The organism is Micromonospora sp. NRRL B-16802 (genome assembly GCF_001279555.1).
GTDB lineage: Bacteria > Actinomycetota > Actinomycetes > Mycobacteriales > Micromonosporaceae > Micromonospora > Micromonospora profundi.
In genome coordinates, this window is the sequence record NZ_LGEB01000046.1 from 56,647 (window position 1) to 111,004 (window position 54,358).

General features: G+C 71.0%; 60 protein-coding genes and 1 tRNA gene (2 of these 61 running past the window's edge). 27 read left to right on the top strand and 34 right to left on the bottom strand.

Annotated features, from left to right (window positions below; translation table 11 throughout):
• Positions 1–1,166, top strand: partial view of a transglycosylase domain-containing protein gene (locus tag ADK66_RS06685; RefSeq protein ID WP_053653021.1) — the 3' portion only. It extends 967 nt beyond the left edge of the window; only the last 1,166 of its 2,133 coding nucleotides appear in the window; its start codon lies beyond the left edge, outside the window; its stop codon occupies positions 1,164–1,166.
• An 81-nt stretch (positions 1,167–1,247) separates the two neighbouring features.
• On the opposite strand, the gene ADK66_RS06690 is transcribed toward ADK66_RS06685, so the two are convergent.
• Positions 1,248–2,651 (bottom strand): cobyrinate a,c-diamide synthase, encoded by a 1,404-nt coding sequence (locus ADK66_RS06690; protein WP_053653128.1) that lies wholly within the window; start codon positions 2,649–2,651, stop codon positions 1,248–1,250.
• A gap of 172 nt (positions 2,652–2,823) precedes the next feature.
• Between ADK66_RS06690 and ADK66_RS06695 the strand changes: the two genes are divergently transcribed.
• Positions 2,824–3,645 carry an SURF1 family protein gene (locus ADK66_RS06695; protein ID WP_053653022.1) on the top strand — a complete coding sequence of 274 codons (822 nt, stop codon included), beginning with the start codon at positions 2,824–2,826 and terminating at the stop codon, positions 3,643–3,645.
• 106 nt (positions 3,646–3,751) lie between these two features.
• On the top strand, positions 3,752–4,570 hold the full coding sequence (locus ADK66_RS06700; protein WP_053653023.1) for a hypothetical protein: 819 nt from the start codon (positions 3,752–3,754) through the stop codon (positions 4,568–4,570).
• Positions 4,571–4,663: 93 nt separating this feature from the next.
• On the opposite strand, the gene ADK66_RS06705 is transcribed toward ADK66_RS06700, so the two are convergent.
• From ADK66_RS06705 to ADK66_RS06725, 5 genes are all read right to left on the bottom strand, one after another.
• Positions 4,664–6,256 carry an ATP-dependent DNA ligase gene (locus ADK66_RS06705; RefSeq protein WP_231639935.1) on the bottom strand — a complete coding sequence of 531 codons (1,593 nt, stop codon included), beginning with the start codon at positions 6,254–6,256 and terminating at the stop codon, positions 4,664–4,666.
• 91 nt (positions 6,257–6,347) lie between these two features.
• Positions 6,348–6,554 carry a hypothetical protein gene (locus tag ADK66_RS06710; protein ID WP_030333429.1) on the bottom strand — a complete coding sequence of 69 codons (207 nt, stop codon included), beginning with the start codon at positions 6,552–6,554 and terminating at the stop codon, positions 6,348–6,350.
• Positions 6,555–6,631: 77 nt separating this feature from the next.
• The gene (locus tag ADK66_RS06715; protein ID WP_197281444.1) at positions 6,632–7,984 is read right to left on the bottom strand and encodes a dipeptidase; all 1,353 of its coding nucleotides are present in this window, start codon (positions 7,982–7,984) and stop codon (positions 6,632–6,634) included.
• Between the two features lie 36 nt (positions 7,985–8,020).
• Positions 8,021–9,166, bottom strand: a complete 1,146-nt coding sequence (locus ADK66_RS06720) for a M48 family metallopeptidase (protein WP_053653025.1) — start codon at positions 9,164–9,166, stop codon at positions 8,021–8,023.
• A 153-nt stretch (positions 9,167–9,319) separates the two neighbouring features.
• Positions 9,320–9,964, bottom strand: coding sequence for a uridine kinase (locus ADK66_RS06725; protein ID WP_053653130.1), 645 nt, complete (start codon positions 9,962–9,964; stop codon positions 9,320–9,322).
• Between the two features lie 220 nt (positions 9,965–10,184).
• Here ADK66_RS06725 and ADK66_RS06730 point away from each other — a divergent pair, with 220 nt between their 5' ends.
• Positions 10,185–10,586 carry a rhodanese-like domain-containing protein gene (locus ADK66_RS06730; protein ID WP_053653131.1) on the top strand — a complete coding sequence of 134 codons (402 nt, stop codon included), beginning with the start codon at positions 10,185–10,187 and terminating at the stop codon, positions 10,584–10,586.
• Positions 10,587–10,706: 120 nt separating this feature from the next.
• Here the strand turns inward: ADK66_RS06730 and ADK66_RS06735 are convergent, their stop codons facing one another.
• The 3 genes from ADK66_RS06735 to ADK66_RS06745 form a co-directional block, all read right to left on the bottom strand.
• Positions 10,707–12,248 carry a cobyric acid synthase gene (locus ADK66_RS06735; RefSeq protein WP_053653026.1) on the bottom strand — a complete coding sequence of 514 codons (1,542 nt, stop codon included), beginning with the start codon at positions 12,246–12,248 and terminating at the stop codon, positions 10,707–10,709.
• Entirely contained in the window at positions 12,245–13,309 is a 1,065-nt protein-coding gene (locus ADK66_RS06740) for a cobalamin biosynthesis protein (protein ID WP_082377286.1), read from the bottom strand. Before ADK66_RS06740 ends, ADK66_RS06735 begins: the two co-directional genes overlap by 4 nt.
• Positions 13,310–13,518: 209 nt before the next feature.
• Complete coding sequence (locus tag ADK66_RS06745) at positions 13,519–14,229, bottom strand: single-stranded DNA-binding protein (protein ID WP_053653132.1); 711 nt, start codon at positions 14,227–14,229, stop codon at positions 13,519–13,521.
• 343 nt (positions 14,230–14,572) lie between these two features.
• On the opposite strand from ADK66_RS06745, the gene ADK66_RS06750 reads away from it, so the two are divergent.
• Positions 14,573–15,010, top strand: a complete 438-nt coding sequence (locus tag ADK66_RS06750; RefSeq protein ID WP_053653027.1) for an HPF/RaiA family ribosome-associated protein — start codon at positions 14,573–14,575, stop codon at positions 15,008–15,010.
• A 140-nt stretch (positions 15,011–15,150) separates the two neighbouring features.
• Positions 15,151–16,203 (top strand): alpha/beta hydrolase, encoded by a 1,053-nt coding sequence (locus ADK66_RS06755; RefSeq protein WP_053653028.1) that lies wholly within the window; start codon positions 15,151–15,153, stop codon positions 16,201–16,203.
• Positions 16,204–16,226: 23 nt separating this feature from the next.
• On the opposite strand, the gene ADK66_RS06760 is transcribed toward ADK66_RS06755, so the two are convergent.
• Positions 16,227–16,934: a hypothetical protein gene (locus ADK66_RS06760; protein ID WP_053653133.1), complete on the bottom strand. Its 708-nt coding sequence runs from the start codon at positions 16,932–16,934 to the stop codon at positions 16,227–16,229.
• 158 nt (positions 16,935–17,092) lie between these two features.
• Here ADK66_RS06760 and ADK66_RS06765 point away from each other — a divergent pair.
• Positions 17,093–17,165: transfer RNA gene (locus tag ADK66_RS06765), tRNA-Arg, on the top strand.
• A 74-nt stretch (positions 17,166–17,239) separates the two neighbouring features.
• On the opposite strand, the gene ADK66_RS30600 is transcribed toward ADK66_RS06765, so the two are convergent.
• Genes ADK66_RS30600 through ADK66_RS06775 form a run of 3 tightly spaced genes read right to left on the bottom strand, consistent with a single transcriptional unit; the run spans position 17,240 to position 17,936 of the window.
• Positions 17,240–17,593, bottom strand: coding sequence for a hypothetical protein (locus ADK66_RS30600; protein ID WP_082377268.1), 354 nt, complete (start codon positions 17,591–17,593; stop codon positions 17,240–17,242).
• Positions 17,590–17,739, bottom strand: a complete 150-nt coding sequence (locus ADK66_RS31335; protein WP_157552299.1) for a hypothetical protein — start codon at positions 17,737–17,739, stop codon at positions 17,590–17,592. The genes ADK66_RS30600 and ADK66_RS31335 overlap by 4 nt, the downstream gene beginning before the upstream one ends.
• Positions 17,740–17,753: 14 nt before the next feature.
• On the bottom strand, positions 17,754–17,936 hold the full coding sequence (locus tag ADK66_RS06775) for a hypothetical protein (RefSeq protein ID WP_053653029.1): 183 nt from the start codon (positions 17,934–17,936) through the stop codon (positions 17,754–17,756).
• Between the two features lie 219 nt (positions 17,937–18,155).
• On the opposite strand from ADK66_RS06775, the gene ADK66_RS06780 reads away from it, so the two are divergent.
• From ADK66_RS06780 to ADK66_RS06795, 4 genes are all read left to right on the top strand, one after another.
• On the top strand, positions 18,156–18,380 hold the full coding sequence (locus ADK66_RS06780; protein ID WP_053653030.1) for a winged helix-turn-helix domain-containing protein: 225 nt from the start codon (positions 18,156–18,158) through the stop codon (positions 18,378–18,380).
• A gap of 10 nt (positions 18,381–18,390) precedes the next feature.
• Positions 18,391–19,107, top strand: coding sequence for a TIGR02391 family protein (locus ADK66_RS06785; RefSeq protein WP_082377270.1), 717 nt, complete (start codon positions 18,391–18,393; stop codon positions 19,105–19,107).
• 232 nt (positions 19,108–19,339) lie between these two features.
• Positions 19,340–19,822 carry a DUF4365 domain-containing protein gene (locus tag ADK66_RS06790; RefSeq protein ID WP_197281440.1) on the top strand — a complete coding sequence of 161 codons (483 nt, stop codon included), beginning with the start codon at positions 19,340–19,342 and terminating at the stop codon, positions 19,820–19,822.
• Positions 19,819–21,006 (top strand): hypothetical protein, encoded by a 1,188-nt coding sequence (locus ADK66_RS06795; protein WP_053653032.1) that lies wholly within the window; start codon positions 19,819–19,821, stop codon positions 21,004–21,006. The genes ADK66_RS06790 and ADK66_RS06795 overlap by 4 nt, the downstream gene beginning before the upstream one ends.
• 130 nt (positions 21,007–21,136) lie before the next feature.
• On the opposite strand, the gene ADK66_RS31340 is transcribed toward ADK66_RS06795, so the two are convergent.
• Positions 21,137–22,117 (bottom strand): hypothetical protein, encoded by a 981-nt coding sequence (locus tag ADK66_RS31340; RefSeq protein ID WP_157552301.1) that lies wholly within the window; start codon positions 22,115–22,117, stop codon positions 21,137–21,139.
• 1,160 nt (positions 22,118–23,277) lie between these two features.
• A complete protein-coding gene (locus ADK66_RS06800) occupies positions 23,278–23,805 on the bottom strand; it encodes a cupin domain-containing protein (protein WP_053653033.1) in 528 nt (175 codons plus the stop codon).
• A gap of 124 nt (positions 23,806–23,929) precedes the next feature.
• On the opposite strand from ADK66_RS06800, the gene ADK66_RS06805 reads away from it, so the two are divergent.
• Positions 23,930–24,796 carry an alpha/beta fold hydrolase gene (locus ADK66_RS06805; RefSeq protein WP_082377271.1) on the top strand — a complete coding sequence of 289 codons (867 nt, stop codon included), beginning with the start codon at positions 23,930–23,932 and terminating at the stop codon, positions 24,794–24,796.
• Positions 24,797–24,849: 53 nt separating this feature from the next.
• Here ADK66_RS06805 and ADK66_RS06810 read toward each other — a convergent pair whose 3' ends face one another.
• The gene (locus ADK66_RS06810) at positions 24,850–25,398 is read right to left on the bottom strand and encodes a TetR/AcrR family transcriptional regulator (RefSeq protein ID WP_053653034.1); all 549 of its coding nucleotides are present in this window, start codon (positions 25,396–25,398) and stop codon (positions 24,850–24,852) included.
• 366 nt (positions 25,399–25,764) lie between these two features.
• On the opposite strand from ADK66_RS06810, the gene ADK66_RS06815 reads away from it, so the two are divergent.
• The 3 genes from ADK66_RS06815 to ADK66_RS06825 all read left to right on the top strand — a co-directional run bounded on the left by ADK66_RS06815 (position 25,765) and on the right by ADK66_RS06825 (position 30,149).
• Positions 25,765–26,943, top strand: coding sequence for a hypothetical protein (locus ADK66_RS06815; protein WP_157552303.1), 1,179 nt, complete (start codon positions 25,765–25,767; stop codon positions 26,941–26,943).
• Positions 26,944–27,167: 224 nt separating this feature from the next.
• Positions 27,168–29,120 carry an AfsR/SARP family transcriptional regulator gene (locus tag ADK66_RS06820; protein ID WP_231639938.1) on the top strand — a complete coding sequence of 651 codons (1,953 nt, stop codon included), beginning with the start codon at positions 27,168–27,170 and terminating at the stop codon, positions 29,118–29,120.
• 30 nt (positions 29,121–29,150) lie between these two features.
• Positions 29,151–30,149 carry an alpha/beta hydrolase gene (locus ADK66_RS06825; protein WP_082377273.1) on the top strand — a complete coding sequence of 333 codons (999 nt, stop codon included), beginning with the start codon at positions 29,151–29,153 and terminating at the stop codon, positions 30,147–30,149.
• Here ADK66_RS06825 and ADK66_RS30605 read toward each other — a convergent pair.
• From ADK66_RS30605 to ADK66_RS06845, 3 genes are read right to left on the bottom strand one after another with little or no spacing between them, the layout of a single operon-like run.
• Complete coding sequence (locus tag ADK66_RS30605) at positions 30,055–30,753, bottom strand: NAD(P)-dependent oxidoreductase (protein WP_082377274.1); 699 nt, start codon at positions 30,751–30,753, stop codon at positions 30,055–30,057. The two genes, ADK66_RS06825 and ADK66_RS30605, sit on opposite strands and share 95 nt — an antisense overlap.
• 36 nt (positions 30,754–30,789) lie before the next feature.
• Positions 30,790–31,008, bottom strand: a complete 219-nt coding sequence (locus tag ADK66_RS06840) for a helix-turn-helix transcriptional regulator (protein WP_053653038.1) — start codon at positions 31,006–31,008, stop codon at positions 30,790–30,792.
• Entirely contained in the window at positions 31,001–31,474 is a 474-nt protein-coding gene (locus ADK66_RS06845; RefSeq protein ID WP_053653039.1) for a hypothetical protein, read from the bottom strand. The genes ADK66_RS06840 and ADK66_RS06845 overlap by 8 nt, the downstream gene beginning before the upstream one ends.
• A 304-nt stretch (positions 31,475–31,778) precedes the next feature.
• Here ADK66_RS06845 and ADK66_RS06850 point away from each other — a divergent pair, with 304 nt between their 5' ends.
• Positions 31,779–32,672 (top strand): septum formation family protein, encoded by an 894-nt coding sequence (locus tag ADK66_RS06850; protein WP_053653040.1) that lies wholly within the window; start codon positions 31,779–31,781, stop codon positions 32,670–32,672.
• A 38-nt stretch (positions 32,673–32,710) separates the two neighbouring features.
• On the opposite strand, the gene ADK66_RS06855 is transcribed toward ADK66_RS06850, so the two are convergent.
• Positions 32,711–33,715 carry a hypothetical protein gene (locus tag ADK66_RS06855; RefSeq protein WP_157552305.1) on the bottom strand — a complete coding sequence of 335 codons (1,005 nt, stop codon included), beginning with the start codon at positions 33,713–33,715 and terminating at the stop codon, positions 32,711–32,713.
• Positions 33,716–33,992: 277 nt separating this feature from the next.
• Here ADK66_RS06855 and ADK66_RS06860 point away from each other — a divergent pair, with 277 nt between their 5' ends.
• The 4 genes from ADK66_RS06860 to ADK66_RS31345 all read left to right on the top strand — a co-directional run bounded on the left by ADK66_RS06860 (position 33,993) and on the right by ADK66_RS31345 (position 37,841).
• The gene (locus ADK66_RS06860; RefSeq protein WP_053653042.1) at positions 33,993–35,171 is read left to right on the top strand and encodes a sensor histidine kinase; all 1,179 of its coding nucleotides are present in this window, start codon (positions 33,993–33,995) and stop codon (positions 35,169–35,171) included.
• 88 nt (positions 35,172–35,259) lie between these two features.
• Entirely contained in the window at positions 35,260–36,369 is a 1,110-nt protein-coding gene (locus tag ADK66_RS06865; protein WP_231639949.1) for a hypothetical protein, read from the top strand.
• A complete protein-coding gene (locus tag ADK66_RS06870; RefSeq protein ID WP_053653044.1) occupies positions 36,342–37,055 on the top strand; it encodes a response regulator transcription factor in 714 nt (237 codons plus the stop codon). The genes ADK66_RS06865 and ADK66_RS06870 overlap by 28 nt, the downstream gene beginning before the upstream one ends.
• A gap of 72 nt (positions 37,056–37,127) precedes the next feature.
• Positions 37,128–37,841 (top strand): hypothetical protein, encoded by a 714-nt coding sequence (locus tag ADK66_RS31345; protein ID WP_157552307.1) that lies wholly within the window; start codon positions 37,128–37,130, stop codon positions 37,839–37,841.
• Here ADK66_RS31345 and ADK66_RS06875 read toward each other — a convergent pair.
• From ADK66_RS06875 to ADK66_RS06895, 5 genes are all read right to left on the bottom strand, one after another.
• Entirely contained in the window at positions 37,723–38,703 is a 981-nt protein-coding gene (locus ADK66_RS06875; protein ID WP_053653045.1) for a GlxA family transcriptional regulator, read from the bottom strand. The two genes, ADK66_RS31345 and ADK66_RS06875, sit on opposite strands and share 119 nt — an antisense overlap.
• Positions 38,704–38,707: 4 nt before the next feature.
• Positions 38,708–39,316: an isochorismatase family protein gene (locus ADK66_RS06880; protein ID WP_082377279.1), complete on the bottom strand. Its 609-nt coding sequence runs from the start codon at positions 39,314–39,316 to the stop codon at positions 38,708–38,710.
• Between the two features lie 85 nt (positions 39,317–39,401).
• Positions 39,402–40,154 (bottom strand): 1-acyl-sn-glycerol-3-phosphate acyltransferase, encoded by a 753-nt coding sequence (locus tag ADK66_RS06885; RefSeq protein WP_053653047.1) that lies wholly within the window; start codon positions 40,152–40,154, stop codon positions 39,402–39,404.
• An 87-nt stretch (positions 40,155–40,241) separates the two neighbouring features.
• Entirely contained in the window at positions 40,242–42,302 is a 2,061-nt protein-coding gene (locus ADK66_RS06890) for a glycogen debranching N-terminal domain-containing protein (protein ID WP_053653048.1), read from the bottom strand.
• Positions 42,302–42,673 (bottom strand): SCP2 sterol-binding domain-containing protein, encoded by a 372-nt coding sequence (locus tag ADK66_RS06895; protein ID WP_053653136.1) that lies wholly within the window; start codon positions 42,671–42,673, stop codon positions 42,302–42,304. Before ADK66_RS06895 ends, ADK66_RS06890 begins: the two co-directional genes overlap by 1 nt.
• 200 nt (positions 42,674–42,873) lie before the next feature.
• Here ADK66_RS06895 and ADK66_RS06900 point away from each other — a divergent pair, with 200 nt between their 5' ends.
• On the top strand, positions 42,874–43,980 hold the full coding sequence (locus tag ADK66_RS06900; protein WP_053653049.1) for a DNA glycosylase AlkZ-like family protein: 1,107 nt from the start codon (positions 42,874–42,876) through the stop codon (positions 43,978–43,980).
• Positions 43,981–44,100: 120 nt separating this feature from the next.
• Here ADK66_RS06900 and ADK66_RS06905 read toward each other — a convergent pair whose 3' ends face one another.
• The 5 genes from ADK66_RS06905 to ADK66_RS06925 form a co-directional block, all read right to left on the bottom strand.
• Complete coding sequence (locus ADK66_RS06905; RefSeq protein WP_053653050.1) at positions 44,101–44,517, bottom strand: CBS domain-containing protein; 417 nt, start codon at positions 44,515–44,517, stop codon at positions 44,101–44,103.
• A 77-nt stretch (positions 44,518–44,594) separates the two neighbouring features.
• The gene (locus ADK66_RS06910) at positions 44,595–45,035 is read right to left on the bottom strand and encodes a PPOX class F420-dependent oxidoreductase (RefSeq protein ID WP_082377280.1); all 441 of its coding nucleotides are present in this window, start codon (positions 45,033–45,035) and stop codon (positions 44,595–44,597) included.
• A 212-nt stretch (positions 45,036–45,247) separates the two neighbouring features.
• Positions 45,248–46,273: an aspartate-semialdehyde dehydrogenase gene (locus ADK66_RS06915; protein WP_053653051.1), complete on the bottom strand. Its 1,026-nt coding sequence runs from the start codon at positions 46,271–46,273 to the stop codon at positions 45,248–45,250.
• Between the two features lie 165 nt (positions 46,274–46,438).
• Positions 46,439–47,776 carry a pitrilysin family protein gene (locus ADK66_RS06920; RefSeq protein ID WP_053653052.1) on the bottom strand — a complete coding sequence of 446 codons (1,338 nt, stop codon included), beginning with the start codon at positions 47,774–47,776 and terminating at the stop codon, positions 46,439–46,441.
• Entirely contained in the window at positions 47,773–49,065 is a 1,293-nt protein-coding gene (locus tag ADK66_RS06925) for a pitrilysin family protein (protein ID WP_053653053.1), read from the bottom strand. Before ADK66_RS06925 ends, ADK66_RS06920 begins: the two co-directional genes overlap by 4 nt.
• Before the next feature lie 96 nt (positions 49,066–49,161).
• Here ADK66_RS06925 and ADK66_RS06930 point away from each other — a divergent pair, with 96 nt between their 5' ends.
• Positions 49,162–49,908: a hypothetical protein gene (locus ADK66_RS06930; RefSeq protein WP_053653054.1), complete on the top strand. Its 747-nt coding sequence runs from the start codon at positions 49,162–49,164 to the stop codon at positions 49,906–49,908.
• Here ADK66_RS06930 and ADK66_RS06935 read toward each other — a convergent pair.
• Positions 49,878–50,090 (bottom strand): hypothetical protein, encoded by a 213-nt coding sequence (locus ADK66_RS06935; protein ID WP_053653055.1) that lies wholly within the window; start codon positions 50,088–50,090, stop codon positions 49,878–49,880. The genes ADK66_RS06930 and ADK66_RS06935 overlap by 31 nt on opposite strands.
• A gap of 283 nt (positions 50,091–50,373) precedes the next feature.
• Between ADK66_RS06935 and ADK66_RS06940 the strand changes: the two genes are divergently transcribed.
• The 3 genes from ADK66_RS06940 to ADK66_RS06950 all read left to right on the top strand — a co-directional run bounded on the left by ADK66_RS06940 (position 50,374) and on the right by ADK66_RS06950 (position 52,335).
• Positions 50,374–51,459, top strand: coding sequence for a 3-deoxy-7-phosphoheptulonate synthase (locus ADK66_RS06940; RefSeq protein ID WP_053653056.1), 1,086 nt, complete (start codon positions 50,374–50,376; stop codon positions 51,457–51,459).
• A 434-nt stretch (positions 51,460–51,893) separates the two neighbouring features.
• On the top strand, positions 51,894–52,118 hold the full coding sequence (locus ADK66_RS06945) for a hypothetical protein (protein WP_053653057.1): 225 nt from the start codon (positions 51,894–51,896) through the stop codon (positions 52,116–52,118).
• A gap of 22 nt (positions 52,119–52,140) precedes the next feature.
• Positions 52,141–52,335 carry a hypothetical protein gene (locus ADK66_RS06950; protein WP_053653058.1) on the top strand — a complete coding sequence of 65 codons (195 nt, stop codon included), beginning with the start codon at positions 52,141–52,143 and terminating at the stop codon, positions 52,333–52,335.
• A gap of 54 nt (positions 52,336–52,389) precedes the next feature.
• Here ADK66_RS06950 and ADK66_RS06955 read toward each other — a convergent pair whose 3' ends face one another.
• From ADK66_RS06955 to ADK66_RS06965, 3 genes are read right to left on the bottom strand one after another with little or no spacing between them, the layout of a single operon-like run.
• Positions 52,390–52,929: a DUF1360 domain-containing protein gene (locus ADK66_RS06955; RefSeq protein ID WP_231639939.1), complete on the bottom strand. Its 540-nt coding sequence runs from the start codon at positions 52,927–52,929 to the stop codon at positions 52,390–52,392.
• A gap of 32 nt (positions 52,930–52,961) precedes the next feature.
• Complete coding sequence (locus ADK66_RS06960; RefSeq protein WP_053653060.1) at positions 52,962–53,291, bottom strand: hypothetical protein; 330 nt, start codon at positions 53,289–53,291, stop codon at positions 52,962–52,964.
• Complete coding sequence (locus ADK66_RS06965) at positions 53,291–53,629, bottom strand: DUF6158 family protein (RefSeq protein ID WP_053653061.1); 339 nt, start codon at positions 53,627–53,629, stop codon at positions 53,291–53,293. Before ADK66_RS06965 ends, ADK66_RS06960 begins: the two co-directional genes overlap by 1 nt.
• Before the next feature lie 130 nt (positions 53,630–53,759).
• On the opposite strand from ADK66_RS06965, the gene ADK66_RS06970 reads away from it, so the two are divergent.
• Positions 53,760–54,215 carry a hypothetical protein gene (locus tag ADK66_RS06970; protein ID WP_053653138.1) on the top strand — a complete coding sequence of 152 codons (456 nt, stop codon included), beginning with the start codon at positions 53,760–53,762 and terminating at the stop codon, positions 54,213–54,215.
• A gap of 25 nt (positions 54,216–54,240) precedes the next feature.
• A protein-coding gene (locus ADK66_RS06975) for a DUF3817 domain-containing protein (RefSeq protein WP_053653062.1) crosses the window boundary here: on the top strand, positions 54,241–54,358 show its 5' portion. The gene runs 209 nt beyond the window's last position; only the first 118 of its 327 coding nucleotides appear in the window; its start codon is at positions 54,241–54,243; its stop codon lies beyond the right edge, outside the window.

The following is a 54,358-nucleotide window of genomic DNA, read 5'->3' on the forward strand; positions in this document are numbered from 1 at the left end:
TGGACAACCTGCGCCGGGGCGGCTACCGGATCGTGCTCAGCCTCGACCCGAAGGTCCAGGAGGCGGCGGAGAAGAACGTCGGTGCCACGACCGCCACCGGCAGCCCGTTCGCCAACGGCATCGTGGTCTCCGAGCCGGGCACCGGGCGGGTCAAGGCAATGGCGGTGAACCGGACGTACTCGCTGGACCTGAACGAGAACCCACAGAGCTCGAACCCCGAGGCCGGGCCGAAGGTGAAGGCCAACTACCCGAACACCGTGGCACCACTGCTCGGTGGCGGTGACCTGGCGGGCTACCAGGCCGGGTCGACGTTCAAGATGTTCCCGATGCTTGCCGCGCTGGACTCGGGAATGACCCTGTCCACCTCATTCAACGCGCCCTACCGCTACCGGTCGGAGGTCTACGACGGCTGGTCGCCCTCCAACGCCAGCGGCGCCATGACCGGCCAGCAGACCATGTGGTCCGGCTTCGGCAAGTCCGTCAACACGTACTTCGTGTGGCTGGAGGAGAAGGTCGGCGCGGACCGGGCGGTCCGGTTGGCGGAGCAACTCGGGCTGCGCTGGCGCACCGACGTCGACAGGGACCACGCGTCCCCCGAGAAGGCGAAGTCCTGGGGCGCGTTCACCCTGGGCGTCTCCGACGCCACCCCGCTGGAGATGGCGAACGCGTACGCCGCCATCGCCGCCGACGGCCGCTACTGCGAGGCGATCCCCGTACAGGCGATCATGAACCGGGACGGGACACCGGCGACGTACGCGACCCCCGGCGGTATCCATCGCGAGGTGGCCAAGCCACGCTGCCGGCAGGTCGTCAGCGCGGACGCCGCCCGGGCCGCCACCGACGCCGCCCGCTGCCCCACCGGTGACACCCCGGCACGCGGCAGCTGCGGCGGCTGGTCCACCGCCGACAGCGTCCGGGGTACGGTCGGCCGCCCGGTCGCCGGCAAGACCGGCACCACCGACAGCACCCGGTCGGCCTGGTTCGTCGGCTACACGCCGGAACTGGCTGCGGCGAGCTTCATCTCCGACCCGGACAATCCATTCAACGCCGTCGGTGACGGGCAGTCCCAGATCCCGATCAAGGCGGTGTCGGAAACCCTGCGCGACGGGTTGAAGGGCACACCGACCCGCCAGTTCACCCCACCATCGGACGCCATAGTCGGCTGACCGGCGTGATAGTCGGCTGACCCGCGCGGATCCGGGCGGGTCAGCCGGCTGCCCGGCACCGGCGGGTGCCGGAACCCGGCGTTACGCGGGCACGCCGTCCGGGGTGGCGGGCACCGCCTCAGCCGTCGGCTCGCTCGCGGCAGCGGCGACCAGCCGGGCAGCGGTCGCCGGATGCGCGGCCCAGTGCAGGGTGAGCTGTGAGGCGTGCACGTTGCGCCAGACGAACCCCTCCGGCGTGCCACCGTCCCAGCTCCACGCCGGCCGCTGACCAGCGCGCGGGGTGAGCACCGCGCGGTGCTCCTTGTGGCCGACAACCACCGTGCCCTTCGCCGCGACCACACTATCGGTCTGGGCGGTCGCCTCCCGGTAGCCCACCACGAGACCGTCCCGGCTGACACCGACAGCGTCCAACACGCCGCACATCGGCAGCCCGTCCAACTCCCGGGCCAACCAGAGCAGGCCAGCGCCCTCGGCGACCACCGGCCGCCCGGTACGCGCCAACTCGGCCACCGCGATGCAGAGCCTCCGGTTGGCTGACAACTGCTCGGCGTACGCCTCGGGCAGCGCGCCGCCGACGACAAGCGCGCGGGTGCCGACCGGCAGCGTCTCGTCGCGCAGCGGATCGACAACGACGACCTCGGCACCGGCGGCCCGCAGCAGCTCGGCCGTCTCCGGATGGCTGAAACTGCCGCCCGGCCCACCCGCGACCGCCACCAGCGGACGCTGCGCCGGGACGACCAGTTCGCCGAGCGCCTCCTGCGGCGACCACGCCGTTGCCGGCAGCGGCGGCGCCGAACGGGCCAGCCCGAGCAGCCGTTCCAGGTCGACAGTTGCGGCGACCGCCTCGCCGAGACGACGGACCGCACGGGTGGCGTCGGCCGACCCGTCGACGACCGGGGCCACCCCGTGCCGCCGCGACGGCAGCACCGACGGCAGGTCATGGCGGCGCAGCGCCCCGTAGACGGGCACCCCCACGTCCTCCAGCGCCTCGCGCAGCATCCCCTCGTGCCGCGACGACGCCACCCGGTTGAGGATCACCCCACCGAGCCACAACTGCTCGTCGTACGAGCGGAAACCGTGCACGAGGGCGGCAACCGACTGCCCCATCGCGGCCACGTCGACAACCAGGACCACAGGGCTGCGCAGAGCGGCGGCCGCAGCGGCGGTGGACTCCTGCTCGGGGCGGCCACCCACCGAGTCGTACAGGCCCATGCTGCCCTGCACCACGGCTAGCCCGGCGCCCGCTGCGCCGTGCGCGACGAGCGGGGCGAGCCGGTCGGCACCGACAAGCCGGGGGTCGATCACCCGGCCCGGCCGACCGGCGGCGAGGCCCAGGTACGCGGCGTCGACCTGGTCCGGGCCGAGCTTGAACCCGGCGACGTCGACACCCCGCTCGGCCAGGGCGGCGAGCAGCCCGATCGCCAGCGCGTTCTTTCCGTGGCCGGAGGACGGCGCGCTGAGCACCAGGCGCGGCACGACGGTCATCATCGACTCCTCGCGGGCGGCGGCGGGTACGCGACGACCGGCCGGGGTGCCGAGCCGTCCGCGTGACGATACCCGCCCGGTCTTCCGCGCGAGCACCCCCGATCCGGGCTGATCGACGGTCTCCGGCCCGGTGCAGGTCAGTGGCCCCGGTCATACGGGTAGCCTCGGTGCCGTGTACCGGTTCCTGCTGAGCCCACGCTGGCTGGGCGCCCTCGCGTTGACAGTGGTCGCCTCCGCCGTCATGGTCTGGCTGGGCAACTGGCAGCTGGACCGCTACCAGGGGCGTACCGAGGTCAACGAGCGGATCGACGCCGGCCTGCGGATGGCACCGGTGCCCCTGACCGAGGCGTTCCGCGCTCCCACCGGCGGCCCGGGAACCGCCGGCCCGCCGCCTGCGGAGGACAAGGTCTGGTCCCGGATCACCGCCACCGGCCGGTACGACCCGTCCAACACCATCCTGGTCCGGGGCCGGACGGCCGACAGCCGCGTCGGTTTCGAGGTGCTCACCCCGCTGGTGCTCGCCGACGGCACCGCACTGCTCGTCGACAGGGGCTGGATCCCGCCGGCTCCGGGCGGGGCGACAGCACAGCCGTCGGTGCCCGCCACGCCCACCGGTGACGTGACGGTGGTCGGCCGGGTGCACGAGACCGAGAGCGGCGCCGGCACTGTGGCCCGCCGCAACGGGATGCTTGAGACCCGCCGCGTCGGCGTGCCCGGCCTCGCCCGCGAGCTGCCCTACCCGGTCTACGGCGGCTACCTGCTGCTGGACGAGCAGACCCCGCCCGCCGACCCGGTGTTCAAGGCCGTGCCGGTGGGGCACGCCAACAACTGGCAGAACTTCGGCTACGTCGTGCAGTGGTGGCTGTTCGCCGTGATGGCCCTCTTCGGCTACGGCTGGGTGGCCCGTCGTGAGGCCCGCCGGGCCGCCGGAATCGACACGAAGACCGCCCCGCTGGACCGGGCGGCAGAGCCCACGCCGAGCGCGTCCGCCTGAGCCCCCGGTGACCGTACCGGCGTCGCAATCGGACGCTCGGGGGAACACGGGGCACCACGGCAGCCGGTAGTCTCCGCCGGGTGATCAATTCGTGTGGGGCGCGCTGATGACCGTGGATCCCGCAGCGCCGCGACCCGAGTCGGAGCCGGCGACGCAGGCACATCCGCCCACCGATCCGTGGGCCTCCGAGCCGCCGACCTCCGCGTTGGCCTCCGAGCCGCCGACCGCCGCGTTGGCTGCCATGCCGCCGACCGCGCCGTTCCCGCCCGCACCGCAGCTGGCCGCACCGCACCCGGCCGACGCGATCTTCGGTACGCCGCCGGTCGCCCCGGCACCGACCGCGCAGTTCCCCGCCGCGCCGGCGCAGTCGCCCACATCACCGGCCATCTCGCCCGCGACTGCCGCGCCCTACTCCGCACCGCCCGCGTCGTACTCCGGACCGCCGGCCTCTTTCTCCGGACCGCCGGCGCATTTCTCCGGGCCGCCGGCGCAGACCCCTGGTGCGTGGCCGGCGGTCGGGCCGTACCCGCCGGTGGCGGCGTACCCGGTCGCGGCGGCCGGCTTCGCCGGGCCGGAGGTGGTCGCCGTGCAGATCGCCGAGATCACGGTGAGCCCGCCGGTCATCCGTACACCGGCCGGGGTGCTGCCGCTGGCCGGTGCGAGCTGGCACGTGGCCGACTACTGGCAGCGCGAGGAGAAAATCGCCACCTGGGCGCTGGTCTGCGCCATCGTCGGCTTCTTCTGCGTGGCCATCTTCAGCCTGCTCTTCCTGCTGGTCAAGGAAACCCGGCACCGCGGCACCGTCCAGGTGACTGTCACCAACGGCGCCCAGCAGTACGTGGCCCGGATCCCGGTGAGCGACCAGGGTCAGGTGCAGCACATCAACAACCAGGTCAACTACGCCCGGTCGCTGTCCAGCCAGTGAGCCGCGCCGGCGGGTCGATCTTTGGAGCGACCCGTCGGTGACCGGGCCGCCGCCGGTCCGGCCAACTGGATCAACCGCCTGGTGCGACGACGGTCAACCGGTGGAACGGCCGGCGTGGATGGCCCGGACCGCGTCGATGGTGTCCGCCTCGGCGGCGGACTTGTCGTCGCGATAGCGCACCACCCGGGCGAACCGCAGCGCCATCCCGCCCGGGTAGCGCGAACTCGTCTGCACCCCGTCGAAGGCGATCTCCACCACCTGCTCGGGACGGACCCGGACCACCCAGTCGCCGCGCTCCACGGCGAGGCCGAGGAACCGCTCGGTCTGCCAGCGCAGCAGCTCGTCGGTGAGCCCCTTGAACGTCTTGCCGAGCATCACGAAGTCGCCGGAGCGGGGGTCGCGGGCACCCAGATGCAGGTTGGACAGCCAGCCCTCGCGCCGGCCGCTGCCCCACTCGACGGCCAGCACCACCAGATCGAGGGTGTGCCGTGGTTTGACCTTGACCCAGGCCGCGCCCCGCCGGCCGGCGTCGTACGGCGCGTCCAGCGCCTTGACCACCACGCCCTCCTGGCCGGCGTCGATCGCGGCGGCGAACGCGGCTCCGGCCTGCTCCGGGCCGTCGACCTCCATTCGCCCGACCAGCAACGACGAATCGACAGCGCCGGCGAGCGCGGCCCACCGCTCCCGGCCGGGCAGGTCGATCAGGTCCTGGCCGTCGAGGTGCAGCAGATCGAAGAAGTACGGGGTCAGCACCGTTGCGCCGGTGGTGGCTGCCGCGGCGAGCACCGCCGGTGCGACAGGCGTGCCCCCGGTGGTGCTGGGCGTGGTGCGCCGTGCGGCCCTGCTTGAGGTCTGCTGGAACGGCAGTGGGCGGCCCGTCTCGTCCAGCCCGATCGCCTCGCCGTCGAGGACCATTTCCCGGCCGGGCAGGGCGCGGACGGCGGCCACCACCTCGGGCATCCGCCCGGTGATCTCGTCGAGGCTGCGGGTGAACACCGCGATGTCGGCGCCGGAGCGGTGCACCTGGATGCGGATGCCGTCGAGCTTCACGTCGACCACTGCGGGCGTGCCGGTCGCGGCGAGCGCCTCATCGACCGAGGGTGCGCTCTGCGCCAGCATTGGCGCGAGCGGTCGGCCGACCCGCAGGCCGAACCCGGCCAACTCGGCAGCGCCCCCGGCCAGCGCGGCAACCGCCACCGCGCGGAGATCACCGGCGAGCAGCAGAGCCCGGCGGACCGTCGCGACGGGCACCTCGGCGGCCCGAGCCACGGCGTCGGCCAACAGCCCCGCCTGGGCGCCCTGGCGCAACTCGCCACCGAACAGGGCGGTGAGCAGCCGTTGCTCGTCGGCGGTCGCCGCCGAATAGAGCGCGCCCAGCAACGTCCGGCGGCGGGCTTGCGAACCCGCGCCCTGCACCGCGGCGATCTGCTCGATGGCCGCGTCGACGGCGGCCACTGTCAGCGTCGGCTCGGCGGCGGGCGGCGGAAGGTCACGCAGACTGGCGTAGCCCACGCCGGTCTGCCGCTGCCGCAGCTCACCGGCGAGATATCCGGCGCCGGGCTCCACCTCGGGCGGGTCGAGCCGGCGCAGCGCGTCAGCCAGCAGCTCCACCTTGGCCCGCCGGCCGCTGGTGGCGCTCACGGCGGCGGAGGTGGCCGCCAGATCGATGAACCGCACGAACCTCATCCTGCCAGCCGCCTGCGACACCGCCCGGGCATTGCCGTACCCGGGCGGTGTCGGCAGGGTGCCGCCACCGCTACCGGCGGTGGGCGACGAATCAGGCGGAGACGGGTTCCTCGATGCGCAGCCCCCGGGCGCGGACCTCGCCGGCGACCCGGGAGAGCACCGAGTCGAGGGCGACCAGGGCGGCGGAGAGCTCACCGAGCTGTTCGTTGAGCGTGTCCTCGGACCACGCGGAGACGTCGACGTCCCCCAGCGCACTGACGGCGGCCCCCAAGCGGGCCATCACCTCGTTCGTACTCATGTTCGAAAGGCTATAACAAACCCGCCCGCGACACGCCGCAAACTCCCAGATCAGACAGGGAGTTACGGTTCCGACACCTATCGTCCGTTCGTACCTGCCGCCGCCACCGCGCCCAGCAGCAACGCCTCGGCGAGGCATACCCGAGCGAACTCGCCAAGGTGCAGGCTCTCGTTCGGGCCGTGCGCGCGGGCGTGCGGGTCCTCCACACCGGTCACCAGGATCGCCGCCTGCGGGAACATCTCCTGGAAGGTCGCGATGAACGGGATCGAACCGCCGACACCGATGTCCACCGGGTCGGTGCCGTCCCAGGCGGCCCGGAACGCCGAGCGGGCGGCGTCGAACATCGGGCCGGAAGCGTCGATCACGCACGGCTCACCGTCGTGCTCGAACGTCACCGTCACCTGGGCACCCCAGGGCGCGTGCTTCTCCAGGTGCGCGCGCACCGCCGCGTACGCCCGCTTCGGGTCGTCGCCCGGGGCCAGACGGATGCTGAGCTTTGCCTTCGCGGCCGGCAGCAACGCATTCGGAGCCTCGCCGGTGGCCGGTGCGTCGATGCCGAGCACTGCCAGGGCCGGCTTGTTCCAGAGCCGGTCGGTGATCCGGCCGGTGCCGATGAACTGCACACCCTCGGCCAGCCCCGCCTCGGCCCGGAACCGGTCCTCCGGGTAGTCGACGATGGCACCTCCACGGCTGACCAACCCGTCGACCGCCACGTCACCGGCATCGTCGTGCACTGTGGCCAGCAGGCGTACCAACGCGGTCAGCGCGTCCGGAACGGCACCGCCGAACATGCCGCTGTGCACGGCGTGGTCGAGCGTACGGACCTCGACGAAGCAGTTGACGATGCCGCGCAGCGAGGTGGTCAGCGCCGGTACGCCGATGTCCCAGTTCGCGGAGTCGGCGATCACGATGACGTCGGAGGCGATCTCGTCGCGGTGCTCGGCCAGCAGTCGCTCCAGCGAGTCGGAGCCGTACTCCTCCTCGCCCTCGATGAAGAGGACCACGCCGACCGGCAGCGCGTCACCGTACGCGCGCAGCGCCGCCACGTGCGCCATGATGCCGGCCTTGTCGTCGGCCGCGCCCCGGGCGTAGAGCCGGCCGTCCCGCTCCACCGGCTCGAACGGGTCGGACTCCCACAGCGACCGGTCACCGACCGGCTGCACGTCGTGGTGGGCGTACAGCAGCACTGTCGGCGCCCCGGGCGGTGCCGGCCGCCGGCCGATCACCGCCGGCTGGCCGCCGGAGCGCACGATGTCGACGTCCAGGCCGCAGCCGCGCAGCAGCTCGGCGACCGCCTCGGCGGAGCGCTCCACGTGCGAGTGGTCGAAGCCGTCGAACGCGATGCCGGGGATACGGACGAGGCGCTCCAGGTCGGCACGGACGCCGGGCATCTCCCGCTCGACGGCGGCCCGCACCTCGGACTCGGACATGATCGGTGAGGTCATGACCGGAATCGTATGCCGGCCTTACACCGCCGCGCCGCCCGAGCCCGTACCGTCACCGCCACCGGCTCCGCCGGCACCCGCCGTGGCGCCGGGCGCAGCCCGACCGGCGCGGTGCGCCCGGCCGGCGGCCTCGGTCGCGGCATCCACCCAGGAGCGCGCTCGGCCGGCGGTGCCGCCCACCCACTCGCCGACGTCGCTGGCACCATCGCCGAGGCGGCGCAGCAACCCGACAAGCGGGTCGGTGGACCTGCTGAATTCCTCCCGGTACGACTCAGCGGCGGCCTTGATCTCCTCCGAGACGCTTGTCGAGCCGTCGTCGTCGCGGCGTGGATAGTCCCCGGCCAGCACCCGCCCGTACGCCCCGGAGTCGATCCACTGCCGCAGCTGGGCGGCCCGCGCCACCGGCGCCGGATGGGTGCTCCACGCCGTCATCCGGATCTTGTGCAGGCTGTCCCGCACATCGCCCCCACCGGCGTACTCGGCGGCCTGCTCCAGGAAGGCTGTGGTGTCGACCTGGGACAGGTCGCCGCCACCGGCGAGCTTCATGAGCAGCCGCAGCGCGGCGGCCGGGTCCTGCCCGGCGAGCAGCCCTGCCCGGTCGGCGGACAGCTCCGCCTTGCGCCACCACTCCAGCATCGCCGCGATGATCGCCCGCAACGCGAACGCGCCCACCGGCAGCCAGCTTAGATTGGCCGCCCACCGGGTCAGGATCATCAGCATCGTCTTGTAGACGGCGTGCCCGCTGCCCACGTGCCCCAACTCGTGGCCGAGCAGGCAGCGCAGCTCGTCCTCATCGAGCTGCTGCACGCACGCCGAGTTCAGCACGATGAACGGCCGCTCCAGGCCGACCGCCTCGGCGCCCAGCCACGGAGACTGCGTCACGTACAGCTCGGGAAGCTCCGCCACGTCGAGCGCCGCCGCGGCCTCGGTGTAGCGCTGCCACACCGCCGGGTACTGCCGGTGGTCGACACGGATGCCGGAGGCCAGCACCGAGAGTCGGAACCCGCGCTCGTTCCACATGCCGAAGAACGCCCGCAGCACATCGTCGAACCCGCGCAGCTCCCGCAGCGCGACAAGGGCGCCCCGGTCCGCCGGATGCTCCCACGCTCGGGAGCTGATGCCGGTGAGGGTGACCCGGCGTCGTGCGGGTGTGTCCGTTGTCGACATGTGACTCCCGTTCGCCGTTCCCGACCTTCCCCGCATCGTGCCCCAGTCGGTGGCCGGCGTCCACGCCCCGGCTGAGGTCGTGCGGGTCCTGGGCTCGGGTCGTCCGGGCCCGCCCTCGGGTTCGGGTCGTCCGGGCCCGGACTCGGGCTCGGGTCAGCGGGTCCGCACGTAGTACCTCTCGGCGTCGTACGGCAGGGTCGGTGCACCGTCGATCACCAGGTCGACCCGGCCGGCGGTGCCGTCGGCGGCGAAGTGCGCCCGCTCCCCCGCATGCCAGCGGCGCAGCTCGGGCAGGATCTCAGGCCCGTCCCGGGCAACCGCGCGAGCCAGCCGCGTCGGCGCGGGCGCGGTCACGAACACGGCCGCTGTCACCTCGGGCCGGACGACGGCGCGCGCCGCGCTGACACCTTCGACGATCAGCACCGGCGCGACCGGCACCGGGACCGGGCGGGGCAGGAACGACCGCCGCACCCAGCTGTAGCGGCGGTACGCCCCGGGCCGTCCCGCCCGTAGCGGAGCCAACACCTGCGCCTCCAGCCGCGGCCAGAAGGTGAGCTGGTCGTCCCAACCGTCGAGCAGGTCGTCGGTGTGCACCACCGGAGGTCGCCCGCCTTCACCGTGGCTTCGGGGCGGACCCGTCAGCTCGGCAAGGGCATCCGCGAGGTGCGCCGCGAACCGGCTCTTGCCCGCGCCGCTCGGCCCGTCGATAGCGACAAGCCGGGTCCGCCCCAACCGCGCCGGGCCCGCGAGCACCCGACGAGCCAACTCGGTGTACGCCTCGACGACGGCCACGGTCAACCTACTGTCGGTGCGGTCGGTGGCCTGGTCCACACCACCGAAGTATGCCGTCGTCGCCGAAGGCCGACGTGAGTTGGTCGGGCTGACACGTCCGGCTGACCGCCACGGCCGGGGCACCGTCACGTCCGGGGGAATTGCGGCGGCGACGGGTGACGGGCGACCCGTTCGCCACGCGGGCGGGTAGCCCGCTCGGCATGATCTGGTGGTGCTCCGAGACGTGATGAGCCCCGGCATTGACGCCCTCCTCGAACAGGCCCGCGCCGGGCTGCACCGACTGACTCCGCAGCAGACCGTCGAGGCGGTCCGCGGCGGCGCGCTGCTTGTCGACACCCGTACCGACACGCAACGCCGAGAACAGGGCGACCTGCCCGGCGCCGTCGTCATCGACCGGACGGTGCTGGAATGGCGACTCGACCCGGCCAGCGCCTGGCGCATCCCGGAGGCCACCGGCTACGACCGGGAGATCGTGCTGGTGTGCCGCCAGGGCTACAGCTCCAGCCTGGCCGCCGCCAGCCTGCAGACCCTCGGCCTGCGCCGCGCCACCGACATGATCGGAGGCGTGGACGCCTGGCTCGCCGCCGGTCTGCCCACCACGGATCGCCCCGCCGATATCCGCCCCTGAAGTCCGACCCGACGCCACCACGCCGGCCCGACTCGTGGGAGGACGGGCAAGACTCTGCCGTCGCGACGCCGCGCCGCGGGCCAGCCGGGACGACAGACGCAATCGCCGCTGAGTCTCCGGTCAGGTTCGTGGCGGGCCTGGTGGGATGAACGGGTGCCCGGGAGTGGGGCCGTTTTCGATGAGTTTCCAGAGGGCGTCGGTGTCCAGGTGCTCCTCGACGAGGTCGCCGAGCAGGTCGAGCGAGCGTTCCCGGGCGGCGGCGAAGCTGGTGGCCGGTGAAACACGGAACCCGGTGCGCCCCGCGAGCCGTGCAGCCTCGGTGAGAAACCAGCGACGGAACTCGTCCGACTCGAACGTCCCGTGCCAGTGCGTGCCGTACACCGGGCCGAGCACGGCACCCTCGCCGACGCCGTCGGCACCGGTCAGCAGCGTGGTGAGGGTCGGGTCGGTGTGTGAGACGTACCCGTGGTGGATCTCGTAGCCGCGCACGGGCAGGCCACCGGGAGCGGTGCCCACCGACTGCCGGACGGTCTTGCGCGGATCGAAGGTGATCTCGATCGGCAGCAGGCCGAGCCCTGCCACGCTGCCCTGCCGACTCTCCACCGGGTCGTGGATGGCCCGGCCGAGCATCTGGAAGCCGCCACAGAGGCCGAGCAGCGGCTTTCCGCTGCTCACGTGGGCGTGGATCGCGTCGGCGAGGCCCGTCTCGCGTAGCCAGGCGAGGTCCGCGACTGTCGACTTCGAGCCGGGTAGGACGATCAGGTCGGCGGCGGCCAGCTCGGCCGGTTCGACGGTGAGGCGGACGCGCACGCCCGGCTCGGTGGCCAGCGCCTCCACGTCGGTGGCATTGCTGACGCGGGGTAGCCGCACTACTGCCACGTCCAACCATTCGGTGCCGTGCGGCGCGGCGGGGCGACCGAGCACCCGGCCGTAGGCGAGCGAATCCTCCGCGTCCAGCCACAGGTCGAGTGCCCAGGGCAGCACCCCGTACGTGGGGCGGCCGGTCACCTGGCGCAGCATGTCCAGGCCGGGCTGGAGCAGACCGAGGTCCCCGCGGAACTTGTTGATCACGAAGCCTGCGATCAGCGTCTGGTCGGCGGCGTCGAGCAGGGCCACGGTGCCGAACATCGAGGCGAACACGCCACCTCGGTCGATGTCGCCGACCACGAGGGTGGGCAGGTTGGCGTGCCGGGCCAGGCCCATGTTCACGTAGTCCCCGGCCCGCAGGTTGATCTCTGCAGGGCTGCCCGCGCCCTCGCAGATCACCACGTCGTACGCGTCACGCAACTCGGCAAGCGCCGCGTACGCGGTCTCGGCGAGCCGGGGCCGCAACTGCCCGAAGGTGCTCGCCGTGATCGTGTCGACCGCCTCGCCGAGCAGCACCACCTGACTGGCCAGATCGCTGCCCGGCTTGAGCAGTACCGGGTTGAAGCGCAGGTCCGGTGCGATGCCGCAGGCGGCTGCCTGCATGGCCTGGGCTCGGCCGATCTCGCCGCCGCGCCCGTCCGGCCCGACGACGACTGCCGAGTTGTTCGACATGTTCTGCGCCTTGAACGGTGCCACCTTCACGCCCTGGCGGTGCAGCCATCGGCAGATGCCGGCGGTGAGCACGCTCTTGCCAGCGTCGGAGGTGGTGCCCGCGACCAGCAGGCCGCCGCTCACCGCCCGCTCCCCTGCCCTGCCACGACAGCCCGCGACCAGCTTTGACCAATCGCGCCACCCAACCCGCGCCCGCCGACCGCTGCGTGCAGGGCGCGCCGACCCACGGCGTTTACCACTCGGCCGACGGTCACCGGGTACGCGGCTGCCAGCCCGAGGGCGGCCAGGCCGACGGCGCCGGAGATGCGGGCGGCCCGCTTGAGGTGGCGTGCTTCGGGGCGCGGGCCGTCACCCAGGAACGGGCGTACCTCGGAGCGCCCGAAGTAGACGTTGCGGCCGCCGAGGCGGACGCCGAGCGCGCCGGCCATCGCCGCCTCGCACTGGCCGGCGTTGGGGCTCGGGTGGTCGTTGCGGTCGCGCCGCCACACCTGCCAGGCCCGCTCGCGGTCACCGTGCGCTACCGGGGCGACAGCGATGGTGAGCAGCCCGGTCAGCCGGGACGGCACCAGGTTGAGCAGGTCGTCCAGCCGAGCGGCAGGGGTGCCGAACCGCGCGTACCGCTGCGACCGGTGCCCGACCATGGCGTCGAGGGTGTTAGCCGCGCGGTAGCCCAGGAGGCCGGGCAGGCCGGCGACCGCGCCCCACACGAGCGGGGCGACCACCGCGTCGGAGGTGTTCTCCGCGACGGACTCGACGGTGGCTCGGGCCAGCTCGGACTCCCCCAGGGTCGACGGGTCACGGCCGCAGAGGTGGCCGAGGCGCTGCCGGGCGGCGGGCAGGTCGCCGTCGCGCAGCGTTCGACCCATGACAGAGGCTTCGTGCCGCAGGGTGCGGCCACCCAGCACGGCCCACGTTCCGGCGGCGACGAGTGCCGCACGGGCCACCGGTCGGTGCCGGGTGGCAGCCGCAGCGACCGCACCGAGCATCACGGGCCCACCGACGGCGAGCGCGGTGAACGCCGCCCCGGCTGTCCGGTCCGGTCGGTAGAGGCGGCGCTCCAACGCGCCGGCGGCCCGCCCGAAGCCGGCCACCGGGTGCCACCGGCGGGGGTCCCCGAGCAGCCTGTCCAGGGCGTACCCGGCCAACAGCCCCACCGCGTCAGCAACCGGCGCTGTCCGTCGCACGCGTACCACCTCCGGCCAGCCAGCCTAGACGAGCACCCTATGAGCCGATCCGCGTCCGCAGCGCTCCACCAGCCCGGTGCTGCAGACACGCGGGGTGACGACGCGAGTCGCATCGCCACCCCGCCCCCGTCGTGCCGTGCCGGTGTCGCCGCCCTGCCCTCGCGGTGTCCTGGCCCTCGCCATGGCCGGGGGAACCGCGAGCCGAACGGTCACACCGGCTGCGGAACCCGCCCTCGGCCACGCGGCCCCCGACCGGACGGCGCGGCGTCCGGCCGACCCTCGTCGGGGACCGGCCCCAACTCGTCGTCGGGGTCGCCCTGCGGGTCGCCGTCGCCCTGCGGGTCGCCGTCGTCGGGAGGGGTCAGTTCGTCGTCGAGCGGGTCGTGGTCGACAGGGCTGGTCCGCAGCGAGCCGAAGTCGGATAGCTCGAAGTCGTCGTCCACCGGACGGTCGTCGGGCAGCACTGGTGCCTGGCCGGCCGGCACCGGCTCGGTGGGCTCGCCGTGCACCCGGCTCTCGGCGTCCGCGTCCTCGACCGTGCTGGTCGTCAGAGCCGGCCGGTTACGCAGGAAGCGGGCCCGGCCACGGGACAGGTCGTGGCCGACGGCGACCGCCTCCAGCTCGTAGACGGTGCGGTGGTTGCCGGCGTCGTCGGTCCAGTCGCGGGTGTAGAGGCGGCCACAGACCACCACCGGGTCGCCGACCATCACGGAGGCCGCCACGCCTTCGGCGAGCTTGCGCCAACAGTTGACGCGGACACGCAGCGAATTGCCGTCGACCCAGCGACCGCTGTCGCGGTTGAGCCGGCGGGCGGTGGAGGCGACCTTGAAGTTGGCCACGAGCGTGTTGCTCTGGGTCGTACGTCGCCACTCGGGTGCGGTCAGCACGTTGCCGACGATCGTGACGTAGGTGTCGAACATCATCCCTCCAGGGGATCGGGGTCTGCCAGCGCGAGTCGACTCGGCCCTCAGCCTGAGCGGCGCCGGCGTGTGTCGCCAGCGCCGCACCTCGACCTGTGGACAACCGGACCGCCTGTGGATAACGCCCTGATCAAGCCCGCATGTGCTACAGCCGAAGACGCCTGCCGTGCCGCCGACCACGCCCACGGCACGCCCACCACGCTCGACACGCTGCCGGCGGTTCCGGGGCCGACCGAGTGGGTATGGATTTGATCAACGCACCACCGACAGCTCCACGTCGACGAGAGGTCAGCGTCATGATGATCACTACTTCCGGCTTCGCGACCGTTTCCGAGGTGCGGCGATGAGCGCCGTGGCGAACCCGGCCACCGTGGCGGAGTGCCTGCGGGTCGGCGCCGGTTTCTCGCAGGGCGACCGCAACTGGATCGCCGAGCAGTTCGCCACTCTCGACGCCCGGCTGGCCAGCTTCCATGCCGACGCCACCGAGCTTGAGGTGTCGGTGAAGGATCGGGAGGCCCGGGGTCAGAAGGTCACCCTGGAGTGCTGGATCGCCGGCCGCCAGAAGATCGTCACCACCTCCGGCGAGGAGGACCTACACGCCGCGCTCAACGACGTCCGCGACGACCTGCGGCGGCGGCTCAACGACGCCAAGACCCGCCAGGAGCCGCGGCACAACAAGCACCTGCGCGACGTCAGCCCGCCGCAGAGCCCTGTCGACACCGAGGAGCCGGACGCGCTGCCCGCCGCCGACCCGAGCCGCGCCGACGCCGAGACGGCCTGAGCGCGTACCCGCTGTGTCCCGGCCGGCAGGCACGGCCGGTCGGGGCCGGCGGACGTCCCCGGCGTGGTTCCAGGGGCCAGGGGTGAGCCCGGCGGGGCCGGGGCTACCACCGGGTAGTCGGTCGGCGTAGCGTCGGATTCGTGGAACCGGACGTGTTGGGGCCGCCCTACGAGCGGCAGACGATCGACCTGGGCGTCGACGATGAGGGTCCTGTCGTCGCGACACTTGTCCGCCGGCGGGCGGAGCGCCCCACCGGGCGGGCGGTGCTCTACGTTCACGGCTTCGTCGACTACTTCTTCCAGACCCACCTGGCCGACTTCTTCGCCGAACGTGGCTGGGATTTCTACGCCCTCGACCTGCGCAAATACGGCCGCAGCCTGCTCGCGCACCAGACCCCCAACTTCTGCCAGGACGTCAGCGACTACTTCTCCGAGCTGGACGCCGCCGCCGAGATCATCCGCTCCGACGACGGGCACGACACCCTGCTCGCGATGGGCCACTCCACCGGCGGCCTGGTCCTGTCGCTCTGGGCGGACGCCCGCCGCGACGCCGGCACCATCGACGGCCTGGTCCTCAACAGCCCCTTCTTCGACTTCAACGCCCCCTGGGCGCTGCGCCGACCCATCGCGGCCGCCGCGGCCCGGCTGGGCCGCAGGGCGCCGCACCGCATCGTGCCGCTCGGGCTCGGCACTGTGTACGGCGAGAGCCTGCACGCCGACCATCGTGGCGAGTGGACGTACGACCTGGCGTGGAAGCCGCTCGCCGGGTTCCCGGTCCGGGCCGGCTGGCTGAACGCGATCCGTACCGGCCAACGCCGGCTGCGCGCCGGGCTGAACATCCAGGTGCCGGTGCTGGTGGCCTGCTCGACCCGCTCCTTCCGGAGCACCAAATGGCACGAGAACGCGACACTGGCCGACACGGTGCTGGACGTCGAGCACATGGTCCGGTACGCGCCCCGCCTCGGCCGGCACGTCACCCTGGCGCGCTTCGACGGAGGGCTGCACGACCTCACGCTCTCCGGCCTGGCCGTACGCGGACAGGTCCTGGACGAGGTCGGACGGTGGGCCGAAGCGTTCCTGGCCGCCGGTCCCACCGCCCCGGCCGATCCAGCCCTGACCGATACAGCCCCGGCCGAACCAGCCCTGACCGACCCCTCCACGGCCGAACGGACCGGGGCGACGGCCAGCGACTGACCACCCGACGACAGGACGACAGCTCAGGCGTCGCCGGGCGTGGCCGGAAGGACTGCCCGGATCCGGTCGAAGGTCGCCACCGGATGCCCGTCGACACCGGGCAGGACCAGGCCGAGGCAGTACAGCGACACCTCACCGGCGGCGTCGGCGTGCACGGTGAAGACCGGCGCGCCGACGTACCCCTGGGGTAGCTCCGTGGTGATCCGCACGGTGTCGCCGTCGCGGACCACCCGCTCGATCGCCACCTCCAGCGGCCGGGAGCCGTCGGCGCGTACCCCATGGGCAAGCACGAACGCGGACCCGGCGGCGGCGGTGCTGCGCTCGACCACCTCGGGCCCGGCGGCGATTCCGGCGGGCACCGGCTGTACCCGCCACCGCCAGCCGCCGTCGCCGGCGCTGCGGTGCAGCCCGGCGGTCGGGAGCACCGCGACGCCGTCGCCCGGGAAGCGCGCCCACCCGGGGGTGATCTCGGCCACCGTGATCGCGTCCGGGGCGACGCCGGCCGGTTCGGTGACGCTCGCCCGCAGGCCCACCTCGCCGCCCGCCGGGCCGACCAGGTCGGCGGCGGTCAGCAACGACTCCCCCACCGGGTCGTCGGCGGCCTGGAAGAAGAACGCCGTGCCGAAGCGCTGGTCGGCGGCGTCCGATGACCGGTACGGCAGGATGGCGCGGCCGACGACCTGGCACAACTCGTAGGCGACGCCGCTCTCGGCGTCGGGGTCCAGCAACACCAGCCGAGGGTACGGGCCAGCGCCGCGCCCACCGGCGGGAACCCGGATGCCCGGCACCTGGCCGCCGTGAGACCCTGCTCGGCGATGTGGACGCGAGCACCCTTTTCCCCGCTGCGAGGCGGGGCGGCGGTACCCTCTTGGCGCGACATCCACGCCACGCGCCCGTAGCTCAGCGGATAGAGCAGGGGACTTCTAATCCCAAGGCCGCAGGTTCGAATCCTGCCGGGCGCACCTATATCTGCCAGGTGAAACAACCCTAGCCTCTGATCTTCGACCTGTCCCGGACCCACCTCGGCCCCACCGCGTCACCCGTGGCCAGCCGTACGCCGAGCCTGCGTCGCCCGGCGCTGCGGGGTGGCCGGCACCCCGGCGGGGCGGCGATCTTGGCGCACGTTCGGGATGGCAGCCGACCGCGTCGGCTTGCGGGGCGTGGGGGCGGGGCGCTGCACCTGTAGCCCGGCCGGCTGCACGAAGATCGATCGTCGGGCGACCGCGTCGCCCTTGGCGTCCAGTTGGTACACGTCGAGCCAGCACCACCCGTCATAAGTGATCCAGTCGAGAACCCGGATGACTCGGCACATGATCGGGTTGACGAACTGCACGCTGGCCGCGCGGGTCACGTGCACCAGGTCGCCGGCCTTCGGTAGCTGCGGGCTCATCGCGGACCACCGGCCAGCCGCCAAGCCAGCAGCCGGCCACGCGCTGCCACGTAGCGCGGGCACCAGCCGTCCGGGTGGCACCGGTGGCAGGGCTCCACGTGGTGGTCAGCGATCACGAACCAGGCCACCTCGACCAGGAACGGCACTTGGCGGACCTCGATCACGACTCACCGCCGGGCCAGTGCCCACGGTTGATCGGGATGCGGTGGCGGGCTCGGCAGAGCAGTTCCCCGCCGCAGCGGCACACCCTGCGCCAGCGCTTCCAACTCCAGATCGGTCGGTGCCGGCGAGCCAGCGTCATCGCGGTGGCTATCAGGTAGTCGTCATAGCGGATCCGGTTCATCGGAGCTCCCGGCGATCAGGCCACGGTGGACCGTCAGGGCGACGGGATCCACGCCGCCCTGACGGGGCTGACCTCCGTTTGCCGAACCAAGGGCAGCCACGAGCAAACTACGTCACTATCTGACGTAGGTAAAGCTACGCCGCGTGATCCTCTTGCATCACTTGCTGACGATGGTTGGTACGTGGTCAGATGGCAGGGCCGAACCAAGGGAACGAAGCCATGCCCTCTGCACCTGCTGAATATCGACGCATTGCCGACGAACTGACCGCGAAGATCAAGAGCGGCGAGCTCACGCCGGGGACGAAGCTGCCCAGCACGAGCGAGCTTGCCGACCAGTTCGACGTCAGCGTGGCCACCGCGTACCGCGCCGTCTCACTCCTGCACGACCGGGATCTGGTCGTGGGGCAGCCGGGACGCGGGGTCTATGTCGCAGGGGAGAAGTAGGCTCACATCCATGCGCCCTGCTGCTGCCATCGAGGAACTGACGAAGCTCAAGGCGGAGGCCGAAGCTGCTGACCTCTTCCGACGCGATGCAGCGCTGGACTCGTGGAGGCCCCGAGTTCGACTGATATTCGTTCGCGCCCTTGGCGAGGACAACCACATCGTGAAGAGCCTCGACGAGGTCAAGTATTGGCCTACCGTCGCCTTCGGTGGAATGCAGCGGTCCCACTACGAGGATGCGCGCCGGGGTGGCGTCCGTAAGGCCATCGGACTGATCGATGCCGCCATCTACGAGCTCGGCCTCACTGGCGGGGACGAACCAGTGGACGAGCACGCATACGACCCGGACCTATGGGCGCACGTCAAGGGTCTTGTCGAGGATGAGGAGTGGGGGAAGGTCGCCAGCCAAACGGCGATCTTCGTAGAGAGCCACATCCGGACATGGGCAGGGAGCCCGCAGGATCGCAACGGCAACAACCTCATCGGTAAGCAGCTCTATTCGGAAGTGTTCGGGGACACGAGCGACTACCGGCTCGGCCGTCAGGCCAGCGAACGGGAGGGGTGGCGGGCGCTCGGTGTCGGCTTCGCCCAGGCACTCAGCAACGTCGACCGGCACCGGATCCAGACGCGGGATGACGCCAAGCGGTATGCCCTCGGCGTGCTCGGCCTCGGGAGCCTGCTGCTGACGCAGCTCCGATACGAGCACAGCGACATCCTCAAGACCGAGTAGCCGGGCGCGGCGATCAGAGCCGCCCGCCACCAGGCAGGCGGCCCCGATACCTCCGGTTCACGGTCAGTCAGTGTGGACACCACTGCTGTCGGGTTTTAGTCTCGACCTTTCGGTGGGTAGATCTACATGCGACGGAGCGTCACAATGATCGCTCCGGACTGTAGGGGGAGCCATGTCTGTCGCTGTTGATGACCCAACTCCACTGCGTGGGGACCTGGATCAGAAGCAGTGCATGGAGACCCTTCAAGAGGCATACCTACATGCCGTGGCTGCGGCGGCCCGCTGCTCCCTCTCGAAACCCAATAGGGATCGAGGGATTGACTGGAAGATCAGCCATCAATCGACCGAGCATCTTCACGACTTCGAGGTGGATCTCCGGGTCCAACTGAAGAGTACATATCAGGTCGCGCCCGCAAGCGATCTGGATTCGATTCCGATCTCGTTGCCAAACAGTCAGCTAGCTCGCCTGGCGCACTCGCCCGTCATCACTTCAACAATCTTGATCGCCATGCTGGTGCCTCGCGACATCGGGCAGTGGATCGAGGTGGGTTCCAACCACATGATGCTCCGCCATTGTTGCTATTGGCGGAACCTCGAAGGACACCCGATTACCGGCAGGGACGAGACGGTAGTTAGGGTTCCCACGTCTCAGGTCTTTGACGAGTTCGCTCTCTGCGACATCATGCGACGCATCGGAGCCGGTGGTCGAGCATGACCATCCCGATGGACGCCGTGGCGCTGGACGGCTCGTGGATCAGCCCGAGTCAGACTGTGGCCTATCTACAGCGCCAGGGCTGGACGATCCGTGGCGGGCGCGAAGGGTTGTACCTGCGACTAGCCCCACCGACCGTCGGTCAGAGTGTTGTGGTTCCGCTGGACGTGGGGCATGCCGACTTTCGGAATCTGCTGACCGACGCAGTCGCGGCCGTCGGTGACATATCCGGTCTAGATTATGAGCGGATGCTCACCAGACTAGATGTTGGCATCGGCGACCTTGTCCGATTCCGCAAGGAGATGCCTACGCCACATGGAACGATTCCCTGGTCGTCCGGTCAATCACTGATCGCCTCGTCTACTCGCCTGCTCGAAGCGGCTGCCAAGGCTCAGCGGGAGAAGACCCAGTATTTCGGAAACAAACATTGGACCTCTGCCAAGGCGTACATGAACAGTGTCCGCATGGGGCAGACGGAGATAGGCAGCTATGTCGTCACGGCGCTAACTCCCGTAGGCGACATTGCCGGGGTGGACGTACCTTTGCCGGGCTTCGGCGAGGCCCTGACAGGCCGTGAGGTTACGCGCACGTTGGTGTCGAGTCTGGAAGCTACCCGGGAAGCAACAGATCAGTTCAACCGAACATCATCCAGCGCCGCATTCGATGAAGCAGTCCAGTACGGGGTCTCATATGAGCTGACGCAGGCCCTAGCTCGGCTTGTCGCCAACTCAGACGGGGCCGAGGTCGGCGTGGAGTGGCGGGACTGGCGGGAAGATGCACCCGGTCCGACCTACGTCCAGTTCGAGCCATCGGATGTCGTTGCTCTTGAGAGCGCCAGTACCCGGTTCGCCCGGACCGAGCCTTCAGTCGGTGTCACAGCACTCGGGACGGTGACCCTGCTTGACCGGCCCAGGCCGGGCACTGCGGGCGTGATTCGCTTGAACGTCATCGAGGGTTCGCAAGCCAAGAAGCTCCGGGTCCGGCTACCTGAAGAGCTGTACGACCAAGCAATCCAGGCTTTCCGAGAGGGGCTTGCGATGCGCCTGTCTGGCCGGCAGGAAAAGGAGGGACGGCTGTACTGGCTGTACGACCCGCGAGAGATCGACCTCGTTGAGGTCCCCTCGGTGGTGGAGCCTGACCCTGCCGAGCATGACAGCGACGACGACCTCGATCAGCCCCTGTTCTAGACAGACGCGAGCCGTCCAATCGAACTCCTCCGCCAGCGGACATCAACCGCCACTCGACCCGTAAACCGGCGGTTCGGGTTCGCCGATCGCCCGTGCGGCTTCGCGTTCGGCCCTGGCCTGCCGCCGTCAATTATTGATCGCGGAGATTAAGATCTCCTCGATACCCCGGATGCTGGACCACTCTCGTCTTAACAGCGGCACTTAAGGAGACGCTCGTGGCTCCACTGGAATCAACCGCTTCCGTAAGAGCTGCGCCGATCTCCGCCACAACCAGAGCAGCAAGTTTCGCTTTCCTGTGGACCATTCTACCGAGGACTCGTGTACCCGCATCGACGATACGTTCAAGTGTGCCGGGTCCGAGATGGAAGCCGCCAATCGCCAGTACGCCGTCGTGATCACGGTTTAATTGTCCAGCACTCTTCTTGAGTAGCCGCGTCACCATCCCCTCGGCATCACTGTCTATCAGGGGTGCCGATATTGGACCACGCAACATCAGAGGAGTCTTGACCTCGAGTTCGAGACGCTTTTTAACTGACGGCTCCAACCAAAGGTCAGCGATTCGCCCGGAGGTCGCATTATCGGCTAAGATACCGACGCCATTATCCGCGTCAACCAAGTAGCTCGCGAGCGTCAGCATCATCACGCTGTGCTGCCCCTCCGTGGCAGTCCCCAAGGTCGCAACAAGATGCGGCCAGGCGGGATGATGCCGCCATCGATCGAACGCGGTCGTGGTTGCACGTAGTTCGCAAAGGTAATCGGCGCTCAGCTCCACACGCTCAGGCGCTCCTGCACGGCTGAGGAGCTCGCTCGCGTGCTCGGCATACGAAATCAGCTCAACGAGCCTATGCCTTCTCGGTGGAGGCGTGGAAGATTTCATCCCCCGCTCGTCGGCGGCGCGCAGCATCTCATAACCCTCCCCGAGAAAACCCGCTGCCGTGGCCGCAAGGTCTCGCAAAAACGAGGCGTCGAGCTCCTGCGATTTGCCCGCCTCTAAATTTAATGAAACTCCCTTTCCTGTCTCTGTAAGGTACCCATCCCGGGCCTGCTGGCCGAATAGCGTCGCCGACATGCCGAGACTGTCGGTTTCGATCGGGACCTCCAGTCGGTACATCGCCGGAGGAAAATAGAGTGATTGACCCGGTATCGGGTACCCCGGCATGCGCCGAGGCGAGACAGCAACTGTTGCGCAGCCATGACATTTAATTAGCAAGTCAAGGAGTTGGCGTGATTGCACGGATTGCGCCAACAGCGACCGACAATTAGGGCAGCGCCAATTCTCTCCGGAGTGAGAATTCCCGACAACCGCCGGTTCAGAAACGGGACACAGCACTCCCCAAGGTTCGACCGAACCCGACGTGTTTTGTTTTAGGAACTTATCCTCGGACACTCGCTGAGTCTAGACGTCGAGTGCGCTTACGGACCCTCGCGACCCGTCCAGTTTCGGCAGAACATCCCGCACAGTCGCCCGCTCCACGCCTACCCAGAGTCGCGCAGTCCGCCCGAGACTACGTATTGAGCGGTCGCGTGCCAGACTCATGTCAGTAGCCGGGTTTCCGCCGGCCAGAAGGAGGTTCGGGCAGCTAGACCGAAGTGGGCAACGTGCTCTCGTAAATGCGTAGGGCATCCGTGCCTCCACGTGCCAGTAGCCCGTACCCCCGACGGTCACCAGCGGGCACGAGCGGTCCCCTCGTCCTGCGGCTGCCCTGCCCACCAGGTCCTTGTCGGCCGTGATCTTCGACCTTCCAAACTGACGGTGCACGTTCATTGCCTCGGCCGCAGTGGGTTCTCTTCTCGCTCCACCCCTGCCGCCAACTGGATCTCAAAGCTAGTCGATCGACCTGCTGCCAGCTCCTCAAGCGCTTGCACGAGCGCTTCAACATTCGGCCGCGAACAGCCGACCCGGATGAAGAACTCGGCACGGGACGAACCAGTAGTCGCCTCCGCCAAGACGGCCGCCAGGCGGCCGACCTCACCGCGGTTCAGCCTGAGAGCCACTTGGTCACCTTCGTAGATCCCCCGCACCAGTCCCCTCCCTGCATCCAAGAGCCGCCGTACAGCCATCCGTACAGCCAAGCCATTCAGCTAGAGCCGACGCAGCCCGACAGCGGCAGATCAGTTGAGCAGCGGCAGGCTACATCTACCAGCCATCCGCGATCTTCTTCTAATCCCAGGCCGCAGGTTCGAATCCTGCCGAGCGCACCTCCACCACCGCTGGCCGCCGACTCCACGTGGCCAGCCCGTCGATCGCCTCGACTCCCGCCTTCGTAGCGGTCAGAGCATCTCGGTGCGGTACTGAGGAGCCAGTTCGACTGCGCGCCGCCGTCGTTCCGCGATCTCCTCGTCGGTCAGTTGCGGTGGTGGCGCGTCTTTGCCGGAGACTTTGTCGCCGACGCGCAGGAAGAATTCGTCCTGGCTTGCTGGTGTGCACATGCACAGCATGCGGGCGGGTGCGCCGGAGGCATTGCGGAAGTTGTGCGGGGCGTTGGCCGGGATGTTCACTGTCGAGCCGGCCGGCACGGTGTGCTTCTCGCCGCGGAAGGTGAACTCGATCTCTCCTTCGAGGATCGTGAACATTTCCTCGAAGTCGTGCCGGTGCGGGGGCGGCCCACCGCCGTCGGGGACGCGCATGTCGATGAGGCAGTACTGCCCGTTGGTCTGCTTGCCGGTGATCAGCATGGCGTAGTTGCCCCCGGCGAGGGAGATGCAGGTCGTCGCCGGGTCGTCGGGGTTCGCGATGGTCAGCGTCCGGGTCGGGTCGTCGTCCGGGATGGCGGGGGCAGCGCGGTCGAAGCTGGTCATGCCGCATGTCCTTTCTGGCGTGGTGCTTCGCGGTCGGTGCCGACGCCTCCTCTTTCTCCGGGTGGCGGCGGCGTTAAACGGAATATATCGTCCGCATAAGCAAGGGCTCACTGCTGGAGGAAACATGGGCGTGGCGCCCGGCTTCACCCGACGCACGATCACCACAAACGGCACCGAACTCAGCGTCCTGCACGGAGGCCACGGCGAGCCGCTCGTGCTCCTGCACGGTTGGCCGCAGACCGGCGACTGCTGGCTGCCGATCCTGCCCGCGCTCACCGAGGCGGGCTATGCCGTCGTCGTTCCCGACCTGCGTGGTCTCGGCCGCTCAGCGCCGGCCGAGACCGGCTTCGCCAAGGACGACCAGGCCGAAGACGTCCGCGGACTGCTGCGTACCCTCGGATTGGGGCCTGCCGCGCACGTGGCAGGGCACGACGTCGGCGGCATGGTCGCGTTCGCCTGGGCACGCCGACACCCCGATGAGGTACGCAGCCTCACCCTCATGGAACTCGCCGTGCCCGGCCTCGGGCTGGAGCGGGCAATGGACGTCGCCCACGGCGGCCGCTGGCACTTCGGTTTGTTCATGACCCCGCAGGTGCCCGAGTTGCTGCTCGACGGGCACGAGGACGATTTCTTCGACCTCTGGTACGCCCAGCTCGCCGGTGACACCAACCCTCTGGCGGCGCACGAGGTGAGCCGCTACGCCGAGGCGTATCGCGGGAGAGAACGACTGCGGTCGAGCTTCGGCCACTACCGCACGCTGCTCGACGACGGGCGGGCAAATGCGGCCTGGGTCGCCGCCGGCAACCGGCTCACCATGCCGGTCCTGACGGTCGGCGGGGATCAGGCAGTGGGCGACCGGCTCGCCGCCAGCCTGCGCGCCGTGGCACCGCACGCCGACGCGGCGGTCATCGCCGGCAGCGGCCACTTCCTGGCCGAGGAACAACCGGCGCGACTGGCCGGGCGTCTGCTCGCCTTCCTGGCGCAACAATGACAGCCCTGACGCGGCAGTGAGGGCCGGCGGCCTGGCCGCAAGCCAGCCGACGGCTAAGCGCGGACAGCCCTGAGGAACAGGTCGATCTGGCGGCCCGCGACCTCGGGCCAGTCGCCCGCGAAAGGCATCGGCACTGCGATCAGAGAGCCGAAGATGATGACATCGCGGGCCGTCAGATCGGGCCGTAGCGTTCCGTCCGCCGCGCCGAGTTCGACAATCCGACCGACGCCCTCCCACACGAGCCGGTCGAGGCGTCGATACTCGGGATCGGTCGTGATCGGGGCGCCGTGATGCGGCAGGAAGAGCTCGGAACCGTGCCGTACCGTGCCGATCAGGAACTCCCGCACGGCCTCGATGCCCGGAAGCCCGCGCGTGAGCACCTCGTCGAGCATTGTCAGCACCATGCCGATGGAACGGACCTCCAGGGCTACCAGCAGGGCGTCGCGGTCGCGAAAATGACGGTAGAGCGTCCCGACGCCCACGCCGGCCTCCTGCGCGACGGCCGCCATCGGAGCGGTGCTGTCACGCTGCAACGTCCGCAACGCCGCCGCCAGGATCTTCTCCCTGTTGGCGAGGCCGTCGCTGCGGGGAGCGCGACTCACCGTTGGTCCCCGGGACGCGCTGCGGTCATGACCCGAATACTAGGTTCCTCCTCGCCATCGCCCCGGCCGCGAGCCCTCGCACCGGGCCAGCTCCGCCGGTAGGCGCGTCGCACCGCACGCCCCAGGGCGGGCTATGGCCGTTCCATGACGAATGTGTGGCCTGCCCTCGGAGACTGGCGTCAGTCGATGGTCCCGCGCCTCGGCGGGGAGCCCGGCTTCTCCACGATTCGACCCAGCATCTCTTTCTACTGTCGGGCCGGCCCCCTCACCGGCGAAATGGCACGGGCGGGATATCGACGCCGGCCAGCCCGTCGTCCACTGACCGGGGACGCCGCCCGACCTCGCCAACCACCCCTAGGAGGAATCTTGAGACGACTAGTCGCCGCAGCGGCGGCCGCTGCCGTGGTCTTGGGCGGCCTGCAGGCGCCCGCGAGCGCCAGCACCCCGACGCTCTTCGGATCGTCGGTGCACCAGCCGTCCGGGCAGACGTTCAACCAGGCGCTTGCGGCGGCGGACGCCCGCTACGGCACGCTGCCGATCCTGCGGGTCTTCTACCCGGGTGCCCCCGGCGCGTGGACCGACGCCAAGCTCAACACTCCGGGACGCTCGACGGTGGTGTCCTTCAAGTACGACGCCGACGTCATCCTGACCGGCTCGGCGGACGACTACCTGCGCACCTGGTTCGCCAACGCGCCGCAGGACCGGGACATCTACTGGACCTACTTCCACGAGCCGGAGGACGACATCCGCGACGGCGCGTTCACGGCCGCCGCGTACCGGGCGGCGTGGCAGCGCATCGCCGGCCTTGCCGACCAGGCGAACAACTCGCGCCTGTACGCCACCACCATCCTGATGGACTGGACGCTCGACCCGAAGAGCGGGCGGAACTGGCGCGACTACTACCCGGGTGCGGCGTACGTCGACGTCATGGCCTGGGATGTCTACGGCTTCGACGTGACGAAGTCCGAGACCATGGCGGCGCACAACGCGCTGCGCCCGGGTCTTGAGGCGGCCCGGTCGGAGGGCAAGCCGTACGCGGTGGCGGAGCTGGGCGTGGACGACCACGCGAACCGGCCGGCGATGCTGCGCGAGATCGCCAGGTGGATGCGCAACACTGCTGACGCCCGGTTCGTCACCTACTTCGACGCGACCGGCTGGCCGCAGTACGACCTGATCGGCGACTCCGGCAGCATCCAGGCGTGGCGGGATGCGGTGAGCGGTTCACTGTTCGCCGGCCCGCCGGCCATGACCACCTCCGCGGGTCCCGCGGCTCCCACGTCGACGTCGATCCAGTGGTCGACCCGGGTCGATCCGGGACAGGCCACCGGCTGGGTCTCCTGTGCGTCCTGGCTGGCCGCCGGCGGGGATTTCCTGGAGGGGCCGCGCCGGTCGGTGTCCGGAAACCCGGAGACCGTCACCTGCGACCGGGCCGGGTTGGCGCCGAATACCGCCTACCAGGGCCGCCTCAAGTGGTGGAGCGCCCAGACCGGTGGCACCCTGACCGCCACCAGCAACATCGTCACCCAGGTCACGGCCGCGGCATAAGGGCACTTCGGCCGGCGACGACCGCTGGCTGAGGTCGACATCCACCCACTCACACCGGCGTCGGTCGCCTCCCCCCAGGCGGCCGACGCCGGCCTCTCTGTGCCGGGAGGACAACGCGCGACGTATCTGGTCCGGGCAAGCGAAAGTCGGTCGCACAGTGGACACTGAGGCGCCTGCGAAGGAGGGCTGCACGTCTTACTGATGATCCGGTACGGGGGTAACGGATGAGAATCAAGGTGTTCACCATGCTCGGGCCGGTCGAGGCCCATGCCGGAGACAACGGCGTGGCGCTCGGCGGTGCCCGTAACCAGTCGATCCTGGCAGCTCTGCTCCTGGACACTGGTCGAGTTGTGTCGATCCGCCGGTTGATCGACGCCGCCTGGGGAGACGACCCGCCAAGCAGCGCGCGTGCCCAGGTGCAGAACCGGGTGGGCGTCCTGCGTCGTCTCCTACGATGCGAACACGCAGATAGCGAGCTGATCGCCACCCGGGGTTCGGGATACCAGCTCAACCTCGACGGCTGGCAGCTCGATCTGCGCCAGTTCGACGAGGCTGTCGATCGCGCGGACGCCCTGGCGGACGGTGGCGACCTGGCCGGCGCCCGCGCGGCTCTCGGCGCGGCGTTGCGGCTGTGGCGTGGCCCCGCCCTCGACGGGCTGTCCACTCCGCTGCTGCAAACCGCCGCCGCGCAGATGGAGGAGCGTCGGCTGAGCGCGTTGGAACGCCGCATCCAGCTCGACCTCGCGCTGGGCCGGCACGGGGAACTGGTGCCCGAGCTGACAAACCTCACCGGCGAACATCCGTACCGGGAGGGCCTGCACGCGCTGCTCACGTTGGCCCTCTACCGGTCCGGGCGGCGGGCCGAGGCGCTGAGCGCCCACCAGCGCGTCCGCCGGCTGCTGGCCGAACAGGTCGGCGTCGAGCCCGGTGAGCTGCTTCGTACGCTGCACGGGGCGATGCTGCGCGGCGACGAGTCGCTGGCCTGGCGACCACCAGTGGATGAGACCGTGGCGCGGTCGGTCGCCGTGCCCCACGAGCTTCCGGCGGACGTCGCCATGTTCACCGGCCAACGGCAGGCGCTTGCCGAGTTGGACCTGCTGCTCCCGGAGGTCGGCGCGCCGGCGTCGGCCGCGGCGATCGCGGGCTCGGCCGGGGTCGGCAAGACGGCGCTGGCGGTGCACTGGGCGCACCAGGTGTCGCACCGGTTCCCCGACGGGCAACTGTTCATCAACCTGCACGGCTATGCCCCGGAGCCGCCGCTGCGCCCGGTCGAGGCGCTGGGGGTGCTGCTGCGCTCGCTCGGGGTCCGTCCGGAAGAGGTGCCGATCGACGTCGCCGGCGCTTCGGCGATGTACCGGTCGCTGACGGCTGGCAAACGCATGCTGGTGGTGCTCGACAACGCGCGCTCGGCGGAGGACGTACGGCCCCTGCTGCCCGGGGGTCCGGGCTGCCTGGTGCTCATCACCAGCCGGGACCGACTCGCCGGGCTCGCCGCCCGCGAGGGTGTCCGCCGCCTCACGCTGGGCGTGCTCACCCCCGATGACGCCGGCACACTGCTGGCCAGGCTGCTCGGCGAGGAGCGCGCCCGCGCGGAGCCGGAAACGGTCGGCGAGCTGGCGAGCCTCTGCGCGTACCTGCCCCTGGCATTGCGCATCGCGGTCGCCAGCCTCGCGCACCGGCCGTACCGACGCGTCGCCGATCTCGTGGCCGAGTTGCGCACCGAGGACCGGCTCGCCGCGCTCGCCGCCGATGACGACGACGAAGCGGCCATCCAGGTGGCGTTCGACCTGTCGTACGAGACGGTGCCGCCGGCCGCCCAGCGGCTGTTCCGGCTGTTGGGCCTCGCGCCCGGGGAAGACTTCTCGACGGCGACCGCCGCCGCGTTGAGCGGGATCACGCTCACCGAGGCGGAGCAGTTGCTCGGACGGCTCGCCGCCGCGCATCTCATCGAGGAGCACGCCCCGGACCGGTTCGCCTTCCACGACCTGCTGCACCGGTACGCCCACGACCGGGCGATACGGCAGCACAGCGCCCACGAACGTCGGGCAGCCCTCAGGCGGTTCTACGGCTCCTGCCTCGCCGAACTCGACTATCCAACGGGTGAGCGGGATGGGCGGCCCGCCCGGCACCAGCGGCTGCTTGTGTGCGGCGCATCCGGCGCGGCGTGTCGGCGATAGCGTGGAGCCGCAGCCCAGAGAGGAGGTCGGGTGCGGTTCGCGCTGGACGCACTGCTCGTCGACGTGCCGGCGGAGCAGGTCGACGAGGCCCGTGCCTTCTACCGGTCGAGGCGGGCGGGCCACGGCCCCCGCTCGCCTGAGGAGCTGAAGGAGGTCCGGGCGCGGAGGTCCGCTCCTCGTGCCGCCGATCCACCCGCCGTCGCAGAGACGATCGACGCCGCCGGTGCGCGCGTACCCGTCAGGATCCTGACCCCTGTCGACGGCCCGCCGCAGGGCGTCTACCTGGACATCCACGGCGGCGGCTTCTACCTGGACTCCGCCGCGCACCGGGACGAACGCAACCGGGCGCTTGCCGATGCCCTGCGCCTGGCCGTTGTCAGCGTCGACTACCGGCTGGCGCCCGAGCATCCCTGGCCGGCCGCACCCGACGACTGCGAGGCGGCGGCGCTCTGGCTCGTCGAGGAGGCCGAGGCCCGCTTCGGCACCTCCCGACTCGCGATCGGCGGCAGCTCCGCCGGAGCGACGCTCGCCCTGGCGACAGTGCTCCGGCTGAGAGACAGGGGCGTCGTCGACTGCTTCACCGGCGCCGCGCTCCAGTTCGGCACCTACGACCTGAGCGCGCGGACCCCGGCCGGTCGCCGTATCGCCGACGAGTACTTCATCCAGGCGTACGTCGGCCACGTCGAGGACCGCACCGATCCCGACATCTCCCCCGTCTACGCCGACCTTCGCGAACTGCCCCCGACGTTGCTGGTCATCGGGAGCGCAGACGTGTTACTGGAGGACAACCTGACGATGGCTGGCCGGTTGTCGGCGGCCGGCAACGACGTCGAGGTCCGGATCTACCCCGAGTCACCGCACGGCTTCACAGGCCACCCCACGGCAATCGCCGGTACGGCGCTCAACGATGTCAACTCCTGGCTACGCGACCGGATCACGCAGTCGCAGCCAGTGCCGAGGGTGTCCGGCGGCCGACGATCGCCGGTGCCTCGTGGACCAGTTCGTCGTTCGTCAGCGCCTCCACCATGAACAGGGCGAAATCCACCCGGCGCGTGATGTTGCTCTTGAGCACGGGATCCCCGACGTGCCGGCTCCAGACGGGCAGGCCCTGGCTGTCGCCCTCCTCGAGGTCGCTGCCGCGCACGACCGTCCACCGGGTGTCGCTGGCGAAGATCTGCCGGCACGCCTTCACCTGGTCGCGGATATCGGCGAAGCGGGCCAGCCGCGCGAGCACCCCGAAAACTGCGACGAACGCCCTGAGCGTCCACGGGTAGACGTCCTGGCCGTCGCGCGTGATGTGCCAGCCGCACGAGAAGATCAGGCGTGCTCCCGGGTCGGCGTGGTCCAGGACCGCCCGCGCCGTGCCCGTCGAGTAGCCGTGCACACCCCAGGGGACCAGGACGGTGAGCACACCGTCGCAGCCGGCGACCGCCCGCTCGATGACGGCACGATCGTTCGTCGGCCCCGCGACGACTGTGACTCGGCCCTTGAACTCGTCCAGCTTGTCCACGCTGCCCGCACGGCACACGCCGACGACCTCGTAGCCCTTGTCCAGCGCGTGCCGGACCATGTACCTGCCAAGTTTTCCTGACGCTCCGACGATGCAGACCTTCGACCTGCCACGACTGCTCATGATCGTCCTCTCGTTGCCATGTCGGCCCCGATTCGCCTACTCGTCGGGGTATTGAAAGACCTCGTCCAGTGGCACGCCGAACGCCCGGGCGATCTGGAACGCCATCTCCAGCGACGGCGAGTACCGCCCCTGCTCGATGGCGATGACCGTCTGCCGGGTGACACCGACGCGCTCGGCCAGGTCGGCCTGCGTCATCTCGTCGTTGGCGAACCGAAGAGCGCGGATCCGGTTGGTGACGCGGGTCGGTTTAACCATTGAAGACACCGTGGTACGCGCGGATCCTCGCGATGGCCCCCCACGTCGCTCCGATGGCGCCGATCACGAACAGGGCGTTGCCGATCCAGAAGTGATCCACCTCGAACATCACCAGCGCCAGGACGACAGCGCCGCCGAAGGCGGTGATGGCCTGCGCCAGGCGGTCGCCGTAGCGGTCGATCTGCTTGTCTCGTACGTCCCCTTTGGACTCCACGTCCCGGTTGGCGACGGCTGCCGCGATCGAGACGAGGATGGTCCCCACGATGGTGCCGACGATCGTCGCGCCGATCGTCCACAGCATCGGCCCCACCCAGGAGACCTCCGCGGCGGGCCGGTCGCCCAGCCGGGGCAGGACCACGCCAAGGTACGCGATGGATGCCCCAGGCATGACGATGGCCGAAACCCATGCGTTCCGCTGCCCGAACGTCATGGCGACTCGGTCTTCTCGGTTGGCGTCGCGGATCATCACCCACTCCCCCCGTGTCAAGAATTGTTTACATGGCCCAATGTAAAACATCTCTTACATCACGTCAATCATCCTCGACACGGAGCCCGCAGCGGCACGCGCCGGGAGTTCGCCGGCTGACCCGCCGCCGAGGACGCGCCGCGACCGCCGCTGACCCTCGTCCATCGAGGCGAGCGGCGGTCCGGCATCTCACGTCCACGTGACTGGTCGGGGTAGCGCGAACCTGGCCGGAAACCGGTGCCTGCTCGTCGCTCCGGTGCCATATGCTGCGCGCGTCGGCACGGGGGCCACGGGGAGATTTCACATGCGACGGCATTTCACGGCAGCGCTCGCGGCTGCGTTAATCACTGTGGGGTTGGCGGGCTGCGGCACGCCGGCCGGCACGGACGGCGACCTGGCCGACGACTGGCGACCGATGGCCCAGGCCAAGCAGTTCTCGCCGCAGGCCGGCGAGTGCCATGTCATCCCCGAGCCGAGCGCATATCTGAGCAGCTACGCCCCTGTGGACTGCGCGAAGACGCACCTGGTGGAGACGTTCCACGTCGGCACCTTCACGGGCGACCTGGCCGAGCGGAGCGCCCCGCCGACGGTGGAGTCGGCGGCCATGCGCCCGATCTTCACCGACTGCGACACCCGCGCCAAGGAATTCGTCGGCGGTGAGTGGCGCAGCGCCCGGCTCTCCGTGCAGGTCGCTCCGACGTCACCGGCCGGCTGGGCGGGCGGCAGCCGGTGGTACCGGTGCGACATCTTCGAACTTGACGAGGTGGACGGCGCGAACGGCGACACCGACCGGGCCATCCACCGGGCCGGCACGCTGCGCAACGCTGTGGGCAGCCGCTCCCCGCTGACGTACGGCTGCATGAACGAGGACGAGTGGGGCCGGCTGCGACCGGCTGGCTGCACCACCGCGCACCAGTACGAGTACGTCGGCATCTGGACCGCCCCGGACCGCTCCTACCAGGACGCCGTCCGCGACGAGGCAGCCATCCATCCCGCCTGCCGCACCATGGTCGCCCGTTACGCCAAGGTTCCCAACGACGCCAACCTGCGCTACCGCACCGGAACGGCGTACCGCCTCCCCTCCCCCAATCTGTGGGCGCGCGGCGACCGGGGTGTGCGCTGCTACTTCTGGTCCGGCGGCGAAACGGTCAAGCGGTCGATCGCCAACGGCGGCCCGGCGGCATTGCCGATCCGCTGAAGTCGTGGCCGCGCCGACAGGCGACCGGAGGGGACGGCTCAGATCGGCCCGAGCAGCGCGGTCAACGCGGCGTCGCCCTGCCCGAGCCGTGACCCACCGCCGAGCGGCGTGACGAGGACCCGCCGGCAGCCGTCGAGTTCGACGTACGACTCCGCTCCGCTGCCGTCCAACTGTCGGAGCACAGCGAAACGGGACGCCGGAGTGCCGCAGGGCTTCGCCGGCCGGGTCGTGGCAAGCGCCCGCAGGATGTTCGCCTGCCGATCGGGCGGCAGCGCCCCGCCGTACGCGAAGTCACCGGCTGGCTTGCTGCCGCCCCGCTCGTGGGCGGGCACCAGGTAGACGCAGAGCCGCAGCGGCCCGGCGTCCGGGACGGCGCCCGGCGCGGGCGGTTCGGGGCGGCCGTCGGCCCCCTCCGCCCAGACCATGTCCGACCACTGTTGCTCGCAGCCTGCGGCCTCGGCCGCCGGAGATACGACCTGCCCGACGGTACGTGTGGCGACAGTGGTCAGGCGCAACCCGTCCAACGCCGCACGCACCTCCGGACGGGGCTTGGTGCACCCGTCCACAGGCAGGTGTGGCCGCAGCCAACGCCCCTGCTGGTCGAGCAGCGCCACCCAGGGCGGGATGACCAGGTCGAGGGTGCAGGCGACCTCCTCGTCGCCGCGCTGGTCAGGTAGGCGCAGCGCGGCGAGCAGGGAGTCGATGTCGTCGGCGCGTCGTTCGGTGGCCACCTGCTCCGTGCCGCCGGCGGGGCCGGGCCGGATCTGCTGTCCGCAGAGCACAGCGGTGACCGGCGTGAACGCGGGGTCGATGCGCCCGGCCGCTGGCTCGTCCGGCACCGGGGACGCCGATCCGCCCGGCGGGGGCGGGGCGGGCAGCACGGCGCCGGCGTGCGGTGCGTCCTCGGCACAGGACGTCCACTTGTCGACGATCTGGGCGGGGCCGGGAGTATCCACTCCGTCCGGCCCGGTGTCGGTGCCTGCACAACCGCTCAGCACCGCGCCGAGCAGCGCCGCCGCCACTATCGTTGCCCGCGAGCGCATCCCGCCCACCACCCCTCTGTCACCAACTCTGACGGGCGGTGACGGCGCCGGGTTCCCACTGGAACAGGTAGTGCGTCGGAGCGACAGACCCGCCTCGGCCTGCGGTCTTCGCCATCCGCACGGCGACCGCTGGGATCAACGGCCGATAGCGCAGAGCAACGCTGTAATGACACCATGCGGACGGTGGGTGAACACTCACCGTCCGCATGCTATTCTCCGATGTCGATCTCCGCCGTGCGGACCCGCACCGGGTCGTTGTCGGAAGGGACACCCCCCGATGCCGGCGTTAACCGCCCCCACTGTGCCGCCCCCCTCGCTGGACAACCCGGCAGGTGGCGCGTTCGGCCTCATCTTCACCACGTTGCCCGCGCTGCTGCGGCTGACGTGCGGGCTCGTCGGTGCGGCCGTGGCGCTGTCGGTGCGTACCCCACCGGTCGAGCCGGCGGTGCTGTGGCCCGGCGTGGCCGTGTTGACCGGCTGGTCACTCTTCTACGGCATTCGCGCGCTGCGCCACGGCATCACCCGGGTGTTGGCCGTCGGCGACATCGTGGTCACCGTTGCGGCGTGCCTGCTCATCCCCCAGATGGTGGCGCCTGAGGTGCTGCCCGGCGAGGGCAGCTGGATCGCCGTGCTGGCCAGCACCACGGTTATCAACGCGCAGGCCACGGCTCCCGCCCGCTGGTCGGTGCCGGGAGGGCTGCTGGTCACCGCCGCGTACGTCGTGGGCGCACAGGCCGCCGGCAACGTCACCGAGGCGCGGGCGCACGCCGCGACGCTGCTTGTGCAGACGGGCGTCACGGCGTTGGTGACCGGGGTGATGCGCCGCCGGATCGGTCGGGCGGACCTGGCGTTCGCCGAGCACCAGCGGCTGACCCGGGAGTCTATGGTCGCGCGGGCCGCACGGGAGGCGGAACGCCAGCAGAACCGCGATCTGCACGACACCGTGCTGGGCACGCTGACGATGGTGGGGCTCGGCGCGGTGGCTGGCCCGTCCGTTGCGTTCCGCGATCGGTGCGCCACCGACCTGCGTACCCTCGTGGCGTTGACCGACAGCGGCCCGACGCCCGGCGACGGCCCGGTGTCCCTGGACGGTCGGCTGCGGACGGTGTCCGACCGGCTGCCCCAGCTGCGGGTGCACATGGACCTGGCGGCGTGCGCGGTGCCCGCCGGGGTGGCCGACGCGATCACCGAGAGCGCCTACGCGGCATTGTCCAACGTGGACCGGCATGCTCCCGGCGCGCGGGCCGTGCTGCGGCTGACCCGCGACGCGATGGCCGTCGTGGCCGAGATCGTCGACGACGGCCCGGGCTTCGACCCGGCCACCGTCCCACCGCACAGGTACGGGCTGCGCGAGTCGATCCACGGCCGGATGGCAGCGGTCGGCGGGCGGGCCGACGTGCGGTCAGCGCCCGGCGCGGGCACCCGGATCCGACTGGAGTGGCCACGTGTCGGCTGACCTCGACGTGCCAGCGGGCCACACCGTCACCCGCGGGGCAGCGACTCCGCAGCAACAGTCGGACGCGACGCCGGAGCCCGGCGAGGGGGTGCACGCCGCACCGGCTGCGGTGGCGCGGGCCTCCGATCGCGGAGCCCGGATCGTCGTCGTCGGCATCGCGTGGGTGTGGCACGTGACGATCGGCCTCCCCGCGGTTCTCGGCGTACGCACGGAGTTCGCCGAGCCGGCTGTCGTGCTCGGCTGTTGGGCGCTGGTCGCCGTGGCGGGCGTGGTCGCCGGCGTTTTCCTGCTGCGCGGCACACCGCTGCCGCCGTGGCCGCTGGCAGTGCTGCTGCTCGCCGCCGACGCGGCGGTCTTCGCGGCGGTCGGTGATCGGCACCTGTTCGGCGCGGCCAACTGGGTGTGGAGCACGCTCGGCTGGTTCTTCGTGCTCATGCTGTGGGGCCGCCGGGTCGTCGGGCTTGTCGTGCTGCTGACCACGCACACGGTGATCGCGTTGGTCGCCGTACTCACCCACGGCCCCGACGCCGCCGCCCTGGCCCGCTTCACGATGTACGTCTACGGCACCTTCTCCCTGCAACTGGCCGTCTTCGTGGGCGGCATGACGATCGTCGGGCTGGCCCGGGACCGGGCGGCCACGGCCGCCGCGTTGCACGCGATGGCCGCCGAGCGGGCTGCCGCCGAGCGGGGCCTGCGGGAGCGCCGCGACCGGCTCGCCCTGGCCGGCAGCGCGGCCGGCCGGGTGCTCGGTGAGCTGGCCTACGGTGCGGCCGACCCGGACGACCCGGAGGTGCAGCGGCGCTGCGTACTTGCCGCAGCCCGGTTACGCCGCATGATCGCGGAGTCCGACGACGTACCCGATCCGCTGCTGCACGAGTTGCGGGCCGCCGCCGACCTGGCCGAACGCAACGGACTGCCGATCGACCTGGTCACCATCGGCAATCCACCGCCGTTGCCCGTCGAGATCCGCCGTCAGCTGGCAGACCCGCTCGCCGCGCATCTCGCCGACGCACGGGGTTGGGCACGACTGACCGTCGTCTCCGGCCCCGACGAGGTGGTGGTCAGCCTTGTCACGCCCGACCGGGAGGGGCCGGAGGCGACCGGCCCACCACCTGGGGAGTACGACCACGGGCCGGTACAGCACCTCTACGAACGGGACGGGGACATCAGATGGGCGCAGACCCGGTGGCGGAAGTGACCGGCGATCGGGCGGTCGGGGTGGCGATCGTCGATGACCACCCGGTGGTCGTCGACGGGGTTCGCGCCTGGATGGCCACCGAGCCCCGGCTGACAGTGCTTGCCACCGGCGACGATCCGGACGAGGTGCTGCGGGCGGCGCCGGACGCCGACGTCGTCCTGCTCGACCTGCGGCTGCACGGCCGGATGGCGCTTGACAAGCTGGCCGAGTTGAGTGCCACCGGGCGACGGGTGGTGGTCTATTCGGAGCACACCGATCCGCAGACGATGCTCGCCGCGCTGGACGCCGGGGCGGTGGCGTTCCTGGCCAAGCACGAGGGCCGGGAGCACTGCGTGGCGACGGTGTTGGCGGCGGCGAGCGACCGCCCGTACGTGCCACCGGCGTTGGCCGGCGCGATGGTCGGTGATCCGCGGCCGGACCGGCCGATGCTGTCCGACAAGGAGCGTGAGGCGCTGCTGCTCTGGTTCCAGTCGATGTCCAAGGCGTCGGTGGCCCGCCGGATGCAGATCAGCGAACACACGGTGAAGCAATACGTGGACCGGGCACGCATCAAGTACACCCGTGCGGGGCGGCCGGCCGCCACAAAGGCCGCATTGCTCGCCCGTGCGATCGAGGACGGGCTAGTCCGCCCGGAGGAGATCGGCATCTACCGGTCACAGGCGACGTACGACCGGCCGACCCCCTAACGACCGTCATGACAGCGACCCCCGGATCCGCGAGGCTCGTACGCACAGCCAGCTGACCGGAAGGTCGTGACGATGCACACGGACGCGTCCCCCTTCTTTATCGGTCCACACCGGTTCGACGCACCGGACGACGAGGTGGGTCCCGCCCTGGACCGGCACTACAACATGCGTCCGCTGCCCGGTGAGAACGTGCTCAGCCGACACCGGCTGTTGGTCGCGGGCTGCCTGCTCGGGCCGACAGAGGCCCATCTCGGCTGGCAGCTTCCCGGGCCGGTTTCGGTGACAGTCACCGATCAGCGAATCTGCTGGGTGGGCACCGGTTCGCAGCTGTCCCTCGTCGCCGACGGCACGTCCCGACGCCGACCCCCGGGCCGGCTGGGCGGTCTGATGACCGGCCAGGTCCGCTGGCAGTGGCCGTCCCGGCTGGAGCTTCCACAGGCCGATCCGGCCGAGCTGCTGATCGTCTGCGACGCGCTGCGCACCATCCAGCAGCCGGCGCTGGCCCTCGGCGGGCCGGCCGGAGAGGTCATGGCGCTGGCCCAGCAGATCCGCCGGGCGGTGGCAGTGTTCCGGCTCACCCACCCGGAGCTCGTGGACCTCTCCGCCCAGGAACGCGACGTGCTGCTGCTGCGGGCCGGTCCCGCGTTGCTCGCCGGGGAGAACCGGATCACCCTGCCTGGTTCACTGCCTGTGGAATTCCGCTCCCGGGACGACTACTACCGTTCGGGGCCGGAGCCGACGTCCTGGGACGGGCTCGCAGGCGGCGCAGCATCCGGGCGTCGGTGAAGCCCACGTTCCGCGCCGCAGCCTCCACGGTAGCGCCGTGCCCGATGAGGTGCTCGGCGCGTTCCACGCGCAGCGACTGCTGATAGCCCAGCGGCGTCAGCCCGGTGGCCGCGCGGAACAGCCGGCTCAGTGTCCGCTCCGCCACACCACCGGTGGCGGCCAGCTCGGCCAGCGGCAACGGCTCGGCGTACCGGGTGTCGATCACGTCCTGCACCCGGTGCACCGCGTCGGACAGGTGCAGGCGATGACGCATCATCGCGCTGGCCTGCGGCTCGTTTCCGTTGCGCCGGGTGTGGACGACGAGCGTGCGGGCGATCCGGGCGGCGGTGGCCGGGCCGTGCCGGGTCGCCACCAGGTGCAGGGCCACGTCGATGCCGCTGGCGATACCCGCCGAGGTGACCACCCGGTCGTCGACCACGTACAGCACGTCGCGGGCCACCCGGGCTGCCGGGTAACGGCGGGCAAGATCGTCCTGCACCTCATGGTGGGTGGTGCAGCGTCGGCCGTCGAGGAGCCCGGCGCGGCCCAGCGCGTACGCGCCCGCGCAGACGCTCGCCACAGTGCCGCCGGACGCGTGGTGGTCGGCCAGGCGCCGCAGGTCGGCCGGCGACACCGGCCCCTGCGGGCCGTGCGCCGCCGGCCGCCAGCCCGGCACGATCACCAGGTCGTCCGGCGTCAGCTCGGGCCAGAGCGTCTCGGCGACCAGCGGTACGCCCTGGACGGTGGGGACCTGCTCCCGCTCGGCCACGTAGTGCAGCCGGTAGTCGTGGCCGAGGTCCGCGGCGCTGGAGAAGACCTGGGCCGGCCCAGCGAGGTCCAGCAGGTGCAGCTGCGGGACCAGCAGGAATACGACCTTGGCCATCGGCTCATCTCCGGGCGTCGGCGAGGGCCGCGCCGGTGACCTCGTCGACAGTGCTGATGGTCGCGAAGCGGCCTGCCAACGCGTACTCGGTGCGGGTGATGATCTCCTCGGTGGTCATGGTGCGCGGATCGGCGAGGATCTCCTCGACGGTCGCTGTCTCCGGCACCTCCCGGTGCGGGATGGGGAAGGTCTGCGTGGCGTCGGTGACGAACGTCATCCGGTAGCCGAGGTCCGACCCCACCCGGGCGGTGGTCTCGACGCACTGCTCGGTGCGGATGCCGCAGACGGTGAGGTCGTCCACGCCCGCGGTGGTGAGCAGCTGCTGCAGATTGGTGGTGGTGAACGCGTTGTGGGCGGTCTTCACGAGCGTCGGCTCACCCGCGGCCGGTGTCAGTCCGTCGAGCAGGCGCACGTGGCCACGCGCCGGGTCGAAGACGCCGCCTGTGCCCGGTTCGGCGTGTAGGACCCAGACCACCAGGTCGCCGCGTTGACGGGCGGCGGTGACCAGCCGGTCGACCTGCCCGACGATGTCGGGGTTGGAGCCGTACGCCCAGATGGGGCGCTGCCGGAACGATTCCTGGACGTCGATCACGAGAAGTGCTGCTCTGCTCATGACGTCGATCCTGGTCGGGCGGTGACCGCGACGGCAGACACCATCACGCCCGCTTGCGGAACGATCCGGTCACCGTGCCGACCGTTCAGACGCTGGGGGTACGCCGCTCCCCGGCGGCGTCCATGGCGGCGGCCTCCTCCGGCGTCGGGGCGGTGCCGCCCAGGTGCGCCGGCAGCCACCACGTGTCGTCCGGGCCGGCCGGTGCGTCCGGGTACTCCCTCTGGGCGCGATCGACGAGCGCCGTGAGCCGGGTCGTCAGCTCGGCGGCCAGCAGATTCGGGTCCCGGAAGTCCGCCGGCTCGATCGGCTCGCCGACCAGGATCGTGATGGGCGTGTGCCGGCGGGTCAGGGTGCGCGGGCGACCCTTCGTCCAGAGCCGCTGGGTGCCCCACAGCGCGACCGGCAGCACCGGCACCTTCGCCGAGCGGGCCATCCGGACGGTGCCGCTCTTGAGTTCCTTGACGGTGAACGAGCGGCTGATCGTGGCCTCCGGAAAGACGCCGACGACCTCGCCGCGCTTGAGCGCGTCCACCGCCGCCCGGAACGATGCCGCGCCGGCCTCGCGGTCCACAGGGATGTGCTTCATCCCGCGCATCAACGGCCCGCCGATCCGGTGCTCGAAGACCGAGTGCTTGGCCATGAACCGGACCATCCGGCCTGAGGGGTTCGCGCCGAGGCCGGCGAAGATGAAGTCGAGGTAGCTCACGTGGTTGCTGGCCAGCACGGCCCCACCGGTGCGGGGTACGTGGTGGGCGCCCTCAATGTTGATCTTCAGGTCGAGGACCCGGAACATCGTCTTGGCGGCGGCGATAACGGGCGGGTACACGAGCTCCGGCATCCGCAGAATCTATCGTGCCCGGCTGTGGGTCGCCTGGGCGGCGGCCAACGGCGACGCGGGTTGCCCGCGCCGCCGCTGTTCGGTGCGTCAGTCGGCCAGGTTGTCCAGGTCGAGCCGGCCCCGGGCGAACGCGTCCACCCGACCCCACCGGCCCGGAATGTCCAGCACCTCGATCCGGCCCATCCCCACCGGCAGCCGTGGCTCGACCGCCAGGTGCCCCTCGTGCGGCTCAAGCCCGAGCATGGTGCGCAGCAACAGCAGCGGCGTACCGGTCGACCACGCCTGCGGGCTACACGCCGTCGGATACTCCACCGGGAACTTCGTCAGCTCCCGCGGATAGCCGCCGAACGCCTCCGGCAGCCGCCCGTCGAAGTACGTCGCCGCGTCCAGCATGCCGTTGGCGATTGTCGCTGCCTCCTCGGCGAACCCGTACCGGCGCAGACCCCAGGCGATGAACGAGTTGTCGAACGGCCAGATCGTGCCGTTGTGGTAGCCGATCGGGTTGTACCGGGCCTCCCCCTCGGCCAGGGTCCGTACCCCCCAGCCGGAGAAGAGACGAGGTCCCACCAGGTGCTGCGCGACCTGTTCGGCCCGCTCGCGTTCGACGATCCCGCTCCACAGGAGGTGGCCGATGTTGGAGCTGAGGACGTCACACTGACGGCCTTCCGGGTCCAGCGCGAGCGCGTAGTACCCCCGGTCAGCGACCCACCAGTCCCTGTTGAACCGCTCCTTCAGCTCCGCCGCCTCCCGCTCCAGCTGGTCGGCGAACTCCGGGTCACCCCAGAATTCCCGGGCCAGCCGCGCCGCGCGGATCTTCGCGTCGTACGCGTACCCCTGCACCTCGCAGGTGGCCCGGGGAAAGGGCGGTAGTGTCCCGTCGGAGTAGGAGATCGAGTCCCAGGAGTCCTTCCAGCACTGGTTCTCCAGGCCCGTCTCGGTGTTGCGCCGCTCGTACCAGATGTAGCCGTTGCCGACCAGGTCGGCGTAACTGTCGATCCAGCCCAGCGCCGCCCGGGACTCCCGCTCCAACTCCCTGACCAGGTCGGCGTCTCCGGTCCACCGCTCGTACTCGTCGAGCAGCACCACGAACAGCGGGGTCGCGTCCACCGAGCCGTAGTACGGCGTGTGCGGCTGCTCCTCGAAGGCCGCGGTTTCCCCGTAGCGCATCTCGTGCAGGATCCGCCCCGGGTCCTCGTCCCGGAAGTCGTCGAAACGGGTGCCCTGCAGGGACGCCAGGATGCGTAGGGTCGTCTTCGACAGTTGCGGGGTGAACGGCAGCGTCTGCAGGCAGGTGAGGATGCTGTCCCGGCCGAACATGGTCATGAACCAGGGCAGGCCGGCCGCGGGAAGCGTGGCACCGCCCAGCGACAGCGGCGAGAAGCGCAGCGCCGCAAGATCGATCAAACTGCGCCGGTACGTCGCCGAGACCCGACCGTGCTCACTGTTGACCTTGGGTGCGTCCGCGATCCACTGCTCCAGGTCGTGCTGGAGGGCGAGCCGCTCGTTGCCGTGGATCCGAAGCCCCATCCGCAGGTCCCGGCCACCTGGTCCGATCGCGTGCGTCTTCACGTCGATCGCGGTCTTCCACTGCTCGTTGGGCTCCAGGCGCACTGTGTACGCGAACCCCTTGCTGTCGTAGCGGGCCGTCATCGAGGAGGAGATGATCGTCTCCCGCCGGAAGTTGCCCCGTCGGTAGCCCAACCGCAGCCTGTCCGCCTCGACCTCGGCGTAGATCTCGCCCTTCTTGTTCAGGATCTCGTCCTTGACCTGGAACAGGTCGGCGAAGTCCGACGCCGCGTCCATCCTGATCTCCAGGTCGACGGGCTTCTCGTCGTGGTTGAGGATGGTGAGCTGTTCGCGGAAGCTGCCGCCGACCGCGCGCTCGCGGATGATCGACAACTTCGCGTCCACATAATGCGTCGCCATCCCCGGCACGAGAAAGAACCGCGACTCGAAGTACTGGAGGTCGTCGAAGGAGAGCGAGTTGAGCCGTTCGCCGTTCACCGTCAGCACCCAGGTGGACAAGAACCGGGTGTCCAGGGAAAAGAGCCCGGTCGGCTCGCTCGGCGTCGCCTCGATGTCACCGGTGTCCTCGCAGACCACGAACGTGTTGCCGTCGAGGATCCGTACCGTGTTGCTCTGGCCCATCAGTTCGCCTCCCCCGCGAAGCGGCGACGCGGCCCCCGGGAGTCCGGCGGCCCGGGGAAGATCCGCTCCACCTGAACCACCAGCCGGGCGTCACCCGACACCGTCACGTCACCGCGGAACAGAGCCGCCAGGCCGTGCTCGCGGCCGGAGACGATGTCGTCGAACAGCGCCGGGCTCGTCCCGACCACCGTGTCGGCCTCCCGGTCCTCCTGGGTCACCTGCAGCTGACCGTGGTCGATCGCCAGCAGCCAGTGCCGGGTCTGCGCACCCTCCTGAAGGTCGATCCGCATCGTCCCGGACGCCTTCGCCAGCAAGGGCTCGTACCCCCGTCGCTGAAGGTCCTCGAAGAACCTCGTGGTCGCGTCCACCATCGGGCCCCACTCCTCCCCGTTCACCGGCCGGGATCCCGTCCGGCGCGCTCGCGTCGCGCCCGGCCGGCGTTGCACCTGGACAACCGGGTCCCCGCCAACCCCGCGGTCAACCTCGCCCAGATCGGGTGAGCCGCCGGCGCCGGTCGGTGGCGGTAACGTGCCGGAAGGACACGAGGGGACAGTCCGGGACGGAGTGCCAGATGACGGGGCGGACACCGGAGGTCGACCGGCGCCAGGTGCTCGCCTACCGGGTGGCGGCCCAGCAACTCGATCGCACTGCCGACCGGCGGGCGGGCGACCTGGCGGTGCTGGCGCTCGGTGTACAGGACACGCCGTACGGCGCGGCCCGCCAGGCGCTCGCCACGCGGGGCGCGACCAGGCCGGACGACCGACTGGAGCTCGTCTGGTCCATGCGCGGCGCCCCACACCTGCACCGACGGGCCGACCTGCCGAGGCTCACCGCCGCGCTCTGGCCGCTCACCGACGTCGACGCCACCCGCCGGATGCCGGGGCAGATCAGGGAGGGCGCCCGGCTCGGGCTTGCCGCCTTCCGGGCCACCGCCGAGGCGTTCCAGGCGGTCGTAACAGCCGAGATGGAGCGCGGCGCGGTCAGCCGCGCCGTCTCCGAACTGGTGCCCGCCGCGCTGACCTACGACTGCCAGCCGTGCCGGTCCCGGCACATCTCCGGCGCGCTCTTCCAGCAGGCCGGGCTCGCCGGCGGGGTACGCCTCGCGGTGTCCGGCCGGGCCGCCCGGCTCGCGCCGCTGCCCGACTGGCCCGGCCCGCCCGCCGAGGCGGCGCACACCGCCGAGGTGGTCACGACGTACCTGCGGCTGCTCGGCCCGGCCACCGTGGGCGATGCCGCAGGCTTCCTCGGCTCGTCGGCGACGGAGCTGCGCCGGGCCTGGCCCACCGGCCTGACCGAGGTACGCGTCGACGGCCGGGCCACCTGGCTGCCGACCGACGCGCTCGACGCGCTGACTGGCGCGTCCCCGCCACGACTGGTGCGACTCCTCCCACCGGGCGACCCATTTCTCGCCGGCCGCGATCGTGACCTGCTGGTCCCCGTACGCGAGCACCAGCAACAGTTGTGGCGGCCGGTCGGCAACCCCGGCGCGCTACTGGTGGACGGTGAGGTGGCGGGCACCTGGCGGGCACGGCAGGCCGGAAAGGGCCGGCTGGAGTTGACCGTCAGCCCCTGGTCGACGCTGTCCACCCGGGTTCGACGGGAACTCGACTCCGAGGCCGCCACTGTCGCCGAGGCCCGAGCCGCCACCGACGTTCGCGTCGAGGTCGACAAGCCCTGACGTCGCCTAGGCCTGGCGAGCGGCCCGGGTCGAGACGGCCCCGGGTCGAGACGGCCCCGGGTCGACGAACGCAGCGCCGGCCCTCCCGAGAGGGAGAGCCGGCGCACCCGCGGCGGACGATCAGTTGTTGGGCTCGTCGGCGCTGATGTCGGCAAGCACCGACTGCGGCTCACGCTCCACCGCGAGGTCACCCATCGACACCAGGCCGATCAGGCGGCCGTCCTCGATCACCGGCAGCCGGCGTACGGCGTAGGTGCGCATCAGGTCCGCGGCGGACACCGCGTCGTCGTACTGGCTCACGGTGATCACATCCCGGCTGGTGATCTCCTTCAGCCGGGTCGTGCCGGGGTCTCGGTTCTCCGCGACACCGCGGACCGCGATGTCCCGGTCCGTGACGATACCGACCACGCTGTCTCCGTCGGTCACCACCACGTCACCGATGGCGCTGTCCCGCATCTCCTGCGCGGCGGCGCTCAACGTGTCGTTGCCGTCCATCGTCACCAACCGGGTCGTCATGAACTCTCCGACCGTTGTCATGGTGCTCCCCTCTCGGTGTCGGCACGGCCCGTCTACCCGCCGCCCGGGGCGAGGTAACGCGCGCTGCGCTGCGCCGATCAGCCGCGCGGGGGCATCCCGTAGAGCCGCTCCACGTGCAGGCGCAGCACCACCCGACGCTCGGCGACCATGGCTTGTCGGTAGTCGTCCCAGTCCGGGTGTTCGCCGCGCACCGAGCGGTACAGCCCCACCAGTTCCTCGACCGTCGCATCGCCGGGATCGGCGGCGGGCGTGGTCAGCTCGGCGCGTCCCTCGATCACCGCGTACGCCCAGCCGTCCTCGCTGCTGACGTGGAAGCTCGCCCGCGGGTCCCGACGCAGGTTGGCGGTCTTGGCCCGCCCGTCGGTGACGGACACCCGGATCAGGCCGGCCTCGGAGTCGAAGGCGTAGACCACTGTCGACAGCTGTGGCCGCCCGTCACGCTTGATCGTCGCCAGTACGCCCATCGAGCGGCTGGCGATCAGGTCGGTCAACGCCTGCTGGGTGCTGTCGTCCGGCACGGGCTCCTCCAGATGGATCGTCGGCTTCGTCCCATCCAAGCACGACCGGCCGAAGCACAATCGGCAAGCACAACCGGCCGAAGGACACTCGGCAAGCACAACCGGCCGAAGGACACTCGGCAAGCACGACCCGCCGAGCCGTCGCACCCGTCGCCGGAACGGCACCGCGCCCCCGCCGGTGGCCGGCGAGGGCGCGGTGTGAGCGCGGCAGGTCAGCGGAGTTCGGCGGCGACCAGTTCGGCGAGCTGCACGGCGTTGAGCGCAGCACCCTTGCGCAGGTTGTCGTTGGAGCAGAACAGCGCCAACCCGTACTCGACGGTCTCGTCGGCGCGGATGCGCCCCACGTAGGTCGGGTCCTGACCGGCGGCCCGCAACGGCGTCGGCACGGCGGTCAACGCGACGCCGGGGGCGTCGGCGAGCAGTTCGTGGGCGCGCTGCGGGGTGATCGGACGGGCGAACCGGGCGTTGATCTGGAGCGAGTGACCGGTGAAGACCGGCACCCGGACGCAGGTGCCCGACACCTTCAGGTCGGGGATCTCCAGGATCTTGCGGCTCTCGTTGCGGAGCTTCTGCTCCTCGTCGGTCTCGAACGAGCCGTCGTCGACGATCGAGCCGGCCAGCGGGAGCACGTTGAAGGCGATCGGCTCGGCGAACGAGCGCGGCGCGGGGAATTCCACAGCCGAACCGTCGAAGGCGAGCCCGGTGGCGTTTTCGGCGACCTTACGGACCTGCTCGTCCAACTCGGCGACGCCGGCCAGGCCGGCGCCGGAGACCGCCTGGTACGTCGAGACGACGAGCCCGACCAGGCCGGCCTCGGCGTGCAGTGGGCGCAGCACCGGCATCGCGGCCATTGTGGTGCAGTTGGGGTTGGCGATGATGCCCTTGGGGCGGTCGGCGGCGGCGTGTGGGTTGACCTCGGCGACCACGAGCGGCACCTGCGGGTCCATCCGGAAGGCCGACGAGTTGTCGATCACCACGGCACCGGTTTCGGCCACGCGGGGCGCCAACTCCTTGGCAGTGCCCTTACCGGCCGAGAAGAGCACGATGTCCAGCCCCGCGTAGTCCGCGGTCGTGGCGTCCTCGACGGTCACCTCGCCGCCCCGCCAGGGCAGCGTACGACCGGCGGACCGCGCCGAGGCGAACAACCGCACCTGCTCCGCCGGGAACTCACGGTCCGCCAGCACCTGCCGCATCACGCCACCGACCTGGCCGGTGGCCCCCACAATGCCGATCCTCATGCCCGCGAGGCTACCCAGCCCACCCCCGGGACCGGGAGCCCTTTCCCACCAGTCCCACATCACACCCACTCCCTACCCCGCCTCCGCCGATCATGAGGTTGTCGTCACGACACGCCGGGCGGTGTGACGACAACCTCATGATCAACGCAAGGAGGCGTGTCAGGGTCAGGTGAGCAGGTCGCCCAGGGACGCCGCGACCAACTCGTCGCGGATCAGCGCCGCGTCGCCCTCGATGACAAGGGTCAGCGCTTCCGGGTGCAGGTGGGTCGCTGCCGCTGCGGAGACCTGCGCCACGTCGGCGGAGAGCAGCGCCTCCCGCAGCCGGGCGTGGTAGTCGTCCGGCAGGTCGTGCACCACAAGCGTGGTCAACGCCGACGCGATCGCCCGTGGGCTCTGCAACTCGACAGACAGCTGCCCGGCCCGCCAGGAGCGGGCCACCGCCAGCTCGTCCTCGGTCACTCCCCCCTGCTGGGTACGGGTGATCTCCCCCACTGACTCGACAAGGGCCGGCACTGTGACAGCGGTCTGCACGCCGGAGCTGACAGCGAAGCGGCCGAACCGCCGCGACGAGGCGAACTCGCCCCGGATGCCGTACGTGTAGCCGCGCACCTCACGGATGAGGTGGTTGAGGCGGGAGGTGAACGCGCCGCCGAGCACAGTGCCGGCGAGCGTCATCGGTACGTGGTCGGGGTGCGACCGGTGCGGCGACGGGTGACCGAGCCGCAACGTCGACTGCACGGAGCCGGGCCGGTCCACGAGGATGATCCGCCGGCCGGTGTGCAACGGCACCTCGATCGGGCCGCCCCGCTCGGCCGGGCCACCGCCGGTGCCAGCGAAAGCCGCAGCGGCCAGCGCGTCCAGGTCGATCCGGTCCAGGTCACCGGCGACGATCAGGGTGCCGGGCCGCAGGAACCACTCGGAGTGGAAGACAGTCACGTCCTCCACGTCCAGGCCGGCCACCGAGTCCGGGTCCCCGTACATCGGTCGGCCCCACCGGTTGTCCAGGCCGTACAGGTCCGCGCGCAGCGCCGCGTCAGCGCGCGGCCCCGGGTTGGCCCAGTCCATCCGCAGCGCGGTTGCCTCGTCGTCGCGGACCCGCCGGACGTCGGCCGGGTCCAGTCGTGGCGTCCGGACGGCCTCGGCGAGCAACTGCACGGCGGCGGTCAGCCGGTCCACCGGCACCTGGACGCTGACCTGGAACGAGTCCCAGTCCAGCCCGGTCACCAGTTCCGTGCCGAGCGCCTCGATGGCCAGCGCGTACGCGGTGGCGTCACGCTGCGCGGTGCCCTCCTCCAGCGCCTTGGCAAGCACCCCGCCCAGGCCCTCCTTGCCTGCCTGCTCCCGGGCGGCGCCCGCGTCGAGCAGCAGCAGCGCGACGGCGAGGTTCTGCCCGGGCAGGTGCGCGGCGACCACCTGGCCGCCGGCCACCGTGCGGCGGACCACCGGCGGGAACCGGTACGGGCGAGCGGCACCCGGGCCGGGACGGTCGGCGATCAGCGTCATGCGGTCTCCTCGGGCAGGTAGGTCAGGGTCACCCGGTCGGCAGCGCCGAGCACCTCGGCGGCGGTCTCGGCGATCTGCTCGGCTGTCACCGCGAGCCAGGCGGGCAGCCGGTCGGCGGCCCGGGCGGGATCGCCGAACTGGGTGGTGTACCGGCCGAGCGTGTCCGCACGACCATCCACTGTCGACATCTGCCGCCACCACGCGGTGCTCAGCAACGCCTTCGCCCGGTCCAGTTCGGCGGCGGTCACGGGCACGGTGGCCAGTTCGTCGACGACCTCGGCCAGCCCTTCGGTGAGCCGCTCGGCGCTGATGCCGGGGCGGGCGGTGGCGGTGGCGATCAGCGGTGCCGGGGCGTGTGCCAGATCCACCCCGTACGCGCCGACCAGGTCGGGCTGGGCGATCCGCTCCCCGTCGGCCAGCCGCTGGTAGAGCCGGCTGCCCCTGCCGCTGCCGAGCACTGTGGCGAGCACTGTGAGCACGTCGTACCCCGGGCTGCCGAACGGGTGGCCACGGTGGGCGATGTAGACGCGGGGGGCCGGCACGTCGGCGGTCACCGTCTCCACGGCGGGCGTCCCGGTCGCCGGGACGGTGCGGCCGTCCGGCGCGGGTGGGATGTCCTCGCGGGCGGGCAGGGCCCCGAAGTACTTGTCGGCAAGCGCGAACACCTCGGCGGCGTCGGCGTCACCGACGACGGTGAGGACCGCGTTGTTCGGCGCGTAGTACGTCTTGTGGAACGCCTGGAACGTGGCGAGGTCAGCGGCGTTCAGGTCGGCCATCGAGCCGATGGTCGCGTGATGGTACGGGTGCCCCGGCGGGTAGAGCAGCGGCAGCAGGCGCAGCCACGCGTCCCCGTACGGGACGTTCTCGTAGCGCTGCCGGCGCTCGTTCTTCACCACGTCGCGCTGGTTGTCCAGGGTCTCCTGGGTCAGGGCGGGCACCAGGCCACCCATCCGGTCGGCCTCCAGCCAGAGCGCCAACTCCAGGTGCTCGGCCGGGACCGTCTCGAAGTAGTTGGTGCGGTCCGGGTTGGTGGTGGCGTTGAGTGAGCCGCCGGAGCCCTGGATCAGCTTCATGTGCTCGGTCTTGGCCACGTTCACCGAGCCCTCGAACATCAGGTGCTCGAATAGGTGGGCGAAACCGGTCTGCCCAGCCGGCTCGTGCCGGGAGCCGACGTCGTACCAGAGGTTGACGGCCACGGCGGGTGCGGTGCGGTCCTCGCTCACCACCACGCGCAGGCCGTTGTCCAGTCGGGACGTCTCAATGGGCCAGGGGTAACCACTGTCGGGCATGACACGACGCTATCCGATCTCGCGGGCGGAAAGGTGACGTGTGGTCGGTCGGCGAGCCGCCCGCATCGAGCCCTTTGGTCGGGGTATCGGAGGGGAATGACCGTTACCCCTCCCGCACGCCGGACCGCCGGGCCGGCCGCCACCGCCGTCGAGCGCGCAAGCGCCGCGCTCGGCCGGCTGCGCCGCGGCCGGTTGCTGCATCCGGCCGGTGCGTCGTTCGTCGCCGAGGTGACGATCTGGGGTACGCCCGGACCGCCCACCGGGGTCGGCCTGCTGGACGACCCCGGCCGGTACGCGGGCACGGTGCGGCTCTCCAAGGGCACTCCCACGCCCGGCTCCTGGCCGGACGTGCTGGGCCTGGCACTGCGGATGCATTTCGACAGCGGTCGCTCGTTCGACCTGCTGGTCAGCTCCAGCGGCGCCGCCCCGGTGCTGCGGTCGCTGCCGCTGCCTCGGCGGCGCTTCGCCGGGACGTACAGCACGATCGTGGGTTTTCGGATGGGACGGCGTCGGCTCTGGCTGGCCGCGCTGGCCGACCCCGAGGCTGTCGACCTGGGTCGGAGCCTGGCCGCGGTGGCCGCCGCGGCCCGGACGGACGCGCCGCGACTGGTACTCGCGGTCGCGTCCGCCGTGGGTCCGTGGCGGCCCGTCGGGCAGTTCAGCATCGGCGCCCGGCTGAGCGCCCGGGAGGATGCCGCACTCGCCTTCGACCCGGTGCGCAACCTGCCGCCGGGGATGCGGGCGGCAGGCCCGCTGGCCTGGCTGCGGGACCAGACCTACCGGGGGTCACGTCGGGCGCGCGGCGCGTCCGGTCAGTCCGGCGGCTCGACGGCCACTGTCTGATCCGAGGTACGGCGCTCCAGCACCGTGTCGGGGGCTGCGTTCTGGTCGGCTTCCCGGATGTCCGACTCGGCGAGGATGGCCTCCGCCTGCGCCTCCGGGTCGTCGCTGCCGGCCGCCGCCTCCTCGGGTAGGAGGTGTGCGCGGGACTCCACCCGCTCCTGGTCGCTCTGCTCGTCAGTCATGGCACCCCTGTTACCCCGGCGGTGCGTCCGACACGCGGTGTTCTTGCCGCATCTTGGGACGACGGTCGCCTTGCGCAGCCGGTCGGGTACGCTGGGCTCGTGAGGTGTTCGTATCGATGGTTTAGGCAGCCGGCTTGCACGCCGGTGACTTCTCCATGATCTGACGTCACCGCTGACCAAGCCGGCCCGGGCAGGAGCTCTCGTTCCTGCCCTTTTGCGTACGAGCAGCCGGCTCGACCCGGGCACCGGCCCCGGGGCACGGTCGGCGGAAGGATGCCCCACCGTGACGACCCCTGAGACCGTTCGCGTCAGTGATCAACGGATCGAACGTGTCGTGCCGTTGACCACTCCCGCGTTGCTGCACCACGAGTTGCCACTGGATGCCTCGCTGGCCTCGGCCGTGTTGACCGGCCGCCGTGCGGTGAGTCGTGTGCTGGACCGCGAGGACGATCGCCTGCTGGTGGTGGTCGGCCCGTGCTCGGTGCACGACCCGGCCGCCGCCCTCGACTACGCCGAGCGTCTGCGCGTGGTCGCGGACCGGCTCTCCGACGACCTGTTGATCGTCATGCGCGTCTACTTCGAGAAGCCGCGCTCGACGGTGGGCTGGAAGGGCCTCATCAACGACCCGGGGCTGGACGGCAGCGGCGACGTCAACACCGGCCTGCGGCTCGCCCGCGCGCTGCTGCTCGACGTGCTGCGCCTCGGCCTGCCGGTGGGCTGCGAGTTCCTCGACCCGATCTCGCCGCAGTACATCGCGGACCTTGTCGGCTGGGGGGCCATCGGCGCCCGCACCGTGGAAAGCCAGGTGCACCGGCAGCTCGCGTCCGGGCTGTCCATGCCGATCGGCATGAAGAATCGCCCCGACGGCAGCATCGGCACCGCCGTGGACGCGATCCGCGCCGCCGGTGTGCCGCACGTCTTCCCGGGCATCGACTTCTCCGGCACCCCGGCGATCATGCACACCCGGGGCAACACCGACGGGCACCTGGTGCTGCGCGGCGGCGGCGGCCGGCCCAACTACGACGCCGAGTCGGTGGCTGGCGCGCTCGACCTGCTTCGCGCGGCAGGGCTGCCGGAGCGGCTGGTCATCGACGCCAGCCACGCCAACAGTGGCAAGGACCACCGCAACCAGCCGAAGGTCGTCGCGGACGTGGCCGGCCAGATGGCCGACGGCCAGCGCGGGATCACCGGCGTGATGCTGGAGTCGTTCCTGCTGCCGGGCCGGCAGGATCTCGACCCGACCCGCGAGCTGGTGTACGGCCGCTCGGTCACCGACGCCTGCCTCGGTTGGGACGACACCGCCCAGGTGCTCGAACACCTGGCCACGGCCGTGCAGACCCGCCGGGCCGCCCTGCCGGCCCGCGCCTGACGGTGTGACGGCGGTCACTGACCCGGCCGGAACACCAGTGGGGGTCGGTCCGTTGACAGAGGTGTCGGTGTGTCCAGTGTCCCCGGGCCTCACCTAAATAGCCCTCGCGGAATACCGTTCGGCTGGAGCCGCGTCGTGCCACTCGCCGAGAGGCGACCTGCACACCGACACCAGCGCCGCCCCCGGCCCTCCGGCCGGGGGCGGCGCTGTCTCTACCGCCGCGCGCCGCGCCCCCGCGCCGCGTCCCCGCACCCCCGCGCCCCGCTCCATGACCCCCGCACCCCTCAATGCCTCCTTTGCTCTGCTTCAACCGACGCAACGGCCGGACCCCAAAAGTGGTGCGTGGGTTGAAGCAGAGCAAAGGAGAGGCACAGGGTCCGGTGCGAGCCGCTGGCGCGACGTTTGACCGATTCCGCCCCGGGTAGCTGATCCGCGTGACCGACGACGCATCCGTTACCGGCGAGCCGGACACCCGAGCTCTCGACGACCTGCTCGACGACCTCTACCGAGGCCAGGAGCGGATCACCCAGGCGGACATCTACCGCCGGGCGGTCGCCGCCGAACTCCCGCCCGAACTGCTCGCCCGGATCGACGCCCTACCTGAGGGCGAGTACGCGGTGGACGAGGTAAGCGACCTGCTCGGCGGTTCCGTCGGGTGAGCGACCCAGAAGGGACACCGACATGACGCACCACGAGGACCACGACGAGAAGGTGCCGGCGCTCGGCCAACCGCCGAAGGGCAGGGACACCACGCCCGAGCCGGACTTCGCGAACGAACATGACAAGACGGCAGTCGACCGGGACATCATCACCGGGGCTGACGAGGACGAGCGGGAGCCGGAGTCGCCGCACGGCTGGTCCGGCATGCAGCGCTGACGCATACGTAAGCGGGGGTCGGCATCTGCCGGCCCCCGCTTACGTATGCGCGTTTCAGTCGTCGTGATGCCCACCCTCGGCGGCCTGCTGCGCCGTCGCGTACGCCATCTGGAGGAAATCGGAGGCGGCGACCGCGGTGAGGGCCGTTGCCACCAGCCGGGTCAGCCGGGGAGCAAGCACCAGACCGCCGGTCAGCCCGGTGGCCACCCACACCGCCAGGCAGAACGGGCAGCTCAGCAGCTCCCCGATGGCGTGCCGGGTGGAGCTGCCCGAGTCACGGACCTGCTCCATCACCTCGCCGCTGCCGATCGGCCGGTCGTACCTGGTGAACGGCGCCCGCAGCGGGCTCGTCACCGCGTCCTTGGACAGCAGCCGACTCAGCTTGTGTGTGGCGATGGAGAGCAGCACCACGTCGGCCGGCGCGGGGCGCTCGGGCACCGGCCGACCGGTTGCCTTGACCAAACCGGCGAGCGCTCCGGTCACTCCGGCGTAGGTGCCCATCGCCACCAGGTAGCCGCCGAGCGGCCGGTGTTCGTGTGGCGCGTACGCCCGGCGCAGCCGCGCCACCCTGTGTCGCAGGCCCGTGTCGGTCACCCGTTCTCCTCGCATGTCGTGAAGGTGCGGTATCAGCCGGCCTGGAGGTTGTCGGCGACCTCACGGACGAGGTTGGCCAACGCCTCGTCCGCGAGTTGGTCCGGACCCGAGCCGCCCGCGCCGTCGGTCAGGTCGAGTTCGATCCGCGCGCCGCCGCTGTCCGCGGGTTGGACCCGGAGTTCCGCGGACCAGTCGGTGTCGTCCCAGCGGGCCCGCAGTTCCTCGCCGTCGATCTCGGCGGCGGGGCTGCCGTCGCCGCGCAACGGCTCAGGCAGCCACGCCGAAGCCCGGGACGGGTCGGTGGCCGTGTTGAAGACCACCTCCGGCGGCGCGGACATGCCTCGTACCGCATGGGCCGCCATCAGTCGTCCCGCAGGCGACTCGGGTCGACCTCGCGGCCCGGGTGGCGGGCCAGGTACTCGGTTTCGAGCTCGGCCGTGCGCCGCAGGTGGTTGGCGAGGGCGGAGTCCGAGGCGTGCCGGAGGGTGTCCAGCCGCGTGCGGTGCAGGCTGTGCATCTCGCGGATCAGATCCTCGTCGGTCAGCTCCGTCGGGTCGACGCCGAGCGTTGCGCCGTCGAGATCCGCGCCACCCGGGTCGGCGAACTGGTCGCCGCCCCACTCGGGCACCCGCTGCTCCGGGCTCATGTCCGTGCTGCCGCTGGACGCAAAACCGTCCTCACGTACCGATCCGGTCATCATCGCCCCCCTGGGTTCGTTTGGGCTGGCGTCTAGACGGATGCCCAAAGGCGGTGCCGCCAAACCATCCCGACGACGCGACGACTACGACACGGTGTCGGAGATCGGCACGGTGCCCGGTACCCTCGACGGCATGAGGTGGCTCTGGACCCCGGCGTGGATCGCACGCCACGTGGCCATGGTCGTGCTGGTCGTGAGCTTCCTCGGGCTGGGCTGGTGGCAGATCAGCCGGGCCACCGCCGGCAACAGCATCAGCTGGGGGTACGCCGTCGAGTGGCCGGTCTTCGCCGGCTTCGTGGTCTACGTCTGGTGGCGGGAGGTGCGGCTGGCCCGCCGCAGCGCGGAGGGGGCCGCCGAGTCACCGGCCGACGCAACCGACCCGGCCGGATCACCGGCCGAGGCGACGGCGGCCGAGTCGACGCCGGCCGCGACCACCGGGTCCCGCCCGGCGGTACGCCGGCCGGTCCGGGTGTCCCGGGTGCCGGCGACGGCCCCGCCCGCCGAGGACGCCGACCTGGCCGCCTACAACGACTACCTGTCATGGTTGAACGCCAATCCGGGTGCCCGGCCCGGTGACTACCCCGGCTGAGCCGGGTTCGGAAGGACGGACGACGGTGGGCGCAGCCCTTACCCGGTACCGCGTGATCGCCTGGATCGTGGGCGTCGCGCTGATCCTGCTGGTCGTGATCGGCATGCCGCTGAAGTACGGGTTCGACCGCCCGATCGTGGTGG

Excerpts from the sequence above, each read along its gene's own strand:
- ADK66_RS06690 (WP_053653128.1), bottom strand. The coding sequence starts at position 2,651 with ATGACCGTCGTGCCGCGCCTGGTGCTCAGCGCGCCGTCCTCCGGCCAC.
- ADK66_RS06700 (WP_053653023.1), top strand. The coding sequence starts at position 3,752 with ATGACCGTGGATCCCGCAGCGCCGCGACCCGAGTCGGAGCCGGCGACG.
- ADK66_RS06705 (WP_231639935.1), bottom strand. The coding sequence starts at position 6,256 with ATGAGGTTCGTGCGGTTCATCGATCTGGCGGCCACCTCCGCCGCCGTG.
- ADK66_RS06710 (WP_030333429.1), bottom strand. The coding sequence starts at position 6,554 with ATGAGTACGAACGAGGTGATGGCCCGCTTGGGGGCCGCCGTCAGTGCG.
- ADK66_RS06715 (WP_197281444.1), bottom strand. The coding sequence starts at position 7,984 with ATGTCCGAGTCCGAGGTGCGGGCCGCCGTCGAGCGGGAGATGCCCGGC.
- ADK66_RS06720 (WP_053653025.1), bottom strand. The coding sequence starts at position 9,166 with ATGTCGACAACGGACACACCCGCACGACGCCGGGTCACCCTCACCGGC.
- ADK66_RS06730 (WP_053653131.1), top strand. The coding sequence starts at position 10,185 with ATGAGCCCCGGCATTGACGCCCTCCTCGAACAGGCCCGCGCCGGGCTG.
- ADK66_RS06745 (WP_053653132.1), bottom strand. The coding sequence starts at position 14,229 with ATGTTCGACACCTACGTCACGATCGTCGGCAACGTGCTGACCGCACCC.
- ADK66_RS06750 (WP_053653027.1), top strand. The coding sequence starts at position 14,573 with ATGAGCGCCGTGGCGAACCCGGCCACCGTGGCGGAGTGCCTGCGGGTC.
- ADK66_RS30600 (WP_082377268.1), bottom strand. The coding sequence starts at position 17,593 with ATGAGCCCGCAGCTACCGAAGGCCGGCGACCTGGTGCACGTGACCCGC.
- ADK66_RS06775 (WP_053653029.1), bottom strand. The coding sequence starts at position 17,936 with ATGAACCGGATCCGCTATGACGACTACCTGATAGCCACCGCGATGACG.
- ADK66_RS06780 (WP_053653030.1), top strand. The coding sequence starts at position 18,156 with ATGCCCTCTGCACCTGCTGAATATCGACGCATTGCCGACGAACTGACC.
- ADK66_RS06785 (WP_082377270.1), top strand. The coding sequence starts at position 18,391 with ATGCGCCCTGCTGCTGCCATCGAGGAACTGACGAAGCTCAAGGCGGAG.
- ADK66_RS06790 (WP_197281440.1), top strand. The coding sequence starts at position 19,340 with ATGGAGACCCTTCAAGAGGCATACCTACATGCCGTGGCTGCGGCGGCC.
- ADK66_RS06795 (WP_053653032.1), top strand. The coding sequence starts at position 19,819 with ATGACCATCCCGATGGACGCCGTGGCGCTGGACGGCTCGTGGATCAGC.
- ADK66_RS31340 (WP_157552301.1), bottom strand. The coding sequence starts at position 22,117 with ATGTACCGACTGGAGGTCCCGATCGAAACCGACAGTCTCGGCATGTCG.
- ADK66_RS06800 (WP_053653033.1), bottom strand. The coding sequence starts at position 23,805 with ATGACCAGCTTCGACCGCGCTGCCCCCGCCATCCCGGACGACGACCCG.
- ADK66_RS06805 (WP_082377271.1), top strand. The coding sequence starts at position 23,930 with ATGGGCGTGGCGCCCGGCTTCACCCGACGCACGATCACCACAAACGGC.
- ADK66_RS06820 (WP_231639938.1), top strand. The coding sequence starts at position 27,168 with ATGAGAATCAAGGTGTTCACCATGCTCGGGCCGGTCGAGGCCCATGCC.
- ADK66_RS30605 (WP_082377274.1), bottom strand. The coding sequence starts at position 30,753 with ATGAGCAGTCGTGGCAGGTCGAAGGTCTGCATCGTCGGAGCGTCAGGA.
- ADK66_RS06840 (WP_053653038.1), bottom strand. The coding sequence starts at position 31,008 with ATGGTTAAACCGACCCGCGTCACCAACCGGATCCGCGCTCTTCGGTTC.
- ADK66_RS06845 (WP_053653039.1), bottom strand. The coding sequence starts at position 31,474 with ATGATCCGCGACGCCAACCGAGAAGACCGAGTCGCCATGACGTTCGGG.
- ADK66_RS06850 (WP_053653040.1), top strand. The coding sequence starts at position 31,779 with ATGCGACGGCATTTCACGGCAGCGCTCGCGGCTGCGTTAATCACTGTG.
- ADK66_RS06855 (WP_157552305.1), bottom strand. The coding sequence starts at position 33,715 with ATGCGCTCGCGGGCAACGATAGTGGCGGCGGCGCTGCTCGGCGCGGTG.
- ADK66_RS06860 (WP_053653042.1), top strand. The coding sequence starts at position 33,993 with ATGCCGGCGTTAACCGCCCCCACTGTGCCGCCCCCCTCGCTGGACAAC.
- ADK66_RS06870 (WP_053653044.1), top strand. The coding sequence starts at position 36,342 with ATGGGCGCAGACCCGGTGGCGGAAGTGACCGGCGATCGGGCGGTCGGG.
- ADK66_RS31345 (WP_157552307.1), top strand. The coding sequence starts at position 37,128 with ATGCACACGGACGCGTCCCCCTTCTTTATCGGTCCACACCGGTTCGAC.
- ADK66_RS06875 (WP_053653045.1), bottom strand. The coding sequence starts at position 38,703 with ATGGCCAAGGTCGTATTCCTGCTGGTCCCGCAGCTGCACCTGCTGGAC.
- ADK66_RS06880 (WP_082377279.1), bottom strand. The coding sequence starts at position 39,316 with ATGAGCAGAGCAGCACTTCTCGTGATCGACGTCCAGGAATCGTTCCGG.
- ADK66_RS06885 (WP_053653047.1), bottom strand. The coding sequence starts at position 40,154 with ATGCCGGAGCTCGTGTACCCGCCCGTTATCGCCGCCGCCAAGACGATG.
- ADK66_RS06890 (WP_053653048.1), bottom strand. The coding sequence starts at position 42,302 with ATGGGCCAGAGCAACACGGTACGGATCCTCGACGGCAACACGTTCGTG.
- ADK66_RS06895 (WP_053653136.1), bottom strand. The coding sequence starts at position 42,673 with ATGGTGGACGCGACCACGAGGTTCTTCGAGGACCTTCAGCGACGGGGG.
- ADK66_RS06900 (WP_053653049.1), top strand. The coding sequence starts at position 42,874 with ATGACGGGGCGGACACCGGAGGTCGACCGGCGCCAGGTGCTCGCCTAC.
- ADK66_RS06905 (WP_053653050.1), bottom strand. The coding sequence starts at position 44,517 with ATGACAACGGTCGGAGAGTTCATGACGACCCGGTTGGTGACGATGGAC.
- ADK66_RS06915 (WP_053653051.1), bottom strand. The coding sequence starts at position 46,273 with ATGAGGATCGGCATTGTGGGGGCCACCGGCCAGGTCGGTGGCGTGATG.
- ADK66_RS06920 (WP_053653052.1), bottom strand. The coding sequence starts at position 47,776 with ATGACGCTGATCGCCGACCGTCCCGGCCCGGGTGCCGCTCGCCCGTAC.
- ADK66_RS06925 (WP_053653053.1), bottom strand. The coding sequence starts at position 49,065 with ATGCCCGACAGTGGTTACCCCTGGCCCATTGAGACGTCCCGACTGGAC.
- ADK66_RS06930 (WP_053653054.1), top strand. The coding sequence starts at position 49,162 with ATGACCGTTACCCCTCCCGCACGCCGGACCGCCGGGCCGGCCGCCACC.
- ADK66_RS06935 (WP_053653055.1), bottom strand. The coding sequence starts at position 50,090 with ATGACTGACGAGCAGAGCGACCAGGAGCGGGTGGAGTCCCGCGCACAC.
- ADK66_RS06950 (WP_053653058.1), top strand. The coding sequence starts at position 52,141 with ATGACGCACCACGAGGACCACGACGAGAAGGTGCCGGCGCTCGGCCAA.
- ADK66_RS06960 (WP_053653060.1), bottom strand. The coding sequence starts at position 53,291 with ATGGCGGCCCATGCGGTACGAGGCATGTCCGCGCCGCCGGAGGTGGTC.
- ADK66_RS06965 (WP_053653061.1), bottom strand. The coding sequence starts at position 53,629 with ATGATGACCGGATCGGTACGTGAGGACGGTTTTGCGTCCAGCGGCAGC.
- ADK66_RS06970 (WP_053653138.1), top strand. The coding sequence starts at position 53,760 with ATGAGGTGGCTCTGGACCCCGGCGTGGATCGCACGCCACGTGGCCATG.